Raw genomic sequence first — 57,671 nt, 5'->3', positions numbered from 1 at the left:
CGATGTTATGGTGGTTTCGGAGTAGTCGGGCCACGATGGCCGATTCGCTCACGCAGACCGCCAGAGAACAGCTCTCACAATTCCGTCGCGGCCTTCATCGCCACCTCTTTTCGCCCGGTGACCGGCAGGAGGTGTTAAACGGCTTTGGTCTTATTCGAGAAGATCTGCACCGGTTGGCTCCTCCCCATCGCGTGTCCACTCAGGTGACCAATGATGAAGACACCTGGGACCACCTGACGCCGAGTGAACCCGTTGTGGCATGGGTGATCGACCAGGCCTTGGCCGGTGATCAGTCTGCCCAGCATACACTCCATACCTGGTATGTGAATGGAGAGCGTGGTCGGTTGGTTCCGGCAGATCCTCAGATCCGAAATTATTTCTTGCAAACGGCGAAAGAAGGAAATCCCTTTTCCTGTAAGGTCGTTCGAGCCGTTGCTCCTGAATCGGCTGAACGTTTTTCAGCAGACTGGCAATTGGCGGCAAATGGATGTCCGGACCAGACCGTCATGCCGGGGTTGTAATTCTGAGCCGGGTTGCATGTATGGGATTGAGAAATTCCTGAATTTTCCATGATTAGGGACTGTTGAAAAAAGCGGCCAGCGGCGTTCTCGCCATTTTTCCGTGCTCACGTACTGGAAGTACGCTCTGCGCGCAAAAATGACTGCGGCCTTGTTGGGCAACATTTTTGAACAGCCCCGAGGCCTCTAATATGCAACGTGCCTGTGGGTCAATATGCCCTTGGAAATTATTATTATTCAACACTCCCATTAGGACCTCAATGACGAATAGTTCCAAGACCAAGACCATGGCATTGGCCCTCGCCTTTTCACTGGTGAACACGGTGTTGGCTTTTAGCGTCTCCTCACTTGTTCCCCAGGGAGAACGATGGTTAACTGATTGGCAACTGGCTCACATGGCACCTGGGCCTGTCGACCCTTCACTGGTCATGGTGACGGTCACGAAGAGCACCAGTCCTGCGTTATGTGGGGAAGGACGATGGAATCTTTCCGTGTTGGAGTCCACACTGCTGGCCCTTCATGAGGCCGGCGCTGCTCTCATCGTACCCTCAATTGATGTGTCCTCCCCGATGGCCTCGGAATGTGGGGGGTTGGCTGGACTGGTTCGACTGGCTGAAGTGACCAAACGAGTCGGATCTGTGGTCTACCCGGATTCGGTTCCTCCCGCCTTGGCGGATGCGGCAACCGCGTTGGGGACGCTGACCTTGATGTCTGATGCGGATGGGGTGCTTAGGGGTGTGAAGTCCCATCCCCTTTCTGCAGGTTCATCGCCGCATCCTCCGATCGGTCTCGTAATGGCCTCGTTGTTATCGGAAACGGACACAGCTATGAAACCGAAGATCAACGACCCTCAATTTCGGTTTATTGGACATTGGGCAACGTCATCCTTTCCCAGGCATGCCTTTGCGGATGTGTGGAACATCATTCAGAGTAAAGATCGTGATCAATTATCGAAATTGTTTCGCGGAAAAGCGGTGATCCTTTTTTCTCCTGTGTCGAAGCAACCAACTCTTTCAACCCCGTGGGAATCCGAGGTGCCGGTAGAATTTCTTCATGCCTTATTGGCCAACGCGGTACTGACAAACGGATGGATTTCCAGGACTCCTCCGTGGGTCGCTTTTCTTGTAACGGCGAGTGTAGGCCTGTTCTTTGCCTGTTTCCTTCTTTGGGAAACTCCGCCAACTCGCCTGGGGATGATGGGCTTAGCCGGTACTCTTCTTGCGGGGCTGGCTCTGTTGTGGGGACTTCACAGTGGTTGGGTGTGGCCGATCTTGAGTACAGGATTGGCTTTAGGAATGACCTTAGGGGGATCGCTGGCTTGGCGGTTGTCCCTGTCCCGGTCGATTATTCAACGGCGGATCGCTCAGGGTCGACAGCAGCTACAGCAATTGGAAACAGAACTGGCAGAAAGACAGCAGCATGTCCGGGAACTCGAAACTCGCTTACATGTGGCACAAGATCATGCCCACCGGTCGGCGACGGTTATTGAAGGTTTAGAAACTCAGCAAGGGGGGGTGTCCCGCCAATTAGAGTTTTCCCAAGCCGAGGTAGAAGAAACCCGACGACAGATTGACCGGTTGCAGATTGAATTGGAGGATCTTCGTCGGCAGGTGCCGGCCATGCAGCATCCTGAGCATCGGTACCCCGAATCCCGCGAGAATCCGGCATTACTTCAAGAATGTGAGTCGTTTCATATTCTGACCCGTGCCCCTTCGGTCCTTCGCGTTTTTCAGGATTTAAAAAAAGCGTCCGGGACCCAGAGTCCCATTCTACTATTGGGAGAAACAGGCACGGGCAAAGAGGTGTTTGCTCGAGCGGCCCATGCGTTGAGTCCTCGGCATCGTGGCCCTTTTGTATCGGTAAATATGGCCGCAATCCGGCCGGAGTTATTTGAAGGAGAATTATTCGGCCATGTGAAGGGGGCCTTTACCGGCGCGGTTGGTCGTGAGGGGTATATTGAAACGGCGAATGGGGGAACGCTCTTTTTGGATGAAGTCGGCGAACTCCCATCCGATTTGCAAGCAAAATTACTGCGGTTTCTGGAGGACGGGTCATTTCACCGGGTTGGAGAAAGCCGGCTCACTCAGGTGGATGTGCGAATTATCGCGGCGACAAATTGCAATCTTCAACAAGATGTGGAGGCAGGCCGATACCGGGAAGATTTATATTATCGATTACGGAGTATTGTGTTAACTCTGCCTCCTCTGCGGGAACGAGGGGAGGAAGACTGCCTGCTATTGGCTCAATCCTTTCTGCAGTATTTTTCCCGGCAACAGAATCGAATGGATTTGAGGTTCACGCAAGGGGCATTGGATGGGATCATGGCCTATCGATGGCCGGGCAACATTCGAGAACTTCGACAAACCGTGGCCCAGGCAGTGGCGTTGGCCAACGGGTCCCTCATAACCGAAGCAGATTTGCATCTCAGTAGCCCCGTCATGCCGTCCTTGAAGGGTGAAGGGGGTCGGGTGGAACTGGAACGATTGGAGGATGACATGGTGTTGGAATGCCTGCGCCGTCATGGATTCGATATGCAGGTGACAGCTAAAGCTTTAGGGTGGGATCGCAGCACTGTCACTCAACGATTGAAAGGTCTCGGATTTCAGGCGTTAGTCGACTATCATGGAAATATTGAAGCGGCGGCGCAGATGCTGGCCGGGGATAAAACCTTGACCCCCTTGGTCGCGAGAAGGCTGCGCGAGTATTCAAAAAACCTGCTTCCTTCTTCCAGACACTACACGTCTGCTGAAGAAGCGGTGGCTGACTGCCGAAAACGTTTTCGCAATCTTCCGGAACGACATTTTCCGGCAGTCGAGCAGTTGGTGCACCAGCGCTTTGCTACGCCGGAACAAATTTCAACGCCGCGGAATTAATGCAATAGCGTAATCCCGTCGGCGGGGGGCCGTCATCAAAAATGTGTCCCTGGTGGCCACCGCATCGGGCACAATGGACTTCCGTCCGGGGATAAATGATCTTCCAGTCGGTTCGAGTTTCGACCACTTTTTCTGAAATCGGTTGCCAAAAACTTGGCCAGCCGGTTCCGCTGTCGAATTTCGTGTCGGAAGAAAAAAGTGGCAACTCGCACCCGGCGCATTGGTAAGTGCCTTTGGCCTTACTTTGATGATATTCATTGGTAAAGGGCGGCTCGGTGTCTTCATGCCGCAAAACACGGTATTGCATGGGGGTTAACAGCGCCTTCCACTCTTCATCCGTTTTCGTGATTTTGGTGATATCCGAACCCCCGGTTGAGGGGGTGGGAGCGGCCAATGCCACGCCGAGAGTTTTGGCGAGAACTCCGAACCCTAATGCCAAGCCGATTTTCATAAGATCTCTCCTGTTGACATGTACGTTTATAGACATCTGATAGCCCTCCTTTGAGCTAAGAGGGTGGAAACTCCTTCGTATTCCACCCACCCTGATATACTGTATCAGTCTTGCCCAGAGAAAAAAAATTACAGATTTCGTGATGAGGCCTTTGACTGAAGAAAGAGAAATTTTTACACTGTAGAAAACCAAAAGAAAAGGAGGGTTGACTCAGGATTTCGTCATCCGAAAAACAGGCCGGAAGGTGTTGGATGTTTCACAGATTTAACGAACAGCCAAAGAAGGAGTGTCTATGGATGAACAATCGCTGGATGTAAAAATTGAGAGCCGAAACGTTGGCATGACCCCTCGGTGGAAAGCCGAAATAGAGAGACGGACTGAGGCGTTGCAAACGGATACCATTCGCATCATTCATGCCCGTGTCACTCTTACGAAAAATGCCCATCATAAAAAAGGGGCTGATAACGCGGAGGCGCTGGTGGTCGTGACGCTTCCCCGGCGTCGAACGGTGACCGCCAGAAAAGAATCAAAAACCTTTGAAGAAGCCATTCGCTCAGCCTTTCAGGCCATAGAGCATGAACTGGATAAAGTTGAAGAAAAACGGTTGGCCCGCAATGCCAAAGCTACAGCCAAACGGATCGAAAAAGCCATGGCGTTAACCGCCGTCTGACCTTAAAGCTTAATGAGAGGCATGGGGGTGGGCCTTTGTCCACCCCCGAATGACCTCTTCTCCATCTTCCCATCCTGCTCCGAGATTGTTTAAATCCTCACATATATTGCATTTTCACCAAAAATCCGGCTATCTGTTGCTATCCTATATTCGTCCACTGTCTCTCGAGCCTGGATGGACATCGGGCCTTTGAGAGCTATGTTCTTCATCTAGGCGTAAATCACCAAGAAGGTATGAGGAGAAAATGGCCGATTTGAGAGAAAAAATACGGAAAATTGAAAAATTTTTAAAGACTTATCTAACGGGAAAAAGGAGCAGTTCTTTGCCGGCGTTCATGATCTCGGCGAGGCGCTCAGGGGTTTTGGCTTCGCCATAGCATCGGACGAGGGATTCGGTTCCGGACAATCGAATAAGATACCAGGAGTCATCCGGCAGGATGAGTTTGCAGCCATCCAGTTTATTGACATGGATGACCTCTGCTCCCGCAAACTCCGATGGTGGATGTTCAAATATCTGCTTGACCTGTGTCTTGAGGTGTTCGCTCATCGGCAGATCTTGTCGTGTCGTGAACGCAGCTCCTACTCGGTCAAAGAGGTCTTTCAGTAACTCCTGAATGGTCTGTCCCGTAAAGGCCACCATCTCTGCAACCAACGCGCCGGCCAATATCCCATCTGTTTCCGGTACGTGGCCCTTGATGGACATCCCGGCGCTCTCTTCCCCCCCAAAGACCACTTCTCCCTTCGCAAGCAATTCGCCGATGTATTTGAATCCGACCGGGGTTTCATGCACGGTGAGTCCATGGTGTGCCGCCACGGCATCAATGAGATGGGTGGTGGCGACCGAGCGGGCAACTCCACCGGTCCATTGCCGACTGCGAATGAGATAATCCGACAAGAGGGCCAGGATGTAGTTGGCTTGAATGAAGGTGCCGTCGGCATCCACGATGCCAAACCGGCCTCCGTCTCCGTCGATCGCCAGGCCGAGGTGTGCCCCTTCGCGGCGAACGGTCTCTTTCAGATCCTGAAGTGTCTCGTGGGTCGGTTCCGGTCGAAATCCTCCAAAATACGGATCTCGCCAATGGTGTAAGACAGCCATTTTTGCACCGGCTTGCCGGAGGAATTCGTCCAGATAATGCCTGGAGGTTCCATAGAGGGGATCAAAAATCACCCGGATCCGGCCGTTCCGGATGCGGTCGCGATCCACCAGCGATTCCAGAGCTTTCAAATACTCGGGTTGCGGATCGAAATGCCGCACCATACCATCGTGTGTTGCCCGCTCCCAGGGGAGCCATTTGATGTGTTCCCCATGCAACAGGGGTAGGATGCGGAGTTCAATGGCCTTAGTGGTTTCTGGCAGCGCTGATCCTCCCCAGTCCGGCGTAAACTTGATCCCGTTCCATTCAGGAGAATTATGGCTGGCTGAGATATTCATGGCTCCTGATAATTTGCGACTGACCACGTGGTAAGAGATGGCCGGGATCGGCGTGTCGCGGTCGCAAATCAGACAAGGGATCCCATGGGCCGCCATGACTTCTGCAGCCACTTTGGCAAAATGCTCCCCTAAAAATCGTGCGTCGTAGCCAATCAGGATGCCTTGTTGTCCCAGCTTCTGTTGACGGAGAAATTGAGCGATTCCCTGGCATACTATACGGATGTTCCGGACGGTAAAGTCCTCGGCCACAATGGCCCGCCACCCTGAGGTCCCGAATTTAATGGAGTCCATGCGTGATGAATGCTCGTCGGAATGGAGCAGGAATTTCTCAGCAGAAAATATACATTTCAGGGTTTTGGGTGTTAGTTCCCAAGAGTTACAGAATAGAAGATTTTTCTTCATTTGCCAATCGGGTAGTGTGGGATTTTTTTAATATGTCTGGATAATTTTTTTTAACCGGGTATGACCTGGGCTAGAAGGAAAGATGAAAATTGTTTGGAAAAGAACAAAGATAATGTTGATCAATCTGTATTGATCAGGCTATGCCCAGGCGATGTCTCCTCTTTTAGGAGGGGGACAGGTCACACCAGACGGGGGTGTGATCGGAAGGTTTGTCCATTCCGCGAGGCCCGCGATCCACATCCGAAGCAACCAAGCGATCGGCAGCTTGAGGAGAGAGCAGAAGATGGTCGATGCGTAGGCCTTCATCCCGGTTCCATCGGCCGGCCTGGTAATCCCAATAGGTGTAGAGACCTAATTCGGGGTGCATGGCTCGAAGGGCATCGGTGTATCCGAGGTGGCAGAGGGCGCGAAAGCGGGCACGGGATTCAGGACGGCAGAGGGCGTCGTCGGCAAATCCTTTTGGATCATAGACGTCATGGTCGGTGGGGCATACGTTAAAGTCTCCCCCTAACACCACTGCTTCTTCCAGGGCTAAGAGCGATTGCGCATGCGTAATCAGTCGATCCAACCAGGCAAGTTTATATGCAAACTTCTCGGTTTCCACCGGATTCCCATTGGGTAAATAAATTGAAGCTACTCGAACGTTTCCCACCACCGCCTCCACGTAGCGGGCTTGTTCGTCAGAAGGGGCGCCAGGCAGTGAGGTGTGTTCGATCTCGATCGGGGCTTTGGAGAGGATTGCGACTCCATTGTAGGTTTTTTGTCCGACTATGGCCATATTATAGCCCAGCTCCTCGATGGCCATTCTGGGGAACTGGTCCTCAGTGGTTTTGAGTTCTTGCAGCAGGACAATGTCCGGGTTGGCCTGTTTGACCCATTCCATCAAGTGGGGGATCCGGACTTTAATCGAGTTGACGTTCCAGGTGGCGATTTTCATATAAGGTTCAGAATGTGTGATGAGCAATAATTAGGATCAGAGATAATTTATGATTCTGGTTTCATAGTTTTGTGATGTGAATTGGATATCTCTTTTCGTGTTTGGCCATGAACAAATTTTGTCAGGTGAACTGATCCCACCAATTCTCGTGTTAACGTGCTTTTCTATAATGCCGGGTTTCGGCCCGGCAGCCGAGGTCCTTTTCTTTCGGGAAAAGGACCCAAAAACATTGACGCCCAGTCTGCCTCATTCAATAGGACGGACGCGAATCTAGGGAGAGCGGGCCAACTCGCTCTGCTCAAACAAGGCCCGCAGGCGGATAAGAGCGTCCCTCCCTTTGGCCAGACTGCAGGCGTCGGATTATGGGAAACGGACATATCATTGACCCAGATGAAAGAGAAGGAAATCATCTATTCAGTGCGATCCCATTTTTAGGATGAAGAAAGTGGTGGTGAGTCGGTTTCGCGTTGGAAGATGACTTGAAAGCCTTGAAATTGTTTTTGAAACAGGGTCTTCAAAATAAACGGGGTGATGCCGAAGAATAGCACGCCATAAATGCAGATTTCTAAAATATACTGAGAGTCTTCAGGGATCGTGCTATTGAAGATCACAGGAACCGCCCATCCGATCGTCATACTCACAAACATCAGAATCACCACGTGTCGCCACACCAGAAACCAGACAAGTTTCAATAATTCACCATAGGTCGGTATTTCCATTATTTATGAATGTCCTTTCTCCTATACGACTCTTTTTGGTTTTTAATGGGCTTTGTCCCAGGATGGGCCATGTCCTGCTTCGACCGTCAGCGGGATCGACAATTGTAGGGCAGGGAGTGTGGCGGCTTCCATCACCTGTTTAATGACCGCAGTGGTTTGCTCGACCGCGGCTTCTTCTACCTCGAATAATAATTCATCGTGGACGGTCAATAGCATTTTTGCCTTGGGGGTTAGCCCATGCTGTGCCAATGCTGCAGGTACGCGGATCATGGCGCGCTTCAGGATGTCGGCCGCCGTGCCTTGCAATGGGGCATTGATGGCCGCTCGCTCAGAGAAATTTCGTCTGGCGGGATTTTTATCATGAATGCCAGGGACATGGCACCGACGTCCAAACAATGTCTGGACGTATCCGTGTTGCCGGCAAAACTGTTTGGTGCGCTCCATGTAATCCTGGATGCCGGGATACTGTTCAAAATAGGTTTTGATGTAAGCAGCGGCCTCGCCCGGCTCCACACTCAATTGGCGGGCCAACCCGAAGGCGCTGATTCCATAAATAATGCCGAAATTGATGGCCTTGGCTTTTCGTCGAATTCCAGGATCCATCTGTTCCAAGGGGATGCCGAAGACCTGGCTGGCGGTGAGGGCATGAATATCCTGGCCTTCCCAAAAGGCTTTCTTGAGAACGGGAATATCCGCGACGTGGGCGAGCAGACGCAATTCAATCTGTGAATAATCCAGCGAAAGCAGTGTCCAACCAGGCTCCGCGACAAAGGCGCGCCGGATTCTTCGGCCCTCTTCCGTGCGAATAGGAATGTTCTGGAGATTGGGGTCTGTGGATGAGAGTCTTCCCGTTGCGGCAGACGCCATGGCGTAGGAGGTATGCACCCGGTTTGTGTCGGGATTGATTTGACGGATGAGCGCATCGGCATACGTGCTGCGCAGTTTTTCCAAATGCCGCCATTCCAAGACACGTGACGGGAGTTCGTGGCCTTGGGCCGCTAAGGAATCGAGGACATCGACTCCTGTGCTATAGCTGCCGGCTTTGCCTTTTTGACCCCCTCCCAAGGCGAGGTCGTCAAACATCACTTCGCCGAGTTGTTTGGGGGAACCAACATTAAAGGTCTTTCCGGCCAGGCGATGGATCTCTTGTTCCAATTCCCGGAGACGGAGAGAAAACTCCTGGCTGACCTGTTTGAGTTGGGACACATCGACTTTGATCCCTGTTTTCTCCATGGTGGCCAGCACGGGAATGAGGTGACGCTCGAGCGTTTCGTAGACGGTGGTCATGTGTTCGCTGATGAGACGAGGTTTGAGGACCTGATGGAGCTGCAGGGTCACATCGGCATCTTCAGCGGCATATTCCAACGCTTTTTCCAGGGGAACCTGATCAAACGTGATTTGAGACTTTCCGGTACCCGTGACGTCCTTAAATTTGATCGTTGTATGGCCCAAAAAGTGTTCGGCTAGTTCGTCCATGCCATGGCCATGCATGCCTCCCTCTAAGACGTATGAGAGCAGCATGGTATCGTCCACGGGAGACACGTTGAGGCCATACCGGCGAAACACAACCATGTCGTATTTGATATTGTGCCCGATCTTGAGCACACCGGGGTCTGTCAGCAGTGGCCCAAGGATGTCGAGCGCCTGTTGGAGGGGAATTTGTTCCGGTCTTTCCGGCAAGGCAGCAGACGTATCGTGTGAGAGCAAATCCTGATGCGACGTGGATCCCGGGGCCACATGACCGACAGGTACATAACAGGCCTGGCCGGGTTCCAGGCTCAGTGAGAACCCAACCAATTCAGCTCTGGTTTGATCCAGAGACGTGGTTTCGCAGTCGACGGCCACAATCCCGCGACGAGTCGCCTCCTCCACCCAGCCTTGAAGGGCCGACACTGTTTGAATTAACTCGTACTGGGCTTTGGTAGGCAGCGGCTTTGTTTCGGGATCTTTCGCTGCTGGTGCAGAGTTGACCGGTGTGGCAGTAGGGGTGACAGTGGGATCCTGTTCACCCTTCACGCGGCTTTGTAAGCGAGCCAGAATCGATTTGAAGCCCTGTTCATTGAGGAAGGCAGCTAATAAATCCATATTGGGCTGGCGTCGCTCCAATTGTTCAAGCGGAAATGGCAGCGGGACATCGGAACGAAGCCGGACTAATTCACGGGAGAGTCGGGCCTTATCGGCATGTTCAATGAGGCTTTCCCGTCGCTTGTTCTGCTTGATTTCTGAGGCGCGCGTAAGGAGGGTGTCCAGGTCACCATATTCCTGGATGAGTTGTGCGGCTGTTTTGATGCCGATACCCGGGACCCCGGGCACATTGTCCGTGGAGTCTCCCGCCAATGACTGTACGTCGACAACTTTCTCAGGGGGCACACCGAATTTTTCCAGAACTTGCTCGGGACCGATCTTTCGGCTTTTGATGGGATCGAACATACTGACCTGTTCTGATACTAACTGCATAAGATCTTTGTCCGAGGACACGATGGTCACATTCGCGCCCGCTTCCATGGCATGTTTTGCGTAGGTAGCGATCAGATCGTCGGCTTCGAAACCGTTCAGTTCAATGCAATCAAAATTAAAAGCCCGTGTCGCCTCCCGGACGAGAGAAAATTGAGGCACCAACTCCTCAGGTGGTTCGCTGCGATTGGCCTTGTAGCTGGGAGCCAGATCGTTTCGAAAGGTTTTTCGTGCGGAATCAAAGATGACGGCAATATGATCGGGTTTCATATCGTCCAGTAGTTTCATCAGCATGGTGATGTATCCATAGACGGCATTGACGGGGGTACCATTCGGACTGTTCAAAATCTTGATGGCATGAAAGGCCCTGAAAATATAGCCTGAGGCGTCGACTAACACGACATGACGAATCGGAAGAGGGGAAGACGGTTCACTCACAGTGGGCACAGGAAAATATCCTCTTTGTGTGATTGTTGGCCCTTGAAGATACCTGATAGTCCTTGAGGTGTCGATATCTTAGGATGGTTTATCTACGGAGAAAAATGGAACATGGTAAACTACCCAATCCTCTGCCTCATGACGGGAGCATGTCTTCGTGAAGAGTAATATCATGGTTGGTCTCGCTATCCTCATTGGTCTGGTGATTGTGGTCATCCTGCTTCTTCCGGTTTTGCTGGATTTGAATCGGTACCGGGATCGGTATTTACCCGTTCTGGAACAGGCCCTCCATCGTCCGGTTGATGTGCAGGATGTCCGCTTCACTCTTTTTCCTAAGCTGGGTTTTCGGGTGCGGGATCTGACAATTGGGGATGACCCGGCGTTCAGTCCTCAGGCGTTTGTCACGATTCCTTTTGCTGAGGTGGAGATTCAGTGGCTTCCCCTGTTGCGCCGGCATATTCAGGTTGAACACGTGCGTCTTCATGATCCGAGAGTCCACGTCATCCGCAGGCATGATGGGGTGTTAAATATGGTCACTGTCGGAAAAGATCCGGCTCTCCATCCGCCTGAGAAGGCGGGTTCGAATCCAGCCAATGCTCTCAAGCCCTTATTCGGTGTGTTTGCAGTGGAGCGGTTATCTATGAGTGGAGGATTCCTACAGTATGAGGATCGTGCCCAAGAACCCTTCCGTTCCTACTACCTTGAGCAACTGGATGTGGTTACGGATTCAGTCCAATTTGGCCAGACGGCGAGTCTGCATGTGAAGGGTGTGGTGATGCCCAATCAGCTCCCCTTGGAAATGACCGGGCGATTTGGCCCCCTTCAATCCACTTTTGATCTTCCGATGATCGATCTCGCGGGCAGGATAGGTAGTGTAGAGGGAACCGCAAAGGGCCAAGTGATGGATGGAAGACTTGAGTTGGACGTGCAGATTCCAGACCTATCGACGGATGACATGCCCCTGAATATCGCGTTGGATAAACCTGTGTTCGTCAAAGACCTTCAGGCTCATCTGATGGCATCTCTGATCCCCAATGGGCCCTCGAAACCATCCACAGGAGTGAGGATTGATCCGTTGACCGTTGATCTCCAAACGGGTGGGGCCAGGATTCACCTTTCGGGTCATGGGACGCCTGGACGTCTGATTTTGTCCGGTGAGGCCCCTACTGTGTCCTCAGTTGATTTTCCCTGGGCGCTTTCCGTGCGACGCCCGTTTTCACTGGAGAAGATTCGTTTTGAAACGGTGATCCAAGGGAGAAGGGTGGACCTGGTGTTCCTCAAGGCCCAAGCGTTTAGGGGAAATCTTGAGGCGCATGGAAGATGGGATGGGACCCCAGCTCTTCCCCTGCTCTCGGTCCAGGGAACCTTTAGGAATTTTGCGGTTGAATCATTGATGGAGGCCTTAAGGTCTTCCTCCCTCCGGTTGAGCGGTGTAGGAGAATTGCATTGGAGCCTCGGGCGAGCGGCGCACTCGCCCTCCGGGCGATCAACGATGACCGGACCAGTCCAATTGATGATCCGGGATGGGCAATTAATTGGATTTGATGTCATGCAGGGGATTGAAGATGCCCTTCAGCTACCGGACCTTCTGGAGGAATCCACCGGTGCGACGAAATTTTCCTTGATTGATGCCAACGCGGAACTGGAAGGCAAGGGACTGGCGATTCGGCAATTGACCGTTGAGGCACCAGATTTCTCAATGACAGGGGTGGGAAGTCTCGCCTTTGATGAATCATTGAATCTACAGGGCAATCTGGTCGTTTCACGGACAATCGGCGAGCGGATTATTCAGCGGTTTCCGATGGCCAAAGTTGCTTGGCATCAGGGAAGGTTGGTGCTGCCTTTTACGGTAATGGGAACCGTTCAGAAACCGGTACTGCATTTTGATACGCAATCCTTTGGGCAGCAGGTCAAAACGAACGTGGAGCGGAGGATTGAGAAAGTCTTACAGGGGGATGAACAGGAATTACAACAACTCTTACAAGATGGAGCGGATGTTCTGAAACAGTTATTTGGACAATAGCCCCGGAGTATGCTTTTTGGGGAGGAATGATTCCTTCATCCCTATCTCAGGCCGGAGGGGGACTATAGGTTTGGGACATGTTGGCCACCACGAAGGAACGGGGTTGCGTGGAGGCTGAGGGACTTAATTGAGTGACAATGGCCCGTAATTCCCCAAAATCATAGGGTTTACCGATAATTGCATAGGCTCCTAAGCGGGTGGCGTTTTCGCGGACGACGGCGTTGAGGAAACCGGTCACCATAATGATGGGGATGTCGGGTTTGCGTGGGATATGTTGTAACCGGTCCAAAAAATCCATGCCGGTCATGACGGGCATCGCATTATCCAGAATCACAATGTCAAATGATTTTGATTCAAGCAGTGATAACCCTTTGGCTCCGTTTTCGGCTTCCACGCACTGGCATCCATCATATTCCAGGACCATTCGGAGCAATCCGCGACTCATACCATCATCATCAATAATGAGTACGTTTTTTGGCATCAAGATCTCCTTTTTTCCCCTATGACTGAATCCACCATCCTGATGGAACACGCCCCTTCAAGGTTGGTTCATCGTTAGTGAAATCACTCAAAGATGGCTCATGAACAAGTGTCGGGTACGCACAGGTCTGTGTTGTTTTGGCCATCTCTCTACCGTGTAAGGGAAGTGCCAGGTGTCTTAGAAGTTACAGAGTTCTGACCATTCCAAAAAATAAGCATTCCTCCGAAGATTCCAAGGCCTGTGACACAGATGGCTAAAATAATTTCCATGGCTTCCCTCAAATGTTTTGTGTTTGCCACTTTACAAAGTAAATAAAGCAAAGAATGTACCCAAAGAGAAAACGAAAGATCAGTTTAAGGGTCTCATCCGTCTAACTCATTGTAATACTGATGAATGGAGAGCAAAATTTTTATAATGGGTTTTAAAAATATTTAAAAAAAGTTAAGAGGATGAGGTATTAGGGCATCAGTTGTGGGACAAATTGTTATTCAACACCATACAGTCTGTATCTGAATAGATAACTTGTATGAGAGGTTTATCCTATGAGTGGGCCTAGCATCAGACACAGGTGTGGTTTTGGGAGAAGAACACCGCAAACTTTTAAATTGGGTTTATTCTTGACGGAGTACGGACAGGGGAGGGAAGCCCAGCAACCGGTAAGTTCCGAGAAAGCCCGTCGCGAGGCATAGCAAAATTGTCAAAAGCAAGCCTGTGCTCAATATGATGAGATCGACGGTCCAGGTCAGGTCAAAAAAGAAGTACAAGAGAGACCAGGAGAGGAGACACCCCAATCCAAGTCCAACCAGGCCTGCAAAGGCTCCAATGACACCGAATTCTACTCCCAGCGAAAATACCAGTAACCCGCGACTTGCTCCCAGGGCTTTCACAATTGCCAATTCATGAAGACGCCGGTACCGGTTAATTGAAATCGCCGCAATCATGACTACGGCGCCGGTGACCAGACAGAGAAGAGCCAAGGCTTGAATCCCCAGGGCCAATTGGTGAAAGATTCGACCAATACTCTCCAGCACATCTCCCACTTTAATGGCTGTTACATTGGGCAGGACGGCGACGATGGCTTGCTGTAAGGGGACCTCGAGAGTTGTTGGCACTCTGGTTGTGGCGATGTAGGTAAACGGAGCACCGTCAAAAGAGCCCGGCTGAAGGATCATGAAAAAGTTTATGGAAAAACTTCCCCAATCCACCTGTCGAAGACTGCCCACTTTTGCGACAAGTGGCACCCCTTGAATATCCAACGTCAGGGTTGACCCTAAGGTGAGCCCCAGGTTTTTTGCGGCGTCTTCCTCCACGGAGATCAAGGGGAAATCTGAGGGGGTTTTCATCCCTCCATCCGCGTCTGATTGCTTGGTGTGATCCCACCATTGACCCTCGGTAAGGACGTTATCTTTTGGAAGATTCCGGGATGTCGTCAAGACGTATTCCCTGGTGAAATACCATCCGTTTCGTTTGCCCTTATGCTCTTCCGGATCAATGGGTTTTCCGTTGATGGCCGTGAGACGAGACCTTACGACCGGAACTAATTTATACGGTGAATCCGGGAATTGTTGTCGTAGCACATCCACAAATTGGGAATGTTGGTCTGGTTGGATGTCTATGAAAAAAAATGAAGGAGCCTGAGAGGGTATCTGGTTTCCTATCAGATCAAGTAAGGACCGTTGCACAATGGTTAGCGTGGTTAAAAGCATGACACCAATTCCAATGGCCAACGTCATGGCATTGGTAAAGTTTCCAGGCCGTTGAAGATTTCTCACCGCATGACGCAACAAATACCGTTGAGGAATCGGCACATGCCGGAGAATGCTATACAGTACTCCAGTGCCTCCTATGAGGAGGAGAACGGCCACCGCACATGCAACGGAAAAAACTAAACCGAGGGTCAGGGAGTGGGCTTGCCACATGGCCAGGCCGGTCACGCCCACCATCATGCTGATGCCGACCACGACCTGTGCCCGGTCATTCCACCAATGCTTAAAGATGGTCCGCCATCGGGTTAGTCTGGATTGGGTGTTGGCTATAGTTTGGGAGTGGTTCACGGCTTGTCGATACACCAATGCCGGAGAGACATGACGGATGGCCAATAGAGGCCAGAGTGAGAAGGCCAGTGTGGCGAGGATGCCAAGAACCATCCCCCGAAGAATTGGAGCGACAGTGGGATTCATCGGCATGGTTTCAGGAATAATGCCTTGAAGCAATAGCGGTAAGCCTCGGTGGAGGACTACGCCGACTATGATCCCAAAAAGACTGCCAATCCCTCCCAGGATGAGGCTTTGTGTGAGGTAGAGGCGAATGATTTGTGAAGAATCGGCTCCCAGGGTTTTGAGCGTGGCAATAATGGGTATTTTTTGTGTGAGGAAGCCTTGAATCGTGCAAGCCACTCCGATCCCACCGACCAATAAGATCGTAAACCCGATAAGCCCAAGATAGAGATTTAATTGGTCAAGGAACCGGCGGAGTCGTGGCTGGGCATCGCGAAATGAGGTGACCCGGGCCCCTTCCTGGCTGAGGCGCCCGCGTAACTCACCCATCAAAGGCTCAAGAGAGGTGGAGTTGGATAGGGACAGACGATATCGTTCCTGAATTCGGCTTCCGATTTGGATCAAGGCGGTGGCCTTGAGCGCGTCCTGGGAAATCATGACCCGTGGGCCCAAACTAAATCCATTGGCAATTTTGTCGGGTTCCTTTTTCAGTACGGCGGTAATAAGGAAGTTTCCTTGGCCAATCTGCAGCTCGCTGCCAACGGTCAGATTGAGCCGGATCAGCAAAGATTCCTGGACAAGTGCGCCAAAGCACGGCGAGCGACCACAACCGGATTGAAGCGGATCCAGCAGTTGCGCTGTCGGGAGATCAGGTTCCGCTTCTACCCGACCATAGAGAGGATAGGCCGAATCTATGGCCTTGAGTTCCACCAATTGAGAAGCTATTTTCGGGAGGGCCGCTTGGGAGGTAGGGTTGTTCACCGTCGCCATTGCGGCGATTTCGGTCACGTGTGAGAGAACGATGTCACGGTCGGTGAGGGAGTCCAGCACTTTATGGCCCTTGTCTGAAATTGCCCGCCGCCATGATAGCTCGACATCACCGCCTAACAGAGCACGGGTATCCCCCAGAATGACTTGTGCGACATTCACGGCAAACAGGTCCACGGCCACAATGGCGCCGACACCAAGTGCAATGCAGAGAAATAAAAATAGAAATCGAGACCAGACGCTCTGGATTTCCCGCCAGGCGAGTTTGACCGAAATGGGGATCATGCCTCTGAGCCGGAGGATAACAGCGGAGGGGCCGTCTCCTCATTCACCATTGCTCCATCCCGCAAGGTTAGGATACGTTGTGCGCGAGCGGCCAATGACATGTCGTGAGTGACTAAGACGAGAGTGCTGCCGTGTTGTTGATGAAGTTCCCACAGCAGATCAATCACCATTGCACCGGTTGAGCTATCCAGATTGCCGGTGGGTTCGTCTGCAAGCAGGAGGGGAGGGCGGACAATAAAGGCGCGTGCCAAGGCCACTCGTTGCTGTTCCCCACCGGAGAGTTGAACGGGATAATGGTGAAGACGATGTTCTAGTCCGACGGATTGTAAAAGTGTTTTGGCTCGTATTGTGCCCGTGGTTATTCCTTGCAATTCTAAAGGGAGGGCCACATTTTCCAGTGCAGTCAGAGTGGGAATGAGATGAAACGCTTGAAACACATAGCCAATGTGTTTGCGTCGAAAGTGCGCCATTTCAGTCTCGCTTAAGGTCGTGATGTCAGTCTGATGAATGCGGATAGACCCCTGTGTTGGTCGGTCGAGGCCTGCAAGCAATCCCAGGAGAGTTGATTTTCCGCTTCCGGACGGTCCGACAATAGCAACCACCTGATGTGTGAGGACCTCGAAGGAAATGTCCTGTAAGATCTGGACGGAATGACTCCCCGCCTGAAGCTGCATTCCAAGATGATTGACGGAAATGAGAAGCCGGGATGCTGGGGTTTGGGCGGTCAAAGAGGCGGAAGAGGATGTAGACGATGAAGGAACATTCACGTTGATTACACAAACGGGTTCAAATGGTGAATAATAGAGTTAAGAGATTCTATCCAGCTATTATGCATACATGCATCCTATCAGTCCTCGTGCTCTTCTGTCTGGGAATCCTGGGGTGTGGCCCCGAGGAGAGTCCTTCACCCGGTCTATCAGAGTCCATGAATCGCAGTCCCGACTTGTTAGACTCTCAGGCCCAATTCCCGGACGAACCATCTTTACCCGGGCCATTGGTGCGAAAGAACGAATCTCTTCCAAAAATCGTTGCCTTTGGTGATAGCTTAACGGCTGGATTGGGCGTGTCATCGGAGGAGTCCTATCCGGCTCAATTGGAAAAACATTTACAGGAACGTGGATTTTACTATGAGGTGGTTAATGCCGGGGTTAGCGGAGATACCTCCGCGGGAGGATTGCGACGGGTAGATTGGATTTTAAAAAGTCGGCCGACGGTTGTCATATTAGAATTGGGAGTCAATGATGGACTCCGGGGCTTACCTTTGGAACAGACCTATGCAAATCTTCGTAGCATAATTGAACGGTTGCGGAATGCAGGGGTGATGGTCATTTTAGCGGGCATGCGCATTCCGCCAAATTACGGCGAAGCCTATACGGGGGAGTTTTTTGAAATGTATGAACGGCTGGCCAAGGAATTGAGTCTTCCACTGGTTCCATTTTTATTAGAAGGAGTGGCTGCTCAACCTGGCTTAAACCAGGCGGATGGAGTTCATCCTACGGCAGAAGGCTATACCATTGTGGCTCAGAATGTTTTCCAAACATTGGAGCCTTTACTCAAAACTGGACAGAATATTCCGGCCAAAGAGTAAATGCCACCCCTCCCCGTGAGCGGGAAGGGGTAAGAAGAGGAATTCTTTAGGTGTGTTAGGGAATGCGGGCGGCGTTATGACTTTTTGAAGAAAATGTCATAGACCCCGTAAGCCAGGATAATTCCGATCATTCCATAGTACATGGCCGTAATCCCCTCATATCCTCCGCCTGGTTCATTGGCAAAGGCTGGGTTTGCGGCTAACACAAGAAAAGCACTCAGAAAGCTAGTAATCCGCCTCATACGAAAATCCTCACTTTCGGACATTGAAAATTTCTTACACAACTTTATAATTGGGATAGCATTCCAATCACAAGATCTGCTACCCACAATCGTCGTGGATTGTAGTAAATTTTATTTCCGTGATGCAAGTCATTGAATAGTAAATTATAATTAGACTTTTTATGCTAGTTTATAATACATAAATTCTGGATGATGTATTGCTTATGGGTAGCAAGCGAAGACCTCGATATTATGGGCTACATGCAGGAGAGAAGCTGGGGCAACGCGATTGTCTAAAATATCTGGCTGAATTCAAAAAGCCGAGGGTCATAGTTTACGACTCCAGTCTGGAATGTGTGCCGTCGCAGAATGGGGATTTTTTGCTGTGCTTGCACCCACACCAAGCTACCTTTTGTGGTTCTTTGAGTTCCAATTCGATTGGGGAAAATTCGGTTCCGGTGTGAGACCCATCACAAAACGGCTGGGTTTTTGATCGCCCACATCGGCACCAGTAATAGGTTCCCGGTTCCATGTCCAGGACGTAGGGAATTCGTTGCGCAATAATAATTGGGTCGCCCATGTGCTTGGTTCTCCTTCATTCTTCAGGAAATTTGGTGATCTAAATAGTTAGCCACAACGGGGCTGAAGGCCTTGGGGGCCCAAAGGGGTAAGCCAGAGAAAATCGGCAATGCCGGTTTGCATTTCCGAACGAACCTCCTGTTTTTTGGAGGGATCCCATGCTTCGAGATAAATGGTCATGGATTTGACGCCGGGGTGCTTTCGTTCAACTCGCTTAGGGACAGGGATTTTATACTGAATATGGCCGCCCCCTGTGTAGCTCACCAGCGGTTCGTCAGTCCGGGATCGTGTGTTGAGGTAATTGGCGATAATCTGAGCCATGCCCTCATCCCGGAAGATGGATGCTTCAAAAATTCGGCGGTACACGTGCTTTGGCAAGCCAGGATGGCACGCTTCAATTTGTTCAAAGATCAATTGCTCATATGCGGGATTATCGGTCACGATGTCTTGAATTGGCCACTTTCGCATTTCGGGGTCTCGCAAGGCCTCGGTTAATCCCTTTGTGGCGACCAAGCGAACAAGGGGGCGTGGCGGGTTAAGACCAAAAATTTTAAGGTTATGCGATTTAGCAAAGGTCACCAACGGTTGATAATCTGAAAACTCTCCACCCCAATTCGTGTTCCATTGTGATTCCTTTATCAGTTGTTCTGTCGTAAATTCGGATTCCTGGGTGTACCGGTCTAGCCCGGATTGTCCATCCCAACTAAACATTTCCATGGCCAGCACCGGGTGCCGGTCATGGGCAAGGAGGGCATTCAGGATTGTCTGGGCTGCCTCAAGGTGTGAGGGGGTATAATGTTCTTCGCCGATATAAATCACATCGGCGGATAATAGTTGGGGGAGCAGATCGTCGAATGTGATGGCTTTCTGCTGGGAGACATCGTAGATGTGGTTGACTTCAAATGTCGGGTTGACTTGAGACGTGGCACATCCGGTGTTGGCGCTCATCACCATGATTCCCATAAGTAGGGAGAGAAAGTGTTGTTTCGCAGGTTGAAAATAAGGTGTGAACATAACGAGGCAAGGTGTAGCATAGTTCTCTCCTTTGGGCAATATTTCGGAAGCCATTCGGTTGTTTCAGAATATTCAGAGCGGCTAAGGTGCGTGAAGAATCGGTTTAAGTAACTGTCCGAAGTGGGCGGTTGAATTATTCAAATATTTGGCTTTTTCATTGACATGTGAGGGCCCGGGACTCAGGGGAAGCAAGGAATCATGGAGTGTTCAAAGCTTGTCCTGAGCTTGGACGAAGGAAGGCTCGTCTGGTCCTGTTCTGAGGCTTCTGGAAGGGAGAGGCCGCAAGTACCGGGCTGGACAGGACGCAGGGAGGAGCTGGTGAATATGGCCAAGCGGCGCCCTACCAGCGCGCTTTCGCGTCGAGCCACACCGCTAAAGTGTCCCTGACCCTGCGAGGGTGGAAGCGCTTCGGCTCATAGACACAAAGCCGCTTTCAGCCTTCGTAGCTACTTTGGCGAAGGGGGTTCGGCGAGGGCAGGGAATGTTACTTGCGGCCTTTTTCAACGCTCCAAGTAAGGGATGATACCTCATGGATGATCAGAAACTCGGGTTGGCGGCATTTCGGGAGAGAATCAAGGTCAGTCGGGAATCCTCTCCGCACCACTGGGAGGCAAGTAGGAAATGCATGGTTCCTGAAACCTTACAGACCATGCTGCCCGCCCTTCTTCAACATATACAAAAGGCCCCCCTTGATTCATCACTTCGCGATCGATTAGTCGATGCCCTGCAACAATTCTCCAAACCCATTGGAAACAAAGAGGGGAACAAGATCCTCAAAGAATTGACCGGATTTCCCCCTTCCAAAGCAGTGCGTGCACTCATGGTATGGGGCCTCTTAGTCGATGGTGGAAGTAAGAAAAATCCGGAAGAACTGTCCGGGGCTCAATGGGAGGAAATAATTCGGAATGCCTCAAATCCCTATGACGCGCTAAGGCATACGGCCACACCCTCCCTGTTAGATGTCGGAGCTGGAGATTTGTCCTTTGAGCAGGAATTGGTGGATCACTATGTCCCATATTTTCGGACGCAACGTACCCCGCTGACCTTGCATGCGTTTGATCGGTTGATGCCGGGATCCCGTGTGGGCGGCGTCTATCACAAAAATCTGGATCGTGAGCGATATTTACAGAGCTTCCCGCCAGAAGAATTACGCTTTAAATTTTGTGGGGGCATGGGCCTGGAAACATTTTCGAAGAGCAAAGGGAAGTTGTCTCGTTACACCGTCAGTACCTGCCATGCTCCGGCTAATCCCACCTTTGCCTATGAACCCAGTCGCTTGGCTCCTGAAATTATCCATGCGCATCTTCAATCCAGCCGGGGAAATTATCATCAGAGTCGCTATGAAGGTGAACCCGTTTTAGAGGTCTCTCACCAGGGACGCACCTTAACCTTCCCCGATTGGAAATTTGACATACTGGGGCCCCTGGCACTGTTACGATTCATGGCCGAACGAAGTGGCGTAAGTATTCTTTCGGCTATTGATGATGAGGTTTTTTGGGAGGTGCTCAGCCAATTGTTGGCTGATGATCGATTCCGTCCAATCAATGAAATTTTTACCAAAGCTCTCCTTCCGGAAATTTTTGGGGAAGTATATGCGGAGTTGTCCACCATGGCCGTCGGGGAGAGAATAGACTTATCCGAGATGGCCAATCTGCGAAATCTTATGCCTTTTGCAGGTGCGACAAAGGAAGATGGACAGATGTCTTGCCGGTTCAGGTATGTGGAAATTCGACGTGGAGCAGTGTTGGATGGCGTTCCCAGCAGTTTTACGGCACGGCAGTTTTCCCGGATGCATGAAGAATCCACGCCGTGGTGGGTGATTTTGGTGACCGACTGAATGGAAGAAATAATTCCTGCTCTATGTGCGGAAAACAGAAAAAAATACAGTGATGAAACCCGTCAGGGCCTACATATCCTTTAAGGTAGAATAGGAAAGAATAGAAGTGACAACAGGGTGGTAAAAATTAACAACCCTTAGAGAAAGGCATGATATATGACAGTCGGGCAAATGAAAGATTTTCTCAAAGATTTGAATGAGGACTTAGAAATATTGGTCAAAATTCCCGGTCCGACCAAAGAGGAAGGTCTTTGGGAACCCTTAGACGGAATGAATATAAAGGTTGAACCTCAGCCACCAGGCAAGTGAAGGGTGAGGAAGTAGAAGCCGTAATAAGGCTGAAAAAACCCGCTTGAATTGGAGCGGGAAAGGGGATTTGAACCCCCGACCCTCGCCTTGGCAAGGCGATGCTCTACCACTGAGCTATTCCCGCTCTGTTGGAAATTTGAACTGATTCTAGTTGGCACCCTGGAGGCTGTCAAGCAACATTGAATAGGGTATACTAATTCGTTCTTTTTTAAGTGCAATAAGATTTTAACCGAGTAAAATGGGAATATCATATTGAGATCAAGGAGGATAACTTCATGTATGTCAGCGTGATAGGAACGGGGTACGTGGGATTGGTCACAGGGGCTTGTTTTGCGGAATTTGGCTTGAACGTCCTATGTATGGACACGGATGCCAAGCGAATTGCGGCTTTAGAAAAAGGCAAAGTGCCATTTTTTGAGCCAGGCCTCTCCGAACTTGTGACCAAAAATCTGACGGCCGGCCGTCTTCGATTTACCACCGATTTACACAAAGCCGTCGATGAAGCCCTGGTCATTTTTATTGCCGTGGGAACCCCTTCCCGTGAGGACGGGTCTGCCGATCTGTCTTTTATCGATGAAGTGGCCAAAAATGTGGGAACCCGAATGAAAGGATATAAGGTGGTTGTGACCAAATCCACCGTGCCGGTCGGAACCGCCAAACGTATTCGATCGATTATTCAGGCGAATCAGGAATCGGCCTGTAATTTTGGCGTGGTCTCGAATCCTGAATTTCTTCGGGAGGGATCGGCCATTGAAGATTTCATGCGGCCCAATCGTGTGGTGATTGGAGCCGACAGTCCTGAATCGGTGGCGATTATGAAAGATTTGTACCGTCCCTTGTATATTCTTGAAACGCCTATTGTGATCACTGATATTCCAACCGCTGAAATGATCAAATACGCTTCGAATGTGTTTTTGGCCACGAAAATCTCATTTATTAATGAAATGGCCAACCTCTGCGAACGGGTTGGAGCCGATGTGCAAATGGTGGCCAAAGGGATGGGATTAGATAAACGAATCGGGTCGAAATTTCTGCATGCAGGTCCAGGATATGGAGGGTCGTGTTTTGGAAAAGATACTGCCGCACTGATCAATATCGGAAACGAAAATGATTATGAAATGACCATAGCCAAGGCCACCAAACGAGTGAACGACGATCAGCGAGTCCGGATGATGGAGAAAATACGAGATGCCGTCGGAGAGTTACGCGGGAAAACCATTGCCATACTCGGATTGGCCTTTAAACCTAACACGGACGATATTCGGGATTCGCCGGCCCTGTTCCTTGCAGAGCAGATCATGAAAGCGGGCGGGATCGTGCGGACCTACGATCCGGAGGCCTTGGAGATATCGATGAAGGTGTTGCCAACCATGGTCCCCTGTCAGGATGCCTATCACACCATGGAAGGGGCGGATGCCGTGGTGTTGGTCACGGAATGGAACCAATTTAGAAGCTTGGATTTTGACCGGGTTCGGGCTGCGGTGAACTCCCGGATTTTTATCGATCTTCGCAATGTCTATGAACCGCAACGGATGGAAGAGCAGGGATTTTATTATATTTCGGTGGGTCGAAAAACCGTGGGAACCCAACCTTCCCAAAAAAGCTAAGAGATCTTAAGACACGGTCCTTGCTCGAAGCCTAACTTCGTTGGCAAGCCTGTCCAGGGAACAGGCAGGATTAGCGACAAAGGCGAGTCCAGTTGCCTTTTGTGTTTTGTACGCGAGCGGATGGTCGGCTTTGGGTGTACCCTGGCCGGGGACCCTATTTGCGTTTATAGCCCATGCGGTCCAACACCTTCATGATGCGTTTTTGAAGCTTTTCATCAGCTTCGCCTAATGCCAGAGCCAAAGGCTCCACTGCCGGTTTTCCAATTTTTCGAAGAATTTCGGTTGCCGATTGTCGAAGGTCATCATCTTCGGAGACCAAAAGCGGTATGACATCAGGGACACAGGGTGCTCCTATTTTGATCAAAGCCTCATAGGCACGCTGCCGGACATCACCGACTTCATCACTGAGCATTTCCACCAACGGTTTCACGGCGGCTTCTACCCGGAGTTCTCCAAGGACTTCAATGGCATGCTTGCGATTGAGCCAGTGCGTATCGGTAAGATCCTGCAGCGCAGCATCGGCTCGTTGAATATTGGGGTCCTTGGAGCGGATGCGAAAACTTTTGACGATTCGTTTGCCGTCTTCTTCCACGACACGAAGTGTCGCCCCGTCACCGATTTTGATCTTTTGGAGGTCTTCGGCGGCCTCTTCACTGACATCCATAAGAACGGTCTTCCCATCGTACGCCAGGAGCTCGACCTCAATTTGGTTTGTCTCAAGATTGATCGCGGTGACGTTCTCGGTCACAAGATTAAACCCATCCTTTTTCGTGCCACTCTTGGGCCCGATCGAAATGAGCTTTGCGGGTGCTTCATTAGCCATAATGTGTCAGTGTCCTTCGTGAGAGTTAAAAAAAGGGAAAAAGCATTGATTGCAATATACTATGAATGGGAAGAACCGGGTGTCCATCCCAAGCTTGCCAGGGCACCTTCGGCTGTGTCCCGGACCATTTCATTTTCATCTTCGAGCAAGGGGACCAAAGGATCGATGGCCCGACTATCTTTGAAGCGAGCCAGGGATTCTGCGGCATTACGACGGACCAACCAGTCCTCATCGGCCAGAGCATGAATTAAAGGATCTAAGCTGCGAGGATCGCCAATTTTCCCTAACGCCTCTGCCGCGTGCCGGCGCACAATCCAGTTTGAGGCCTGTAAGCCCTCCACCAGAGCATCAGTTGCGCGGGAATCTCCCAATTTTTTTAAGACTCTTGCGGCATCTTCACGGAGAGTTGCGTCCATCAGAGCATCCACCAAGGCGGGAACGGCATCAGGATGCCCAATGCGTTCTAAAGCCCAGATGGCAGCGGTGCGCACACCTCCATCCTTGTCAAGACGGAGAGCTTGTATCAAAGGGTCCACCGATTTAATGGCACGGAGTTTCCCGAGAGCGGTGGCTGCCTGTTCTCGAACAGACCATTCCTCATCATCTTTTAACGCCTCGATCAGGGGATCAACGGCTGGTTCCCCAATTTGAACCAACGCACTCGTAGCTGCCTCACGCACCACACAATCGTCTTCCAGAAACATATTAATCAGCTTGGGAATTGCTTCTGACCCGGCTTCTCCGAGTCTAGAAGCGGCATGATTTCGAAGGGCTTCATTGTCATCGCGAAGCGCCGACAATAAGGGGTCTACGTGGTTACCTTCCGTCATGGGTCATCACTCCTTTATTCCTTTGCGGCCCAGGTCTCTTCAGCCATGTTCATTTGTGCAGTGGCAGCCTCGAGTTTGTCAAGGATGACCCCGGAATTATAGGAAATCAAGCCGTCCCGGTCGGTTTTTAATCGGGCAAATAATTCCATATGGGGCCTCAGGACTTCGATATCTTTCACTTTCTCCAGGGCTTCGACAGCGAGTATGCGAAGAGGGCGAACGGGAATGGCTTCAATGAATAATTCTACCGGCCGTGGATCGCCGATGAGCCCAAGGGATTTCAGCGCATGTTCTTTCACCCCCGTATCTTTGTCAGACCGGAGCCGGATCATGAGCGGTTCCACTGCGCGAATATCGCCAATTTTACCAAGGGTGTCAGCGGCGGCTTCCCGAACCACCCAGTCATCGTCTTCCAGGTATTCAATGAGAATTTCAACAATTGGCCGTCCAATACGATGCAGTTGAATAACGGCTTCTTGCCGGACACCTTCTTTCAACTCGGATTCGTCCACCGCCCGCAGGTCGTCCATCGTTTGATCGACACGGTCCCTAATGGCGCCCAATTTGCGCAAGGTATCGGTGGCCAGGTCACGAAGATCGGGGTCGGACATGGCATCAACAAACGCATTTGCCGATCGAGGATCAAGGAGGTGGGCGAGAATCTCTGCGGCCCGGAGACGGATGGCCGGATCGGGATCTTTGAGCCGTTCCGACAGAGGGCCGATAGAAGTGGGAATCACACCAAGTAGGGCCGTGACTTTTTCCTGGAGAGTATCGTCGCGTAAATATTCTAAGAGTGCAGATGCGGTGGCTTCATCCAAAATGCCAGCCATATGCTCCAAGGCATCGACGGCTGCCTGTTTCACCTGTTCATCCTCATCCTTCAGGACATGAGCGAGAGCCTGACCGGCTCGGGGATCCCGTAGGCGGGCTAACATTTTTGCCGCTTCCACCTTGTAATGAGAAGAGCCCGTCGCCATGGCATGAATGATGGCCTCGACGGCCTTGGGTCCACCTTTCATGCAGGTGGAGGTGGCCCGCATTCGGCGCCAGTCTTCCTCATGATCCAGTTCAGAAATGATAGTTTCGAATGTTTCCTTCGGCATCGTCAGGTCTTTCAGTTAGATGCGAATCTGTCCCGGCCTCCAGCCAAGGTGAGAAAGGGATTCCAACACATGACGACGGAGATTGTCATTCTTGGTCGTTTTTAAGAGATGTAACAATGGATTTACGGCTGTTTGGCCAAACTGCGTGAGGGCCTCGGCGGCTTCTGTCCGTAGGAGCGTACTCTGCAGCGCTTGAATAAGGGTGGGAATAGCCTGTGGGTCACGAATTTTTCCCAGGGCCCTGATGGCGGCTTCCAGGGGAGGGAGATCTTCTTTATATTGGGGATCGGTGCATCCTTCCATGCGATCTTCATAGGCTTCCTTAGGTAGCGAGTTGACCAATGCGATTAACATGGGAATAGCTTCGGTGGATCTGAGCTGGCCAAGTGCTTCAATCGAGGGCAATTTGAGTGATGGCGTTTCGAGGGCAAGGGACGAGAGCAATAAAGGAATGGCACGGGGATCGCCAATCTGTCCGAGTGCTCGCACGGCGTCCTGGCGTACGGCTGTATCGGAATCTTCGAGAACCAGAATCATCAGATGTCCTACCGCTTCCAGGGGTTTCAACAGGGTTAACGCTTCCACCGCCCGCAACCGGATTTTCCAATTCTGATCCTTTAATTTTTCCAACAGTTTTGGAATGCTGGTATTGCCGATGGCCTGTATGGCCCGTCCCGCCTCCTCTCGCACGGCTGGCACTTTGTCCTGAAGAAGCAAAATCAACGTATCAATGGCTTGGGAATTCTGAATGCGACTCAGGCCTTTGGCTGCCGACATGCGCACAATCCAGTTAGGATTTAATGCCGCGGACAACAAGGGATCTAATACCTGTTCGTTTGCAATATCGGCCAGGATGCACGCAGCCGATTCCTGAACCTGCGGATTCAAATCCTGAAGGCAAAACCCTAATGAGAGAATGGCCGGTTCGCCAAGCGCTTTTAGGGCTGCAGTTGCGGCCTCCCGCACGGCCCGGTCCGAGTCGCGAAGCGTCCGAATTAAAGGCTGAACGCTGCGGGGATCGCCAAGACGTCCGAGGGCTACCGCAGCGTCTTCGCGCACCCCCCAATCCTCGTCATCCAGGGCAGAAATATGTTCAGCGACTGAGTCGACCATGTCTGTTCCAAGTGGAGAAATTTGGATTTTACCTGTTCCCCCTACCATTAGGGAAAACCCGAAGATCGACGTTACCACACGATTTTTTGGGCGGTCAATGAGGCAGGAGAAAGGTCGTCTGTGGCGGGTGGTGGTAGAGGCTATACCGATCGAAACACCGCTAGGAGGTCGCTCAGCGCTAACATTTTTATTCTCAGAACGTCATGCTCGTGGTGCAGACTACTTTTAAGGGTCTGATCGTTCGGGGTTTTCAAAAATTGTTCACAGAGGGTCGTGATCCGTTGAAATTCCGTCTCCGCTTTGTTTTTGACCACCCGGTTGGTCGTAAGAAGCTCCGTCACCTGAGTGTGAGTCTCGGCCAGATGTTTTTGAAATTCTCCTTCCGGGAGTGAACGTTTTGTGGCCTCATCCAGGCAACGATCGATGTATTGGGAGAGGAGGACATAAAATCTCACCAAGGTTTCGGTTGTGGTGATATGTGGGAGAGGTGTGTCAGGTTCAGTCATGATTGCTCCTTTCAGACTTAGCCGCTTACTTGAGTCAAGTAGGAATCATTGGCCCCTTCAAGGATGGGTTCTAGCGTCATTCTGTCAATTAAAGGGGAGATGGTGCAAGTCCAGCATGGGAAGATATTGGATTATTGAGAATTTCTGTTTCTGGCCTTTCAGAGTTCCCATGTGGATTGGGAGTCCATCTTGAGATTTGCCAGAACAAAAGAGCTGTCCGGAGAATTCATCGCATTTGTGTTCCCACCTCGTCCTATCTAATGAGGTGCTGCCTAACGAGATTTTTTGTGTTGGCGGGTTTCGCCAAGACAGGCGAAGTATTGCTTTGCCTTGTCCTGATGGGCACCTCCTTTGTTGTGGAAGCAAAATCCCTACGTTCTCAAGGCGAAAGGCAGCAAACCATGGATGGAAATAATTTCAAATCCAAATTGTGCAAAATGAGGGTTGGAAAACTATGGGTTTTTTCATGGAAGATCTGGAGTGGGAGATCATGAGAAAGATGATGACAAAGACAAAAAGGGAAAGGGGGCCTGGATAGCGCCGCTTTCAGATCTTTGATTCCGCCTAACCACAGGAGCAATCCAAAAGCACCATCAATAAATTTTGGCTCACGTTGAGCCTTGACCATAAAAATACGTGCGGTCCTTCGTGGGCATCTAGATTAACCTTGCGGTGATTATCCTTTCCCAACATCAATAAATATTTTTGCCCCGGTTATGGTGTTACCTGAATACCGGTTAGTCATGACTTTCAGACAGTCATCTTCTAAAAATACATTTATCCCAAATGGCCGAAGGTTACATTGAGTAATTTCCGCACTCTCGCTTGTGATTTCTTTGACTTCCAGAACGATGTCGTCGCCCATGGCGACCCCGATTACTTTTCCCTTGGTATTGACGGTAATCACCTCAAGCAAAGACGTGTTTTTACTCACAATTGGGCGCCATTCTTTCCCTTGTTGATCGGCAGGAATAGTCACCCAAATCTCCGGAGTTTCACCTTTTCCAATTAAAACTGGAATAAACCCATTTACGGATACTAATGCCACACCATCTATTAATTTGTTCGTGGCAATTTCTAACTGTTTGTAAGGTGTAAACTCTTTTGGAAGCGAATCTAACTTCATTGATTCCTCTCTCATAATTCCGTGACAGGTATATGTTTATAGGGTTGAAGAGACTAGCAGTAATAGCGATTTTTTTGGATCAAATCAACCATTGAGAAATGATGTCCTGGCGTGTCGAGCCTACCTAGCTTCCTCCTTGAAGGATTTGAGAAGGGAGATGATGAGGATAATGATGACAAAGACAAACGGAAAGGCGGCGAGGATAGCCCCGGTTTGCAGGCCTTTGAGGCCGCCGGACCAAAGGAGGATGGCCGCCGACAGAGATTGAATAATTCCCCAGGTGAATTTGATCCGGTTGGGTGGGTTGAGGCTACCGTTGGTGGTGAGTGACCCTAGCACGAAGGTGGCCGAATCTGCTGAGGTGATGAAAAAGGTGCCAATCAAAAAAATGGCGATGAGCGACATGACCGTGCCCATTGGATATTGCTCTAATACCGTAAATAGCAGGACCTCGATGCCCTGCGTTTCCATAATGGCTTTCAGGGGCGTGTCGTGGAACAGTTCTAATGCAATACCGGTTCCGCCAAAAACCGTGAACCAAAATGCACAAAAGAGTGACGGAACCAGCAATACGCCCAACACGAATTGACGCACAGTCCGCCCTTTTGAAATCCTCGCGATGAAGGTGCCCACAAATGGCGCCCAGGCGATCCACCATGCCCAATAAAATAATGTCCAGTTGTGAATCCAGGTCGAATCTCGGAATGGTGCCAGATTCAGGCTCATTGTCGGAAGGTTTTGGATGTAGTTTCCGAATGTCGAGGGAAACACCGTCATAATGAAGTGTGTCGGCCCGAGAAATAGCAGGAAAAACAGGAGAGACAGCGCCAATATCATATTTACATTACTAAGGTATTTGATGCCTCGTTGGAGTCCGGTTTGAGCGGAGAGCATGAAAAGCACGGTCACAATGGCGATAACGGCTAATTGAGTAGTAAGGGTATTCGGCATGTCAAAAACATAGGATAATCCACCGCTGATTTGCACCGCTCCAAACCCCAGTGAGGTTGCCACACCGAAGACCGTGGCAAAGACGGCGATGACATCCACGGTGGTTCCCAGCCCTCCAGTGGCATGCCTGCCGAGAACCGGCTGGCAACCTGAGCTAAACAGTCCTGGTGTGCCTTTTCGAAATTGGAAATAGGCAAGGGCCATGCCCACCATGGTGTAAATGCCCCAAGGATGAAGGCCCCAATGGAAAAAGGAATATTGCAGTGCCAAGCGGGCCGCTTGCGGGGTTTCTCCCTCGCCGATGGGCGGTTCATGAAAATGGGACGTGGGTTCGGCAACTCCCCAGAATACAAGCCCAATGCCCATGCCTGCACAAAACAGCATGGCAAACCAGGTGTGGAGAGGAAATTCAGCCTTGGCTCCATCCGGACCAAGCGGAATATCACCCCACCGAGAAAAGATCAGACAGAATGCACAAACAAGAAAACCTGTTGCTGCCAGAACATATAGCCAGCCAAACGAATCAAGAAGTGCTGTTTGGAATGTCCCGGTTATTTTCGCTAAATGTTTCGGGGCCATGGCGCCCCAAAGGAGAAAGAGAAAGGCCATGGCGCAGGAGATGTTGAAGACAAGGGTGGTTGATTTCAGTGGATTCATGGAGTAATGGAATTGAATGAGGAAGGGTAGGCCTTACCATATTTGGCTCTATTGAACAAGGAAACCTTGGATCATGATGGACCCAAAACGTGGACAATGAATGGACATATATCGAAATTTGTAAGGGAAAATTCTCTTTTTCTTCATGAAGGTTTTACGACTGTCTGTGTTATTAGCCATTTTTAGATTTGATAAAAAATGGGGACGTGGTCAAAAGGGGTTGCGAAGAAGAGGCTAACCGGTTAGATTGAAAGCCTCACACGTAACAGTCGGGCCTACCTTACGCTCGCAGGAGATGTTCGGAGGCCTTTTTTATTTCTGGTCCGTTGAGACAGACTATGGGTTTGTCCTTGCGGGTTTTGGCAATTGAATACTGTATGGAAAGAGGAAATCGCCAGACAGTATTCACTTACACCCATTATTCTAAATGGTGGTGAGGGCAACAGCCCTCTAGGAGGTGTTTCTCTAATGATTCAGAAAGCGACGATGCCCGGTAGCAAGCAAATGTATGGGGATAATCCCATAGCTCAACGAAAAACAGATTTATACAAACAGGAGTATGTTCATAGTTTTGTGCAAAAATGGGACGCGTTGATTGATTGGGAGGCCAGGGCCTCGAGTGAAGGAGACTTTTTTATCCGGATTTTGAAGGAACGGGGCGTCAAGCGCGTATTAGATGTCGCGACGGGAACGGGGTTTCATTCTATTCGGCTCTTGCGTGCCGGGTTCGAAGTTACGAGTGCGGACGGCAGTCCTGAAATGTTAGCGCAGGCATTTGAAAATGCACGACGAGCCGGGTTTATCATGCGAACTATTCATGCTGATTGGCGCTGGTTAAGCCGGGATATCCACAATAAATACGATGCGGTGATTTGCCTGGGGAACTCTCTGACTCATCTCTTTTCCGAACAGGATCGGAGAAAAGCCTTGGCTGAATTTTACACCGCCCTGAAGCACGATGGAGTGCTGATTCTGGATCAAAGGAATTACGATGGCATTTTAGATGAGGGGTTTACGTCGAAGCATGTATATTACTATTGCGGAGACAATGTCAGTGCGGAGCCGGAGCACGTTGATGAAGGACTCGCAAGGTTCAAGTATACGTTTCCCGATGGAGAAGCCTTTCATTTGAATATGTATCCGCTACGGAAGGAATATACACGTCGGCTCATGAATGAGGTTGGTTTTCAGCAGGTAAAAACTTATGCGGACTTTCAAGAAACGCATAAAGTTGAGGACCCTGATTTTTATGTTCATGTGGCGGAGAAACTCTATAAAAATGAGGAACGTCCGACCACGATCATGGGCAAATTTGGAAATCTGAATTATTCCACCACGGTGGATACGGCTCGAGACTATTACAACAGTTCGGATGCCGACCGGTTTTATGCCACGATCTGGGGTGGAGAAGATATCCACATTGGATTGTATGCATCCGACAAGGATTCGATTTTCGATGCCAGCCGACGAACCGTGGAGAAAATGGCGGATTCTGTCAAGGACCTTGATGCCACGAAACGTGTGCTGGATATTGGGTCAGGTTACGGAGGCTCAGCGCGTCATCTCGTGAGACAATACGGATGCCAGGTTGGATGCCTGAATTTGAGTGAAGTCCAAAATAAACGGAATCGGGCACTGAATCAGAAAGAGAATATTAGTTTAGCGATTAATGTCATTGACGGGAATTTCGAGTCGATTCCCATGCCGGATGGGAGCGTTGATGTGGTGTGGTCGCAGGATGCCATATTACATAGCGGAAATCGGGAAAAGGTGTTTCAAGAGGTTCATCGGGTGTTGGCCACGGGAGGACAATTTATTTTTACCGATCCGATGAAGAGTGCGACTTGTCCCCCGGATGTGCTGCAACCGATTTTAGATCGTATCCATTTGAATTCGCTGGGGTCGTTTGAATATTATCGGCAGCTGGCCGCTAAATTAGGGTTTCAAGAAATTGGGATTGAGGATCTTTCTGAAAATCTTGCCGCGCATTATGGACGAGTACTTCAGGAATTAACGAAACAACACCATGCGCTTATTCAGGTTTGTACGGAAGAATATCTGGCTTCTATGAAGGTGGGACTTCAGCATTGGGTTCAGGCTGGGAAGAGTGGCCACCTGAGCTGGGGAATTTTGCACTTTCAGCGAGACTAACAGAGGAAAGAACTTCCGCCAGTGTACCCGCCACTCCCCAGCAGGAGAATTGGTGTATATTACCTTTCGATTTTTGGTGGTTTGGCCGGGATAGCGAAGTCACCACTTTTGCCAAAGCGGCCTTCTCCTCCCTCACCTAACACATTGGTGGTGTCGGTATATTCAATTTCTCTGGTCTCTTTGCTGAGGCCTTCAGTTGGTTTCCACCCGAGCTTATCAAGGGTGTCTAAGACTGTTTTTTTAAGGGCACCACCTGCGGTCATTCGAGTGGTCGCAAAAGCCAAAACCCGCTCGCTTTCTTGTTGGACTTTAGATAAATCCGGGTCATGGAGGAACCATACGAGTGGCTCAATCGCTGCGTCTCCAATCAACACCAAGGAATTGGCGGCATAATCACGAAGGACCAGGTCTTTGAGTAACAGCACTAAATCCGGAATGACTTTGGGATGACGGAAATGACCAAGGGCTGTAGCAGCCGCTTCTTTAATTAGGAGGTCTTCGCTAATAATGCAGCCAGGGGTTGGCTTCCCCTCTTGATGTATGCCCTTACCCTTTAACGCGTCAAGGACAGGAGGATAGGCGCGAGGATCTCCGATCATGCCGAGGGAAGCAATTGCATGGCGTTTCACTGTGCCGTCTTTCATGGCTTCCATGAGGGTATCTACTGCACGGGCATCGCCTATATTGCCCAGAGCAATCGTGGCATCTTCGCGAACCGCTCGATCCGGGTCTTTTACCATGTCGATCAGGGCATCGACGACACGGGCTTCACGAACCCACACACGCCCCATTTGATAGTCGGTCGTCATGCCGCCTAGCGCCCGAACCGCGTGACAGCGCACAACGAAATGAGGATCCTTGAGGGACTCCAATAGAGCATCGACGGATTCTTTCCCAATGTACATCAATGCGGTTCCGGCAGTCTCCCGCACGATCTTGGATGTATCTTTAAATAATTTGATCAGAGTTGGAATGGCCTTTGGGTCTCCAATTTTTCCTAAGGCTTCGGCTGCGGCACTCTTGACTGCACCATCTCGGTCGCGACACACCAGGTTCAGCCCTGGTACGGCCTGCGGGTCACGCAATTCACCTAACGTTTTAGCGGCTTGTTCTCGAATCCGCCACCGCTTGTCTTTCAAGCAAGTCAGTAATTGCGGGATGACGCATTTTCCCATGGATGCCATGGCCTTTACTGCTTCAGCTTGCACTTCCATCATATTGTCATTGAAAAGCGTAATGAGACCTTCAATGGCCTTTTCTCCGCCAATTTTGGCTAATGCCCAACCGACATAAGTTCGAACCGACCAATAGTCGTCTTCAAGAGCGTTCAGAAGGGGTTCTAATGTTTTCGGATCACCCTTTTCAGCAAGGGCCTTGGCGGCCTCTTCGCGAGTGGCATCATCGGCGTCTTCGAGGGCATCAATCCAGTCTTGCACAGTATTCGGCATGATCTTCCTTCTTATCCCTTCCGACTTATTTCGGGTAGTCGGGTTCTTGCGGATAGGGTTGCGTATGGCTACAACGAATTGTCAGGACCTGTGTTCCTCGTCCATCTACACATTGATCAAGAGTTGGCGAGAATTCCAAGGTTCCGGATAAGGTTACCTTGAATAAAAAATCAAACGTAAAGGTCCCAAAACGATAATCTCCAGGCTTGAGGTTTAAGGTCCTGGATTCCGATGTTTTGTAGGCATCCATATTGATGGGATCTTTTGTCCAAATCAACGGAGTGATGCCGGGTACATGCCACCAGGTTGGAGGAGTGAGTGCATTCGGATTCACGGTAATAGGAAACTCTCGCAACAAAGGATTAGTAGGATCTGCTGCGTGCCCGTGGTGTACTAGCAGAGGAGAAATGCCCATCAGAAACAGGCAGAAAATCCCATGTCGGATTTGACGAGGCACGTGTGTTCGAATTCTGATCTTACTGTTTTGTTTGTGGTTCATTGTCAGTGGTCCGTCTTTCTGGAACAGCTTGAAAAATATCACCAATCGCGTGGCTGTCCCATTCAGTATGCGTTTCAAGCCCCAGAGCATACATGATAGTCGCTCCGGTATCTAATAAAGAAACGGATTGAGTGATGGGATGGTTCCTTTTAATATTTGCGCCCCAGGCAATCCAGGGAATAGTGGCATCTAACTCAGGAGACGTAAGGCTGGTCGAGACTGTTTTGCCTCCCCCTGTAGGGGGTGACAGAGGTCCGCTATTCAGGCCAGTAATGATCACCATGGTTTTGTCCAAGACTCCAAGTTCTTCATACGTTTGGATGATTTGTTCCACGGCGGTATCAATGGATAGTAAGGCAGCGGAATATTTTTCGGAATCCCATCCGTATTTCTGCCCGACCTTCACCGCCGTAGGCAGATGTACTAATAAGAGGTTTGGCACTCCAAAAAGCCGGAAGCCATAGCCTTTCTCACTAGTAACTTTTTTTAAAAAATCTTTGATGTATGCCGACGCTCTTTCGGGCGTGCATTGGGGTTTGGTGTAGCCACAAACTTGGGAGTCGACGTAAATTTCCGGGCGAACTAATTGATAGAGTCGTTCATCCATAAGAAAGACGCCCGTGTCTTTTCCTCCAGCCAGATCCATGTAGTCAAATACCGTAGGTGAGCGCATAAATGAACGTGCAAAATCGTACGTTTCCCATGCGGCAGTCACCCGATGCTTCTCGACTTGAAGGCCGGTGAGCAGAGACGCCATCGCCGGCACGGTGAGGGGAGGGGTAATGGATTGAGCGGACCAGGTCACAGCTCCATCCTTGGCTAACTGAGCCAGGTTTGGAGTAGTGCCGTCTTGGATGGATGATGATTTGATCCCCTCCAACACAACCAGAATAATGTGTTCGGCTTGTGCGGCGGCAGCCATCGAGGCTGTCCCTCCGAATAGAGGAAGCCAGACCACACTCCATGCTAGGATAAAACACGGCAGGAATTTACCACGACGATGTTGTTGAGGACGTATTTGGATAGTACTCATAATTTCTGCCCTGCTCCACGACAAGAAAATAAAGATAAAATTGGGAATGAACTTTTACTATATATCATTAAGGAGAATTCTCCTTCAATTGTAAGGCAAGTGATCGAATCTGAACTTATCATGCAGATTTTCAGGCGGTCAACCAACTGAGCAGGCCAGGATTTTCTTCCCATTCAAATTAGCGGACCAAAAATTTTCAAGCATCTCTTGCCCTGGGTGAATGGTATCCATTATGAATGGGGCCTCACACACAGAAGAATTTCAATGCCCCAGGAAAATAATTTCCAACATGCTAATTATTTGAAGTCGGACCCTCGTGTCCGGGTAGGCTATCGAACCTTTCAGCCTGGAACGGTGGATTCGCCTTCGTGGAGCCAGGGAATGAGTAGCGTTGGCGAACAGATGGCCCAATCCCAAGTGAAGGGGATACTCTTCCTCAATGGCCTGCCATTTATGGATCTCTTTGGTGCGGCCAGATTGGATGAGGTTGGAGGGTTAAAACGAGGGTATTCCCGAGGAATATCCGGTCTGGAATCGTTGCTGGCTCTCCTTCGTCCTACTACAAACGGAATTTGTCTTCCAGATGATCCAATTCACCCTCCTGTAGCGAACGATGAACCAACTTACGGGACGGTAGACCTGCTCGCTCAGGGAGCAGGAAATTTTTCTTCGTCGTATGTAGGGAAATTTGAACTTGCCCTGTCTCAGGGGAGCGGCCAATCAATTCCCTGTCGTCGATACCTTTGGTCTTCAATTAATCATCATGTCGGCCGCGTCGAAGCTGCCATGCATCTTTTGATGTATCTTCGAAATTGGGTTTCTAGGCTTGATCTAACAAAAGATGACCGCCTTCTTATTGTTGGCCATGGACATGCGGGTCAGGTCCTGGCTTTATTGTCGAATATTCTAGCTCCAGGGGAATCGGAAATGAGGGGGCGCGTTTTTGAGATTTTGGCTAATTACTGGCAAGGGATCCCTTCAGTCGATCGGTCCGTAGAACAGCTCGAGAGCTTGTATGGTCTTGTCATGGATCAAACAGCGTTAAGAGGCGCAACAGTCGATGTCGTGACATTGGGTACTCCGGTTCGCTACGGCTGGGATACCGATGGAATTGGTCATTTGCTGCATTTCGTGAATCATCGTGAGATTCGAACTGATGGCAAGCGTTGGCTGGCGAAAATGGAATTACCTCAAATTGCGTGGGAAATGCCCTATCAAACTGGTGGGGATTACGTACAGCAATTGGCTGTGGCTGGCACGGATATGGTTCCGAATAATCCGGAGTCTGAGCAGGCCAATGTTGATTTTAGAGAAATTTTTGAACCCTATGACGGCTTTGAGCGGTGGCTGGAATGTACTCGGCGTGGGACACGGTGTGCTAATGACGGACAATGTCTGTTGGTGGAATACGGCGTTCAGGCGGAGGAATCTCCTCGCCAGCACTTATTCGGCCATGCATGTTATACCCAGAGCCGGGCCATGTTATTTCTAGCGACTGAAATCGCACAGGCATTCTATTCACCGAAGAGTCATTGATTGAGTGAATGAATAATCATTTTAGTCCCAGAGGCGGTGGTGAGGTTCTGGAATTTTTCTTTTGATGGGCCATGAGGCGTGTTGCCTCTGTTTTGCCTTTCGCGCTGGGCCGTTAGTCGCACTTCCTTATAGCTCCAAAGACACATTGATTCTCTTTGAATCCCTATGATATCAACACAGGGCTTGGCAAGGGGTTTAAAAAACCCCTGCTGACATAATGAAATTGTAAAGTTCCCACAACCCTTATATTTAAGAGATAGGCCCTTATGATTGTTGGCGTCCTTCGAGAAACGTATCCTGGTGAACACCGAGTGGCTCTAGTTCCAGCTGTACTCCCCTCGCTGAAAAAAGGCGGAATGGATGTCATGGTGGAATCCAAGGCTGGAGAACAAGCGGGTTATCCTGACTCCGCGTATGTCGAAAAAGGCGCAACCATTGCCTCATCTCGGTCACAAGTGTTCGAGAAGGCTGATTGCGTTGTTCAAGTAAGGTTGTTGGGAGCAAACCTTACAGAAGGTCAAGCAGACCTAGCAGATTTTCGCAAAGGACAGATCCTGATTGGAATGGCCGAAGCCTTGACGGCCCCTCAATCGGTTAAAGACCTCGCTTCTCGTGAGGTCATGGCCTTTGCTTTAGAATTGATGCCTCGCATTACCCGTGCCCAAAGTATGGACATCCTTTCCTCCATGGGTACGGTAGCTGGCTACAAAGCGGTACTGATTGCCGCCAGTTCGCTGCCAAAAATGTTTCCAATGCTCATGACAGCGGCTGGAACGGTCACTCCTGCGAAGGTCTTAATCATTGGCGCTGGAGTTGCAGGATTGCAAGCCATTTCTGTGGCTAAGCGGTTAGGGGCTGCTGTTGAGGCGTATGATATTCGCCCTGCGGTCAAGGAGCAAATTTTAAGTTTAGGTGCCAAGTTTGTTGAACTGCCTTTGGAGACAGGTGCTGCGGAAGATAAAGGGGGGTATGCCAAAGCCCAAGATGAAACCTTTTACAAGAAGCAGCGAGAGTTGTTAGGGAAAGTAATTGCTAATAGTGATGTGGTGATTTCCACGGCGGCTGTGCCTGGGAAAAAAGCACCGATTCTTATTACGGCCGATATGGTTGGGGCTATGGCTCCAGGGTCAGTAATTGTAGATTTGGCTGCAGAACGGGGCGGAAACTGTGAGCTGACCAAGTCTGGCCATACCATCGTAATGCATGGTGTGACGATTCATGGTCCTGAAAACTTGTCCTCAACCGTGCCGTTTCATGCCAGTCAAATGTATGCCAAAAATGTGGCGACCTTTCTCCTCCATTTAGTGAAAAAAGGGGAAATGCAAATTGATATGAACGACGAAATTACGAAAGAAACCATGTTGACGCGCAATGGGGAAGTTGTTCAGCCCCTCATTCGGGAAGTATTGGGACTTCCTGCTTAATCGGCGTAAGAACGAGGGAATTGTTATGGAAATGTTTCTCATGTCCTTTACCGTTTTTGTCCTCGCGATCTTCGTGGGCTTCGAGGTCATCACGAAGATTCCGCCTACTCTTCACACTCCTTTGATGTCAGGTTCTAACGCCATTTCAGGTATCACCTTGGTGGGGGCCATTGTTTCTGCAGGAACAGAGCTGTGGGTTACCACGGTTCTGGGTTTTCTTTCTGTGGTCTTGGCGTCCATTAATGTGATTGGTGGATTTATGGTGACGAACCGAATGTTGGCCATGTTCAAAAAGAAGACCTAAAACCTATGTACGATTTTATTATAAATTTCTCTTACCTCGTTGCGTCCGTCCTGTTCATTTTTGGCCTGAAGGGGCTTACCCATCCTCGAACAGCAGTTCGCGGAAATATTCTGGGTGCCTGTGGAATGCTGCTGGCCGTGGTCGTGACCCTCACTGATCGACACATTGTCAGTTATGAGTACATTATTTTGGGAATGGTAGTGGGTGGTGCCATTGGCGCGGTGTTGGCGATGCGCATAGAGATGACCTCTATGCCAGAGATGGTCGCCCTTTTGAACGGATTTGGTGGCGCGGCCTCAATCTTTGTGGCTGGAGCCGCATTGATTGAAGGCTCTTCCTTAACGGATTCACCTATTTTTCAATTAACGATTGCCACAGCTGCCTCAGGATTAATCGGGGCCGTGACGTTTTGGGGTAGCCTGGTTGCCTTTGGAAAGCTGAAGGGGCTGATTTCCGAAAATGCGATTTTGTTTTCCGGTCAACAAGTGATTAATTCTATCTTGGCCCTATTGGTGCTTGGGCTAAGCATTGGGGTGGTTTTAAGTCCTGAGAACTTCTCGCTATATTGGTTGTTGGTGGGGGTGGCATCTGTGTTAGGAATTTTGCTGGTGCTTCCTATTGGTGGTGCGGATATGCCTGTGGTGGTGGCGTTATTAAACTCCTATTCGGGGTTAGCTGCCGCGGCAACAGGTTTTGTGCTTTCCAATAATGTCCTCATCATCACCGGTTCATTGGTTGGTGCGTCCGGGATCATTCTGACCCATATTATGTGTAAAGCCATGAACCGATCGTTGACCAATGTCTTGTTTGGAGTGATGGGACCCTCAGGTGAGGGTGGCCAAACCGCTGATGAAGTGTATGGGGGAAAAGTTAAGTCGGCATCTCCTGAGGAAGTCGCGTTGCTGTTTGATGCGGCGCGCCGAGTAGTAATTGTTCCCGGCTATGGAATGGCCGTATCCCAAGCTCAGCATCCGGTCGCCAGCCTGGCCGCTCTTCTGGAGAGCCGTGGGACAACCGTGGAATACGGGATCCATCCTGTGGCAGGAAGAATGCCAGGCCATATGAATGTCCTTATGGCTGAGGCGGATGTTCCCTATGATGCGCTGAAAGATATGGATGAGATCAACCAAACCATTGATCAGGTGGATGTTGTCTTAGTTATTGGTGCAAACGACGTGGTGAACCCATTGGCCAGGACTGATCCAAGTAGTCCAATTGCGGGAATGCCCATCATTGATGTCGATAAGGCAAAAACCGTTGTAGTAATAAAACGCAGTTTAAGCCCTGGTTTTGCTGGAATTCCCAATCCATTATTCGCCTTGGATAACTCATTGATGTTATTTGGAGATGGCAAAAAGATGGTATTGGATATGATTGCCGCATTAAAAGACTCATAGTGATCATTTTAAAATATCATATATAAAATATTTAGTACTTGATTTTAAAGGCAAAAATGTAAATTAACGAATTAATTTCGTCTTGCATAGGCTTACAACTCATGATAAAGTGCCAGACTCTGAAGCAAAGCGTAAAATTGTAAAATGTTGATTTAATCTTTAGTTTGAGGGAAACGTGGAAGTACGAGTTATCAATAACAACGTTGAAAAAGCATTGAAAGTCGCTAAGAAAAAGTTGGCCGCAGAGGGTTTATTTCGTGAATTAAAACGGCGCAGATTTTATGAAAAACCTAGCGTTAAGAAAAAGGGTAAAGAGCGTGAAGCCGCACGTCGTCGCCAAAAATGGCTTTCAAAGAATAGAATGTTTTAGCTTGTATTAATTATTTGCCCCCAACATCCATCGCAATTTCTCCTCAATTTTTCCTTCAAAATTTCATTAAAAGGAAAATATGCATGAGGATGACAATCTTGTCTTCCTCACCCTGGTTAAGAAGGCCATAAGGCCATTTCCTACCCCAATCCTTAGTCACCTTGCCGAACAAGGCCTTGACCCTTTTAAAATTCTGATTGCCTGTGTTTTGAGCTTGCGAACTCGAGATCAAGTGACCGCCGAGGCTAGCAAGAGGTTATTTGCAATTTCCTCTGACCCATTTTCAATGGGTAGAATGCAGGTGAAAAAAATAGAAAATACCATTTTCCCTGTTGCGCTTTATCGCGTAAAAGCTAGGCAAATTAAGGCCATAAGCCACTAGATTTGCAAGGATTTTCACGGGAAGGCTCCTGATACCATTGATGCCCTGTTATTATTGCCGGGGGTTGGGCGTAAAACGGCTAATATTGTGGTTCCTTTAGCCTATAAAATGCCAGGAATATGCGTAGATACGCATGTCCATCGAATTTGCAATCGATGGGGTTTTGTCTTTACCACTACCCCTCATGAAACAGAGCAAGCACTTCGTGGGAAGCTTCTCGAAAGTGGTGGATTCCTCTCAATGGAATGTTGGTCCCCTTTGGTCAAAATATATGCACACCGATTTCCCCCAGGTGCAGTGTTTGTATTATGGGTCAATATTGTCAAAAAAATGGTGTTTTATCTGAACGGTAATGAAATTTTGAAATTTTTAGAACGGACTGAGGCTTTTGGAAGGAACTGAATTAACGTTCTACATAAACCAAATTGTTGTTTGAGCTCAGGGTTGTTGAGGGTGACGCAAGGTTGGATATCTGAAAAATCAAGCAAAACCATGAGCAATTGGGCAGAGAGGAATCCATCTCATACTTGTGCCAAAATGTCATTTTTCTGTTTTTGTTGTTGAATAGTGGCTGCAATTAGTGATGTTACCGTTTAATCTATTGTTACCAATTGGTATCTTTGCTGAATGATCAAATGGTTTATTTTAATTTTATTTATATTTTTCAATAACTTATATTTTTTTTATTAAACTTTAAGTGAAATTTTGTCTTTGGAAAATGAATAATGCTGTTACCATTTAGAATCATTTTGTTTTTCGTAAAGAATCTTAATTAATTATTTTACAAATTATACAATGACTTACGATTTTTTAATGCTGAATGAAAAAGGTTCAAATCTTGCAAATTTTCATTTTATGCTATGTAACCATTCAAAAAGTAATGAAATAAAAAATTAAATTGACCCAAATCTTAATTTTTGTAAAAGGAGGTGATACGAGTTTTAAGTTTAAATTTGTGAATTAAATCATGGACTTGATGTCCTGCACTCACTTAGGAGGTGTAAGCAATGTTTCTTTCTAGACGGCAATTCTTGAAAGTTTCAGCGGGAACAGTCGCAGCGGTGGCATTGGCCGATAAGGCCTTGGCCCTAACGGCTTTACAGCCGGTTATCGAAGTTGGAAATCCTCTCGGGGAATATCCAGACCGGTCATGGGAACGTGTCTATCATGATCAATATCGATATGACAGTTCCTTCACGTGGTGTTGTTCTCCGAATGACACGCATGCCTGTCGTATCCGGGCATTTGTCCGGAACGGGGTGGTCATGCGCGTGGAGCAAAATTACGATCATCAAACTTATGAAGACCTCTATGGCAACCGTGGTACGTTTGCGCATAATCCGCGGATGTGCTTAAAGGGCTATACGATGCATCGGCGGGTGTATGGGCCTTACAGGCTGAAGGGTCCCTTGATGCGGCGGGGATGGAAAGCATGGATGGATGACGGAAGTCCGGAATTCACCCCAGCCATCATGAGCAAATATAAATTTAACGCCCGCTACTTGGATGATATGTTGCGGGTCTCTTGGGATACCGCCTTTACCTATTTGGCGAAAGCTATGATCATCATAGCAGAGCGGTATAGCGGAGAAGCGGGTGCTCGGAGATTACGGGAACAGGGCTATCCGCCGGAGATGATCGAAATGACCAAAGGGTCAGCTATACGCGCATTTAAATTCAGAGCCGGAATGCCAATTTTGGGTTTGATTGGGAAAATGGGCATTACCCGTATGAATGGTGGTTGCGGGGCATTATTGGACACCTACATCAGAAAAGTTCAGCCGGATCAGGCTCAAGGGGGTCGGTACTGGTCGAATTATACCTGGCATGGTGACCAAAACCCTGCTCATCCGTTCTGGAATGGTGTCCAGGCTTCAGATGTCGACATGAACGACATGCGGTTTTCGAAATTGAACACGAGTTGGGGTAAGAACTTCGTGGAAAATAAGATGCCGGAAGCGCATTGGAAGCTGGAGAGTATTGAGCGGGGAGCCCGGTTGGTGGTCATCACTCCGGAATATAACCCCACAGCCTACAGGGCTGACTATTGGATGCCGGTACGGCCAGCGACTGATGGAGCTTTATTCCTGGGTGCATTGAAAATCATTTTTGACGAGAACATGTACGATTATGATTTCTGTCAATCGTATACAGACATGCCTATTTTGGTTCGGACGGATACCCTCCAATACCTGGATCCCCGGGAAGTGATTAAGGATTATGCGTTCCCGGATTTTGCCAATTCGTATTCCGGCAAAGTGCAAACCATGAAGCCTGATGTCATCGCGCGTTTGGGCGGTTTTATGGTGTGGGATCTTAATAAGAACCAAGCCGTGCCTCTTCATCGCGAATTGGTAGGTTGGCATTATAGAAAGAGTGGGATTGATTCGGCCTTGACAGGAACCTATCGTGTGACCCTACTCAGTGGCCGGGAAGTGGACGTCATGCCGATCTTCCAAATGTATCAAGTCCATCTGCAGGACTATGATTTAGATACCGTCCATCAAATCAATCGATGTCCGAAGGACCTGATTGTACGCTGGGCGCGGGATTCAGGGACGATTAAACCGGCGGCCATTCACAACGGTGAAGGGACGAACCATTACTTCCATCAAACCATCATTGCCCGCGGCGCGGCGATGGTATTGATTGTGACGGGCAACGTCGGGAAGTTTGGGACAGGCCAACATACTTGGGCGGGTAACTATAAGGCCGGAATTTGGAATGCCACCCCCTGGGGCGGCGGCGGTTTAGGAACCCACACAGGAGAAAATCCGTTCAAAATTACGACGGATCCGAATGCCCATGGCAAAGAAATTCATGTCAAAGGGTATTATTACGGAGAAGAAGTGGCCTACTGGAACCACGGTGATACGGCCTTGATTGTGAATACGCCAAAGTATGGTCGTCGGGTGTTTACGGGGAAAACGCATATGCCAACCCCCAGTAAATTCCGGTGGGTAGCCAACGTGAACGTGTTGAACAACGCCAAGCACCATTATGACATGGTGAAAAACGTTGATCCGCACATTGAAACGTTGGTCAATCAGGATGTGGAGATGACGTCAGATGTCAACCACAATGACGTATCGTTTGCCGTCAATACCTGGATGGAGTTTACGTATCCAGAGCATACGGCGACGGTGTCGAATCCGTGGTTCCAAGTATGGAAGGGTGGAATTAGACCGCTGTATGACACCCGGAACGATTTGGATACGGTGGCGGGCGTTGCGGCCAAACTCAGCGAAATGACGGGTGATGGCCGGTTCCGCGATTATTTCAAGTTTGTGTATGACAATCGTGTGGATGTGTACTTGCAACGAATTTTGGATGCAAGTACCACAGCATATGGCTATAACGCGGATGTGATGTTGAAGTCGGAAAAGGGCTGGATGGTGATGTGTCGGACATATCCTCGCCATCCTTTCTGGGAAGAGACCAACGAGTCCAAACCTCAGTGGACGCGAACGGGCCGTTATGAGAATTATCGCGTGGAACCAGAAGCCATTGAGTATGGGGAAAACTTCATATCGCATCGTGAAGGGACGGAGGCCACTCCTTACTTGCCGAATGCGATTATGTCGTCCAATCCATATGTCAGGCCGGATGACTATGGGATTCCGATCACGGCACAACATCATGACGACAAAACCGTCCGCAACATCAAGTTGCCTTGGGCGGAAATTAAACGGTACTCCAATCCGCTCTGGGAGAAGGGGTATCAGTTCTATTGCGTGACGCCGAAGACCCGACATCGGGTGCATAGCCAATGGTCGGTGAATGACTGGGTGCAGATGTATGAGTCCAACTTTGGCGATGCCTATCGGATGGATAAGCGGACGCCAGGTGTGGGTGAACATCAAATTCATATCAACCCGCAAGCGGCCAAAGATCGTGGGATCAATGACGGGGATTATGTCTTCGTCGATGGAAACCCGGTGGACCGGCCGTATCGTGGCTGGAAGCCCAGCGACCCCTATTACAAGGTGGCACGGTTGATGATCCGGGCGAAGTACAACCCGGCCTATCCCTACCATGTCACGATGGCCAAGCATGCGCCGTATGTATCCACGGCGAAGTCGGTGAAAGGGCATGAAACCCGACCGGACGGACGGGCGATTGCACTGGATACCGGCTATCAATCGAACTTCCGGTATGGGGCGCAACAGTCCTTTACCCGTGACTGGTTAATGCCCATGCAGCAGTTAGATTCGCTGCCTGGCAAACATGCGGTCGGTTGGAAGTTCAAATTTGGCTATCAAGTGGACAATCATGCGGTCAATACAGTGCCGAAGGAATGTCTGATCCGTATTACCAAGGCGGAAGACGGCGGCATCGGTGGTCGAGGACCGTGGGAACCGGTTCGAACCGGGTTCACTCCAGGCCAAGAGAATGAGTTTATGATCAAATGGCTGAAGGGTGACCATATTAAGATTAAGGTGTAGGAACGGGTTCATGGGGAACCCAAAGAAATTGCTTCTTTGGGTTCCCGCCTCGTTCACTTGGTAATTCAAACAATAGAAACGGAGGACGACAATGCCTGAAGTGTATAACTGGCAGTTAGGACGAAAGATGCTGTATCCGTATGAGGAGCGGCATCCGAAATGGCAGTTTGCGTTTGTCTTTAACATCAACCGGTGTTTGGCGTGTCAAACCTGCTCGATGGCGGACAAGTCGACGTGGCTGTTCAGCAAAGGGCAGGAATACATGTGGTGGAACAACGTGGAAACGAAGCCGTACGGGGGCTATCCGCAGTTTTACGATGTGAAGATCACGCAGTTGATTGAGCAGGTCAATCCGGGCGGGCAGGTGTGGAACGTGCGGGTGGGCCGTAAACACCATGCGCCGTATGGGGTGTTTGAAGGAATGACGATCTTTGATGCGGGCGCCAAGATCGGGCAGGCCGCCATTGGCTATATCCCGACCGACCAGGAATGGCGGTTTGTGAATATCTATGAAGATACGGCGACCTCGATGCGGGCGATCGTGGAAGGGGTGGATAAGACGGGGTTCACGAAAGAAGAGCCGTGGAAAATGCAAGGCAGCAGCTTGCCGGAGCATGAGACGTACTTCTTCTATCTGCAACGCATCTGTAACCACTGTACGTATCCGGGGTGTCTGGCGGCGTGTCCGCGGAAGGCCATCTACAAGCGGCCGGAAGACGGGATTGTGTTGATCGACCAGAACCGGTGCCGGGGGTACAAGAAGTGTGTGGAGCAATGCCCGTTTAAAAAGCCGATGTACCGGGGGACGACGCGGGTGAGTGAGAAGTGTATTGCGTGCTATCCGCGGGTGGAAGGCAAAGACCCCTTAACGGGGGGCGAGCCGATGGAGACGCGGTGTATGGCGGCGTGCGTGGGCAAAATCCGGCTGCAAGGGTTGGTGAAGGTGGGCGATGACGGGCTCTGGGCGGAAGATCGCTGGAATCCGTTGTACTATGCCATCCGGGTGGAACAAGTGGCGTTGCCGTTGTATCCGCAATGGGGCACGGAACCCAACGGGTTTTACATCCCACCGCGGCAGGCGCCGCGGGGCTACATCCGGCAGATGTTCGGGCCGGGGGTAGATAATGCGATTGAGAAGTATCTGGTGCCGAGCCGGGAGTTGTTGGCGGTGCTGCAGTTGTGGCGGGCGAGCCAACAGATCATCTTCCGGTATGACGTGATTCCGGGGCCGAAAGTGTTTGAAACCCAAATCCATGGGCGGAAGTTTGAGATGTACAACGACACGGTGTTGGGGTTCAACAAATCGGGCAAGGAAGCGGTGCGGCAGCAAGTGGAAGAGCCGATTTACATCCGCCCGGCGGAGCGGGTGAACTGGCTGTAAGCAGGGAGCCCAGAGGGGAACCCGAAGAGCAGGGGGCGACATGCGTCGCCCCCTGCTTTTTTTTGGGGGGTTGCCGATCCACTTATTAGATAGGATCTCGTATTTAAAACTGAACTGAGATGTTTTGAAGTGGCATTATTGGGAAATGAGGTACCCGGTTTCTGTTAGGGTTGCCCGAAAAATTTTATGTATTGGCAATATATAAAATTTGGGGCTAATCTTGTTAATTGATAGAAATGGATTTAGAACGGAATTGGGTGGTTGGTGTGGTTTGATAAATTTTCAATTATTTTGCCTTTCAGGGAATATTTACAAAAATTGTGGTAAAAAAATTGGTATAAATGTTTTGATATACAGGGAACCCCTGATACAATCACTTATTAACTATATGAAAATGTTGAATTCTTGGGCGATGAGGCCAATTTGGAGTTATAAAGAAGCGTGACGAAACCCTCAAAAACCATAGAAGATCTCCCGTTTTCGGCGCAGGCTGTATCCTTTGCCGAAATCATTAAAAATGGTGAAATTCCAAAACAATATTTGGACAGTGAATATGTTATGCATCAATTTGTGGAACGATTGGTTCACTATATCTTAAGTGTTCCGCAAGGCAAATTCTCAATGTCGGAGTTAGGGAAACTTTTGGAAAAAATGGATCCGACCCACCAGGTTTTCTTTTTTAAACGGCTCAAAGAAAATAGTCCCAATAGCCTGAAACAATTTGCACCCTTATATTATGGGTTTATGGCCGAATTTCATCCTTTATTATTTACCTGAGGTCACCAGACCAATAAAAAAGCAAACTCGTTGTACAATTATAATGAAAAAGTCCTAGAAGGATTCTGAATAGCAGTATATAATCGAAGAGAGAGTACAATAATTTTTCTTGTGAGGAACGGATAATGAATTCAATTTTACATCGTGCCGTGGCGAGTTTTTACAACCTGATTTATGAAGGGCAAGCATTTGCCTCAACCATGGCCCGAATTGATGCAGCTGAACAAGAACGGTATTTTGGTCGGGTAGAAGGGCTCAACTGGGTTTTAGACCGCTGTCAAGAATTAGAGGATGTGGACATGAACCTGACGACAGCCTCCCTCCAGAAGTTATTAGGGGACGTGAAGTCAGATCTGGAACATGAGCTCTCCATACAACGTAGGGAAAAAGGGCGTCGGGCGGATGGGAGAGAAGAAGCCCTAATTTTTGTAACGGATTATCTCGTCAGTTTGATCACTGCCACGGAAATCGAATCAACGAAAAGCCCTGTATAATTGCCTGCCAATCAGTGTTGGACCATTCCAGGAATGGTCCAAGCTCTGCTCATTGCACTGAGTATCCGGAACTAACATGGGGTTGTCTAGAAAAACAATGGTCCGTGAGTGGATTATCTTAGCCTTATGTTTAGGGTTGGGGGCCCATGTGGCATTGGGATTTCTTCTGCATGGTGGACAGAATTGGCCGATCGAGTCGTATGGATATTATGGGATTTTTTTTGGAGTCTTTATCTATGTGGTCGTCCAGATTGGTCGATCACTATGGTGGTTTAAAAAAGGAGGTCGGAGTACACAAAGTTTATGAAAAGTCTATTCCCAAAAAAATAATTACCGCTTTATTATCGGAAAAACGTTGAGGCTAAAGGCTTACATTGATGAGAGATCGGATTTCTCTATTGGAATCCCTTCTTCAATAAGCATAATGGGAATTTGATCACGGATAGGGTAAAATAAAGTGTTGTCTTTTCGAAGAAGTCCTCCATCGATTTGTTCAGTGACGAGTTGACCTCCCTTCGTCTTCAATTCTCCTTTTGAGATTTTTTGGTTCAGTCGTTGAACAACGGTTTGGTCCAATAAACACACCTCTTGCTTTGTCTCTGGACAACAAAGTATTGCCAATAGGTCAGGAGCAATATCACCTTTTCCTTTAGTTGTATCTTCGGGGCGCACCATCTAACTCCTTTCAATACGTGCCAAAAATTGACGAAATTTTCTCCCAGTGAAGAGTAACACTGGCCTTCTTTTGTAGCAAGAAATTTTCAGAAAATACCGATTTGTATGCAAACAAATCTCTGTGTCTCTGATGCTGCGGAGTGAGTAGGTTTTTGGTAGACTGCTGGCATCTCCTAGCTCCACATATTTTATGCATGCCCTTGCTGACCATACTTTCAAACGGTATCTCCTGACTGGTTTATTTCTTATTATTCCAGCCTGGGGGACCTTATTAATCCTCTATACACTACTCGAAACCTTAGAGCATATGACGGTAGACATTGTGTGGGCATTATATGGCGTGAGGATTCCGGGTTCAGGGATCACATTTTTTTGTCTTCTTGTCCTCTGGGTGGGCATGGGAACGACCCATTTACTTGGCCAGCAAATCCATCGAAAATTGGAAGATTCTTTGGAGCGTATTCCTTTTGTGCGTAGTATTTACTATACCCTTAAAAGTATGGCGGATGTCCTCAAGTTCCGCGATCGGTTTGGTCAAAGCAAAGTCGTCGCATTTCCGTTTCCTCGTGACGGGCTTTGGGCTTTAGGTTTTGACATGGGATTACCTCCACCCAGGCTACAAGTTGTCCCTGAAGGAACTCTAATGATGGTCTTTGTTCCGACAGCAATCCATCCGTTTACCGGCTATCTGGCCTTTGTTCCAAAAGAAAGTGTGAATCGAATTCAGTTACCACCAGAAGAGGCAATGAAAATGGAGTTTTCAGCCGGACTCTACCGCCCCCGATCGGGATGGCTGTCGCCAGCAAATGGTCCGACGAAGGATAGTTGACCTGGGAATGGACATGTCATCCCCGGTAATAATCAGACGGGCAACCATGTCTGATTTGAAATCTATTGTAGGTTTCAACTTGGCTTTAGCCAGGGAAACTGAAAATCGAGAATTAGATGTGCGAATTCTTGAGATGGGTATAGAGGCAATTCTCAAAGATTCTGGTAAGGGATGGTATGCAGTTGCAGAAAAGTCTCGCAATGGTGGCGCACTTATAGTAGTGGGGCAGATTTTGGTCACCTTTGAGTGGAGCGATTGGCGAAACGGGAATTTTTGGTGGCTTCAAAGTGTGTACGTGTATCCAGATCAGCGTCAACAGCAAATCTTTCGGCAGCTTTTTGAGTATGTGCAAAGCCAAGCCCGTTTGAATCAAGAACCCGTTTGTGGATATCGGCTCTATGTGGAAGAGAAAAATCATCGGGCCCAGCAGGCTTATGCCCACCTTGGATTTCAAGAAACCCCTTACCATATGTATGAAAAGGAATATCCCTGGACACCCCCGTCCTTTCCCTAATCAATCGTGTGAATGACTCTTCCCTGCTATTGGTGAATGGGCTGGAGGACGGGTAGACAGGTAGGACTGGCAATATGCGTTTTCCTAATTTGAAGCAGGGTCTTCAGGCCTATCTTTTTTGCATTTTAGGAATTGGCTGGGCATGGACTGCCTCTGCGGTATTGGCCAATACCTCTGCTACTCATGATTTGGTAGAAGCTCGCCCCCATGTAAAGGATCTTGGGATCACCATAGGCCGGTATGCTCCGGGGGAAATGAATGCCATCACCGATGTTCAAGGGGTGAAAGTAGGACATGTCACCATTCATGAAGGCGAGGGGGCCTTGCAGGTAGGTCAAGGCCCTGTTCGGACCGGTGTGACGGTCATTATTCCGCGTGAAGATGTTTGGCATCATAAAGTTCCAGCAGGAGCGTTTGTGATAAATGGGACAGGGGAAATGACGGGATTGGCCTGGGTGGCGGAATCAGGGTTTTTAGAATATCCCATCGCGTTAACGAATACGTTGAATGTCCCTCGTGTGGCAGATGGCGTTATGAGCTGGATGATTCAGCGCTATCCCGACATTGGAATTACTGATGATACGCTCACGCCTGTGGTGGCTGAATGCGACGATAGCCGACTGAATGATAGTCAGGGAAGGCATGTGTCTCCGGAAGATGTGGTCCACGCCCTGGAAACGGCAACAAGAGGTCCCGTTCCAGAGGGGTCTGTCGGGGCAGGGACGGGGATGGTGTCCTATCAATTTAAAGGCGGCATTGGTACCGCCTCTCGAGTGCTTCCATCTGAAGATGGAGGATATCGTGTCGGCGTGTTGGTGAATGCTAACCATGGCCGTCGTCATGAACTAACGATCGCGGGAGTGCCGGTGGGCCAAGTTTATAATACGGATCTGCCAATGGTTTCACACAAAGAACTGGAAGAATCGATCGTGGCAGCTCTGGGCGAGCTTCCGGGAGCGGTCCCCCCTCAAAGACGGCAGGACAGCGGGTCTATTATCATCATCATCGCGACGGATGCTCCGCTTGATGCACGCCAACTGTCTAGACTCTCCCGCCGGGCTACCATAGGATTGGCGCGAACCGGGTCCATCTCCCATCATGGCAGTGGAGATTTTGTCCTGGCGTTTTCTACCGGCAATGTTATTCCTCATTATCCGGAACACCGGACATTTTTTATGGCTCATCTTGCCGATACCCATATCAACCCCTTGTTTCAAGCCACGGTGGAGGCCACCGAAGAGGCCATTCTCAACGCCTTGCTACAAGCCACAACGGTTACAGGAAGAGATGGACGACGCTTTGAGGCAATCTCGGTTGAAAGACTCCGTTCGATTTTAAATGCCTATGGTCGCCCAATTCAGTAAGCAACTTATTACGTCTAGGGTGAATGTTCTTTGGTTTTATCGGGACGGGGTAGGAATAGAGGGAAAAATTTACCAAACCTCTTTCATGGACATCGTTTGGCGGGGATTGCTAGACTTTATAACAATTGAATTATGATGCAGTGTCACGTTGCCCTTTCCAAAGAAGCTCATCCTGAAGTAGCCGCAAATGCGGTAGCCGCATCAGTGTATGAGGCATTAGGCCAAGCGGAGTGTCATCTCGCATTTGTCTTTTTTTCTCCCCATTATTCCTCAGACATTCAGCGCATGGTCGATATCATCCACGAGAACCTTCGTCCTCAGGCACTGGTGGGGTGTATGGGACAAGGGGTCATTGGAGGCGATCAGGAAATTGAAGAACATCCTGGTCTGGTGCTCTGGGGCCTGAGAAGCACTGATATGCGAGTGGTGCCCTTCAAGTTAACGCCAAACTTAGAGGGTGAGGGAGCGTCACTGGATGGCTGGCCGGTGGCATTAGAAGCCACTACCCATCCTTACACGTTTTTCCTCTTTGCCGATCCGTTTTCTACCCCCATAGATGAATTATTGTCCTTGTTGGAGGAGCATGCTCCCGGCTCGTCCGCTATTGGGGGAATTGCCAGTGGAGGCATGGATGTCGGAGAAAGCCGCCTGGTCTTTAATCGAGACATTCTTGGATCCGGGGTCGTAGGCGTGGCTGTTAAGGGTGGATTGGAAATCCGGACGGTGGTGTCTCAAGGGTGTCAACCTATTGGTGAACGGTATGTTGTGACCAAGGTCGATCGGAATGTCATTCAGGAGCTTGGGGGAATCCCGCCGTTGGAACGGTTGGAAACCACCTTGAAAGCGTTGGATGAACACGAACAACAACAAGCGGCGTACGGACTCCAAGTGGGTATTGCTATGGACGAACATCGACCGGAATTCGGTCAGGGGGACTTTTTGATCCGTGGCCTGTTAGGAGCCGATCGAGAATCTGGGAGTCTCGCCATCGCGGATTTTGTTCAGGAAGGCCAGACGATTCAGTTCCATGTGCGGGATGCTCATGCCGCGAGTGAAGACTTCCATTTACTTTTATCGAAGGAGCGAGTGACCCATCCGGACAGCCTGCCAAAAGGCGCGTTGCTATTTAGTTGTAATGGGCGTGGACGGCGATTTTTCGAAACTCCTCACCATGATGTGTCCACTCTGCATCAACAAATGGGGACCATGCCGATAGCGGGGTTTTTTGCAGGTGGAGAAATTGGCCCCGTGAGCGGGAAGAATTTTTTGCATGGCTATACGGCCAGTATAGCGCTGTTTTACGAAGACGTGTCTCGCCCATCAATGGGCATGGCATCGGATACGTTTCACACTAGCAAAGAGAGAGGTTCATGAAAAACGGTATGACATTACAATCAGGTTTTCGATTACCCGTATTCATTATAGGGTCTTGGATCATCCTTCTCATGATATTTGTATTGAATCCTTTGTCCGGTAAGGCTGCGGGAGAAGCGATGGTGACCACGCCTTCCGGATTACAGTATGTCGATCTCGCCATTGGTTCCGGGCGTGAAGCCCATGCGGGAGAAACCGCCATCGTCCATTACACGGGGACACTCACCGACGGAAAAAAATTCGATAGCTCTAAAGATCGTAATTCACCTTTTTCCTTTCGATTAGGGGAGGGCCGGGTGATTAAGGGTTGGGACGAGGGCGTCGAAGGGATGAAAATCGGCGGTATCCGCAAATTGGTAATCCCGCCTCAATTGGGATACGGTTCCCGAGGGGCCGGAGCAGCGGTTCCCCCCAATGCCACTCTCATCTTTGAAGTCGAACTGCTCGACCTGCGTTGATGAACGAAACTCCGCTCGTTCACGCCCATCGTGCCCTCAATGCCAAGCTGGTGGATTTCGCCGGCTGGCTCATGCCCGTTCAATATACTGGTGTCCTTGAGGAATATTTTGCGGTCAGGCAATCGGCTGGTTTCTTCGACGTCAGTCACATGGGACGCATCGAGGTATCAGGAGACCAGGCTGAAGCCTTTCTTCAATGGGTCAGTACCAATGACGTCAGTCGCCTCCAGAAAGGGCAGGCTCAATATGGCATGGTCTGTCAATCCTCCGGAGGCATTCTCGATGATGTGTTTGTCTACAGAACCGGGTCCTCCTCGTTTTTGGTTTGCGTCAATGCCTCCAATCGGGAAAAGATGCTCCAATGGTTCTTAAAACATCAGTCGGAAAAATTTCCGCGAGCGATCATTCATGATCAATCAACAGAGTTGGCCCAAATTGCCATTCAAGGGCCTGCATCAAAAGCCATTATGCAAAACCTCATAGGAATGCAAATCGAAACCCTGAAGACCCGCCATTGTTTGGCATTGGAGGGCACGGAGTTTTCCGGGTTGCTGAGTCGAACGGGATATACCGGAGAGCTTGGATATGAATGGTATGTGCCTGCGGCGCAAGCGGCCTCCGCGTGGGATCGACTCTTGAAGGCCGGCGCGGAATTCGAAGCCAAGGCCGCAGGGCTAGGGGCGCGAGATCTTTTGCGATTAGACGTGGGCTACTTGCTGTATGGCAACGATATGGATGAGAACACCTCCCCGCTGGAAGCCAGTTCCGAGTGGGTAGTAGCCTGGGATAAAGGCGAGTTTGAAGGGCACCTCGCGCTACGCAAACAGCAGAGGGATGGTCTCACTCGTCAGCTTGCTGCCTTGGAAATGGTGGAACGCGGTATTCCCCGCCACGACATGACTATTTTCAGCAATGGACAATTGGTGGGTAAGGTCACCAGTGGAAATTTTTCGCCAATTTTGCAAAAAGGGATTGGCTTAGGATTTGTGCCCCCTGCACTGTGCAAGGAAGGCATGTCGCTTGAAATCGACATTCGTGGAAAACGGGTACAAGCCAAGATTGTCACGCTTCCGTTTTACAAACGTCCAAAATCTTAAAATGCTATTGTAGTATTCCTGAATCTGACTGAAACGAGAACTCCTGTGTCGATCGAACATATCTATGCCGGAAAAGTCTTAATTCTCAACCGCGAAACGGTGAAATTGCCCAATGGGCAATTCACCCAATTAGAAGTCATTCGCCATCCTGGCGCCTCGGCTGTCGTGCCGATTAAAGGTGACGGTACTGTTATTCTCATTCGGCAATTTCGCCATGCAGCCGGAGGATTTATTTATGAAATCCCCGCGGGCAAACTGCATCCCCAGGAAGACCCGCTCATCTGTGCAGCACGCGAGCTGGAGGAAGAGATTGGCTATCAGGCCGGTCAGTTGGAGTTGCTCACCAGTATTTGGACCGCTCCAGGATTTACGGATGAAGTCATCCATATCTACCGGGGAACGGATCTGAAGGAAGGACGCCAGAATTTGGACCACGACGAAGTGTTGGAAGTGGTGGAATGGCCGCTTGAAAAGGCGTTGGCCGGTATTCAGGACGGCACGATTTGTGATGCCAAAACAATCATCGGGTTGCAGCTCGTATTTCTAGCCTCCCATTCTTCATCCGTCTAGCCGGTTACAGATTGATCGAACGTCCAGACTCCTCGCATTGGGTACACCCGCCACACAATTCAGAAGAAAATTCCGGAACGCAGTTGAATCCCACAGTTCAATTTTTCAAAATCCAGGTATCTGTGCTTTGGCCGGATTTTTTTGATTAGCAAGCCAGAGCGGTTGGCTTGTCTCGGGGTTAATCTGTAAGAAAATCTAGATGACGGCCTGCTTTGGGATTAGCATGACTGGGGAGTCGCAAATCATGTTGAGTTCACTGTTGGCCTACACCTTTGAACCTTTTGCTTCCTGAGTATGATTATTCGGACCGTTATATTTGCTGTTCCTTTTTAAACTTCTACCCAAGCCCTCAGCCACCAGACACTTAATTAGAAGGATTAAGGCAACGGTTATGGGGCGCTGCGCTCTTTTTACTGGCAAGTCATTTTTTTGGACCGGGCGGTAAAAAGTAGATAATGACAGAATGTTTACAGAACAAATACCAGGCAATCAGCGTGATAATGGAACATGAGAAGCTTATGGTTCCCCAAAAAATCGGAGAAAAAAAAGCTTTTCCAGGCCCGACATACAGAAAAGAAAAAAGGCACATGAAAAAGAGCCAAATGCTCCAAGTACCCAGATAGAGTTGTCTAGCAAAAGGAGATTTCGTGAGAAAGAGATAGGCGCACCAAGAAAGAGTCGCCCCAAATGGCAGCAAGAGGAATCTTGTTCCATCGATCAGGAATTGTCCATATGGACCATCTAAAACCAATCCGGAGTAATAGTAGAAGGCTAGAGGAGAAAAGATCCCAGTCACGATAGCATAAAAAGTTAAAAATCTTAAAAAATCTGGCATCGCCAGAAAGTTCTGTCGCATCATTTCGAATCGATTCGGTGTAGAGTAATACTCTTTTACGAAATCAATTTATTTTTATATTTTTGTAGATTGTTCATCCATCCAGGACGCTTGCCAAGGGCCAAGAAAGGCTATCGGCATAGGCGCTGGTTAATTCCACCCGGCCCAAATGGGGGGACGGCCGTTGATGACGGCTCTCACAACGGAAAGTAGGAGGTTCTCCCAAAATCGACATCAGATGCTTGGCCAATTCCACTCTCGATACAGCCCGAGTGGCGGAGATATGCCGGATGCCTGTCTCAGTGCTTTGTGCGAATTTCATGACGCGTCTGGCCAGATCCGTCACCCACACAACGGAGCGAGATTCATCTTCAACAATAGTAATGGGAAGATGTTGTTGAGTGCGGTAACGAAGCCAATCCAAATGCCCTGTGCGCCCGTTCGGTGAAGGGCCAATCGCCAGACCCGTCCGAATGACCAGCGACCCTTGTCGATTCAAGACCAGCTTTTCTGCGTTGACACGGGTCTGGCCATACACACTAATGGGACACGGGGGAGAATATTCATTGTATTCCCCATCCCCACCAAAGACATGATCAGAAGACACATACACCAATCGGATTTGGGCTGGTAGTTTCTCTACCACACGATCGAGATGTTGGACGTTGATCTCATGCGCCCAAGCGGGGTCGGCTTCACACTTCGGCACATCACACACCGCATGGCAATACAACAGGACCTTCGGTTGATACTGAGCCAAGGTGTGTTCCACCCAATCTGGATTTTCCATTTGGAGGACCGGCCACTCACAAACTGATTTCGAAGAATTGCCCGGGGAGATAAACGGCAGAATGGTTTCCGGAAATAATCTGGCCAGGTTGAACCCAAGAATGGAGGTCGCGCCGAAGAGGAGCGTGGAATGGGTCATCCGCATCGAGTTTTTGAGGCCATAGGATAAATCATGAGTGTTGCGATCTCCCGAAGTCACACAATTTAAAATGCCCAACCCACAAACGTGTATCGTTCCCCTTTCGTGACTTCTTTGACTTCATGTGGATACATAAAGTTCGAGGGAAAGACGAGCATATCTCCGGCTTTAAGTTTTACCTCGTAGTCGGAAGAGAATAAAAATTCGCCCCCTTCATAGCCCTCGTTCAGCACCCCTAATAAGGACAAGATGGGAATGCCTTTATATTTCCCGTCAAAAATGGAATGAATATGATCGTAATGTTTCCTCATCATGGTCCCAGTGCGGTACCGGTTAAACCGTATGGGGGTGAAGGTTTGGATAAAACTTTTAATGCGTTCATCTTCTTGTTTCGCAAACTTCATCATATATTCTTCGACGGATTGGCAAATAAACGGGGCTAACTTATCCTGT

The 57,671-nt window shown here is 49.5% G+C and carries 51 protein-coding genes, 1 tRNA gene and 1 pseudogene (2 of these 53 cut by a window edge); 28 read left to right on the top strand and 25 right to left on the bottom strand.

Annotation, left to right across the window (positions count from 1 at the left end):
* Together PP769_RS03450 and PP769_RS03445 are read left to right on the top strand one after the other, a co-directional pair.
* On the top strand, nucleotides 1–521 hold the end of the coding sequence (locus PP769_RS03450; RefSeq protein WP_312645235.1) for a tetratricopeptide repeat protein. The gene continues 1,468 nt to the left of window position 1, outside the view; only the last 521 of its 1,989 coding nucleotides appear in the window; the start codon falls outside the window, past its left edge; the stop codon is at nucleotides 519–521.
* A 257-nt stretch (nucleotides 522–778) separates the two neighbouring features.
* Entirely contained in the window at nucleotides 779–3,391 is a 2,613-nt protein-coding gene (locus PP769_RS03445; protein WP_312645233.1) for a sigma 54-interacting transcriptional regulator, read from the top strand.
* Here the strand turns inward: PP769_RS03445 and msrB are convergent.
* Nucleotides 3,357–3,842: a peptide-methionine (R)-S-oxide reductase MsrB gene (gene msrB, locus PP769_RS03440; protein ID WP_312645231.1), complete on the bottom strand. Its 486-nt coding sequence runs from the start codon at nucleotides 3,840–3,842 to the stop codon at nucleotides 3,357–3,359. The genes PP769_RS03445 and msrB overlap by 35 nt on opposite strands.
* Nucleotides 3,843–4,134: 292 nt before the next feature.
* Here msrB and PP769_RS03435 point away from each other — a divergent pair, with 292 nt between their 5' ends.
* Nucleotides 4,135–4,512 (top strand): HPF/RaiA family ribosome-associated protein, encoded by a 378-nt coding sequence (locus PP769_RS03435; RefSeq protein ID WP_312645227.1) that lies wholly within the window; start codon nucleotides 4,135–4,137, stop codon nucleotides 4,510–4,512.
* A 294-nt stretch (nucleotides 4,513–4,806) separates the two neighbouring features.
* On the opposite strand, the gene PP769_RS03430 is transcribed toward PP769_RS03435, so the two are convergent.
* The 4 genes from PP769_RS03430 to polA all read right to left on the bottom strand — a co-directional run bounded on the left by PP769_RS03430 (nucleotide 4,807) and on the right by polA (nucleotide 10,902).
* Entirely contained in the window at nucleotides 4,807–6,234 is a 1,428-nt protein-coding gene (locus tag PP769_RS03430) for a phosphoglucomutase/phosphomannomutase family protein (protein WP_312645225.1), read from the bottom strand.
* Between the two features lie 274 nt (nucleotides 6,235–6,508).
* Entirely contained in the window at nucleotides 6,509–7,282 is a 774-nt protein-coding gene (xth, locus tag PP769_RS03425; protein ID WP_312645223.1) for an exodeoxyribonuclease III, read from the bottom strand.
* Between the two features lie 431 nt (nucleotides 7,283–7,713).
* Entirely contained in the window at nucleotides 7,714–8,001 is a 288-nt protein-coding gene (locus PP769_RS03420; protein ID WP_312645220.1) for a hypothetical protein, read from the bottom strand.
* A gap of 42 nt (nucleotides 8,002–8,043) precedes the next feature.
* Nucleotides 8,044–10,902, bottom strand: a complete 2,859-nt coding sequence (polA, locus tag PP769_RS03415) for a DNA polymerase I (RefSeq protein WP_312645218.1) — start codon at nucleotides 10,900–10,902, stop codon at nucleotides 8,044–8,046.
* Nucleotides 10,903–11,050: 148 nt separating this feature from the next.
* Between polA and PP769_RS03410 the strand changes: the two genes are divergently transcribed.
* Nucleotides 11,051–12,916 carry an AsmA family protein gene (locus tag PP769_RS03410; RefSeq protein ID WP_312645216.1) on the top strand — a complete coding sequence of 622 codons (1,866 nt, stop codon included), beginning with the start codon at nucleotides 11,051–11,053 and terminating at the stop codon, nucleotides 12,914–12,916.
* Nucleotides 12,917–12,962: 46 nt separating this feature from the next.
* Here the strand turns inward: PP769_RS03410 and PP769_RS03405 are convergent, their stop codons facing one another.
* The 3 genes from PP769_RS03405 to PP769_RS03395 form a co-directional block, all read right to left on the bottom strand.
* A complete protein-coding gene (locus tag PP769_RS03405; RefSeq protein ID WP_312645214.1) occupies nucleotides 12,963–13,397 on the bottom strand; it encodes a response regulator in 435 nt (144 codons plus the stop codon).
* A gap of 611 nt (nucleotides 13,398–14,008) precedes the next feature.
* Nucleotides 14,009–16,666, bottom strand: coding sequence for an ABC transporter permease (locus PP769_RS03400; RefSeq protein ID WP_312645212.1), 2,658 nt, complete (start codon nucleotides 16,664–16,666; stop codon nucleotides 14,009–14,011).
* Nucleotides 16,663–17,433 carry an ABC transporter ATP-binding protein gene (locus PP769_RS03395; protein ID WP_312645210.1) on the bottom strand — a complete coding sequence of 257 codons (771 nt, stop codon included), beginning with the start codon at nucleotides 17,431–17,433 and terminating at the stop codon, nucleotides 16,663–16,665. The genes PP769_RS03400 and PP769_RS03395 overlap by 4 nt, the downstream gene beginning before the upstream one ends.
* 158 nt (nucleotides 17,434–17,591) lie before the next feature.
* On the opposite strand from PP769_RS03395, the gene PP769_RS03390 reads away from it, so the two are divergent.
* A complete protein-coding gene (locus PP769_RS03390) occupies nucleotides 17,592–18,254 on the top strand; it encodes an arylesterase (protein WP_312645208.1) in 663 nt (220 codons plus the stop codon).
* 74 nt (nucleotides 18,255–18,328) lie between these two features.
* Here the strand turns inward: PP769_RS03390 and PP769_RS03385 are convergent, their stop codons facing one another.
* The 3 genes from PP769_RS03385 to PP769_RS03375 form a co-directional block, all read right to left on the bottom strand.
* On the bottom strand, nucleotides 18,329–18,496 hold the full coding sequence (locus PP769_RS03385) for a hypothetical protein (protein WP_312645205.1): 168 nt from the start codon (nucleotides 18,494–18,496) through the stop codon (nucleotides 18,329–18,331).
* A 313-nt stretch (nucleotides 18,497–18,809) separates the two neighbouring features.
* Complete coding sequence (locus PP769_RS03380) at nucleotides 18,810–19,055, bottom strand: CDGSH iron-sulfur domain-containing protein (protein WP_312645203.1); 246 nt, start codon at nucleotides 19,053–19,055, stop codon at nucleotides 18,810–18,812.
* Between the two features lie 47 nt (nucleotides 19,056–19,102).
* Entirely contained in the window at nucleotides 19,103–20,002 is a 900-nt protein-coding gene (locus PP769_RS03375; RefSeq protein WP_312645201.1) for a ChaN family lipoprotein, read from the bottom strand.
* A 595-nt stretch (nucleotides 20,003–20,597) separates the two neighbouring features.
* Here PP769_RS03375 and PP769_RS03370 point away from each other — a divergent pair.
* Together PP769_RS03370 and PP769_RS03365 are read left to right on the top strand one after the other, a co-directional pair.
* On the top strand, nucleotides 20,598–21,905 hold the full coding sequence (locus PP769_RS03370; protein WP_312645199.1) for a hypothetical protein: 1,308 nt from the start codon (nucleotides 20,598–20,600) through the stop codon (nucleotides 21,903–21,905).
* Between the two features lie 156 nt (nucleotides 21,906–22,061).
* Complete coding sequence (locus PP769_RS03365) at nucleotides 22,062–22,214, top strand: hypothetical protein (RefSeq protein ID WP_312645197.1); 153 nt, start codon at nucleotides 22,062–22,064, stop codon at nucleotides 22,212–22,214.
* A gap of 49 nt (nucleotides 22,215–22,263) precedes the next feature.
* Here the strand turns inward: PP769_RS03365 and PP769_RS03360 are convergent.
* Nucleotides 22,264–22,338 (bottom strand) — tRNA-Gly (locus PP769_RS03360).
* Nucleotides 22,339–22,489: 151 nt separating this feature from the next.
* On the opposite strand from PP769_RS03360, the gene PP769_RS03355 reads away from it, so the two are divergent.
* Nucleotides 22,490–23,821, top strand: a complete 1,332-nt coding sequence (locus PP769_RS03355) for a UDP-glucose dehydrogenase family protein (protein ID WP_312645195.1) — start codon at nucleotides 22,490–22,492, stop codon at nucleotides 23,819–23,821.
* A 154-nt stretch (nucleotides 23,822–23,975) separates the two neighbouring features.
* Here the strand turns inward: PP769_RS03355 and PP769_RS03350 are convergent, their stop codons facing one another.
* From PP769_RS03350 to PP769_RS03320, 7 genes are all read right to left on the bottom strand, one after another.
* Nucleotides 23,976–24,644, bottom strand: a complete 669-nt coding sequence (locus PP769_RS03350; RefSeq protein WP_312645193.1) for a HEAT repeat domain-containing protein — start codon at nucleotides 24,642–24,644, stop codon at nucleotides 23,976–23,978.
* 59 nt (nucleotides 24,645–24,703) lie between these two features.
* On the bottom strand, nucleotides 24,704–25,474 hold the full coding sequence (locus tag PP769_RS03345; RefSeq protein ID WP_312645191.1) for a HEAT repeat domain-containing protein: 771 nt from the start codon (nucleotides 25,472–25,474) through the stop codon (nucleotides 24,704–24,706).
* A gap of 14 nt (nucleotides 25,475–25,488) precedes the next feature.
* Entirely contained in the window at nucleotides 25,489–26,580 is a 1,092-nt protein-coding gene (locus tag PP769_RS03340; protein ID WP_312645189.1) for a HEAT repeat domain-containing protein, read from the bottom strand.
* A 15-nt stretch (nucleotides 26,581–26,595) separates the two neighbouring features.
* The gene (locus PP769_RS03335) at nucleotides 26,596–27,693 is read right to left on the bottom strand and encodes a HEAT repeat domain-containing protein (RefSeq protein WP_312645187.1); all 1,098 of its coding nucleotides are present in this window, start codon (nucleotides 27,691–27,693) and stop codon (nucleotides 26,596–26,598) included.
* A gap of 140 nt (nucleotides 27,694–27,833) precedes the next feature.
* Nucleotides 27,834–28,199, bottom strand: coding sequence for a hypothetical protein (locus PP769_RS03330; RefSeq protein WP_312645185.1), 366 nt, complete (start codon nucleotides 28,197–28,199; stop codon nucleotides 27,834–27,836).
* 676 nt (nucleotides 28,200–28,875) lie between these two features.
* Nucleotides 28,876–29,325, bottom strand: coding sequence for a hypothetical protein (locus tag PP769_RS03325; RefSeq protein WP_312645183.1), 450 nt, complete (start codon nucleotides 29,323–29,325; stop codon nucleotides 28,876–28,878).
* Nucleotides 29,326–29,445: 120 nt separating this feature from the next.
* Nucleotides 29,446–30,924: a glycine betaine uptake BCCT transporter gene (locus tag PP769_RS03320; RefSeq protein WP_376753416.1), complete on the bottom strand. Its 1,479-nt coding sequence runs from the start codon at nucleotides 30,922–30,924 to the stop codon at nucleotides 29,446–29,448.
* Nucleotides 30,925–31,401: 477 nt separating this feature from the next.
* Here PP769_RS03320 and PP769_RS03315 point away from each other — a divergent pair, with 477 nt between their 5' ends.
* Nucleotides 31,402–33,084, top strand: coding sequence for a glycine/sarcosine N-methyltransferase (locus PP769_RS03315; protein ID WP_312645179.1), 1,683 nt, complete (start codon nucleotides 31,402–31,404; stop codon nucleotides 33,082–33,084).
* A gap of 59 nt (nucleotides 33,085–33,143) precedes the next feature.
* Here PP769_RS03315 and PP769_RS03310 read toward each other — a convergent pair whose 3' ends face one another.
* Genes PP769_RS03310 through PP769_RS03300 form a run of 3 tightly spaced genes read right to left on the bottom strand, consistent with a single transcriptional unit; the run spans nucleotide 33,144 to nucleotide 36,064 of the window.
* Nucleotides 33,144–34,532 carry a HEAT repeat domain-containing protein gene (locus tag PP769_RS03310; protein WP_312645177.1) on the bottom strand — a complete coding sequence of 463 codons (1,389 nt, stop codon included), beginning with the start codon at nucleotides 34,530–34,532 and terminating at the stop codon, nucleotides 33,144–33,146.
* Nucleotides 34,533–34,557: 25 nt separating this feature from the next.
* A complete protein-coding gene (locus tag PP769_RS03305; protein WP_312645175.1) occupies nucleotides 34,558–35,031 on the bottom strand; it encodes a hypothetical protein in 474 nt (157 codons plus the stop codon).
* Nucleotides 35,009–36,064, bottom strand: a complete 1,056-nt coding sequence (locus PP769_RS03300) for an alkaline phosphatase family protein (protein WP_312645173.1) — start codon at nucleotides 36,062–36,064, stop codon at nucleotides 35,009–35,011. The genes PP769_RS03305 and PP769_RS03300 overlap by 23 nt, the downstream gene beginning before the upstream one ends.
* 264 nt (nucleotides 36,065–36,328) lie before the next feature.
* Between PP769_RS03300 and PP769_RS03295 the strand changes: the two genes are divergently transcribed.
* The 12 genes and pseudogenes from PP769_RS03295 to PP769_RS03250 all read left to right on the top strand — a co-directional run bounded on the left by PP769_RS03295 (nucleotide 36,329) and on the right by PP769_RS03250 (nucleotide 48,881).
* Complete coding sequence (locus tag PP769_RS03295; RefSeq protein WP_312645171.1) at nucleotides 36,329–37,600, top strand: hypothetical protein; 1,272 nt, start codon at nucleotides 36,329–36,331, stop codon at nucleotides 37,598–37,600.
* A gap of 266 nt (nucleotides 37,601–37,866) precedes the next feature.
* Nucleotides 37,867–39,024, top strand: a complete 1,158-nt coding sequence (locus PP769_RS03290) for an NAD(P) transhydrogenase subunit alpha (RefSeq protein WP_312645169.1) — start codon at nucleotides 37,867–37,869, stop codon at nucleotides 39,022–39,024.
* Nucleotides 39,025–39,049: 25 nt separating this feature from the next.
* Nucleotides 39,050–39,328 (top strand): proton-translocating transhydrogenase family protein, encoded by a 279-nt coding sequence (locus PP769_RS03285; protein ID WP_312645167.1) that lies wholly within the window; start codon nucleotides 39,050–39,052, stop codon nucleotides 39,326–39,328.
* A gap of 5 nt (nucleotides 39,329–39,333) precedes the next feature.
* Nucleotides 39,334–40,725 (top strand): NAD(P)(+) transhydrogenase (Re/Si-specific) subunit beta, encoded by a 1,392-nt coding sequence (locus PP769_RS03280; RefSeq protein WP_312645165.1) that lies wholly within the window; start codon nucleotides 39,334–39,336, stop codon nucleotides 40,723–40,725.
* A gap of 175 nt (nucleotides 40,726–40,900) precedes the next feature.
* Complete coding sequence (gene rpsU / locus PP769_RS03275; protein WP_312645163.1) at nucleotides 40,901–41,095, top strand: 30S ribosomal protein S21; 195 nt, start codon at nucleotides 40,901–40,903, stop codon at nucleotides 41,093–41,095.
* A 79-nt stretch (nucleotides 41,096–41,174) separates the two neighbouring features.
* Nucleotides 41,175–41,624 (top strand): annotated as a pseudogene (locus tag PP769_RS19705) (endonuclease III domain-containing protein); the annotation flags it as partial.
* 98 nt (nucleotides 41,625–41,722) lie between these two features.
* The gene (locus PP769_RS19700) at nucleotides 41,723–41,830 is read left to right on the top strand and encodes an iron-sulfur binding domain-containing protein (protein WP_376753415.1); all 108 of its coding nucleotides are present in this window, start codon (nucleotides 41,723–41,725) and stop codon (nucleotides 41,828–41,830) included.
* Between the two features lie 654 nt (nucleotides 41,831–42,484).
* Nucleotides 42,485–45,922: a molybdopterin-dependent oxidoreductase gene (locus PP769_RS03270; RefSeq protein ID WP_312645161.1), complete on the top strand. Its 3,438-nt coding sequence runs from the start codon at nucleotides 42,485–42,487 to the stop codon at nucleotides 45,920–45,922.
* Between the two features lie 91 nt (nucleotides 45,923–46,013).
* Nucleotides 46,014–47,303 carry a 4Fe-4S dicluster domain-containing protein gene (locus tag PP769_RS03265; RefSeq protein ID WP_312644280.1) on the top strand — a complete coding sequence of 430 codons (1,290 nt, stop codon included), beginning with the start codon at nucleotides 46,014–46,016 and terminating at the stop codon, nucleotides 47,301–47,303.
* Nucleotides 47,304–47,744: 441 nt separating this feature from the next.
* The gene (locus PP769_RS03260; protein WP_312645158.1) at nucleotides 47,745–48,080 is read left to right on the top strand and encodes a fibroblast growth factor; all 336 of its coding nucleotides are present in this window, start codon (nucleotides 47,745–47,747) and stop codon (nucleotides 48,078–48,080) included.
* 125 nt (nucleotides 48,081–48,205) lie between these two features.
* Nucleotides 48,206–48,574, top strand: a complete 369-nt coding sequence (locus PP769_RS03255; protein WP_312645104.1) for a hypothetical protein — start codon at nucleotides 48,206–48,208, stop codon at nucleotides 48,572–48,574.
* A 76-nt stretch (nucleotides 48,575–48,650) separates the two neighbouring features.
* A complete protein-coding gene (locus PP769_RS03250) occupies nucleotides 48,651–48,881 on the top strand; it encodes a hypothetical protein (protein ID WP_312645077.1) in 231 nt (76 codons plus the stop codon).
* Between the two features lie 62 nt (nucleotides 48,882–48,943).
* On the opposite strand, the gene PP769_RS03245 is transcribed toward PP769_RS03250, so the two are convergent.
* Complete coding sequence (locus PP769_RS03245) at nucleotides 48,944–49,249, bottom strand: Trm112 family protein (RefSeq protein WP_312645075.1); 306 nt, start codon at nucleotides 49,247–49,249, stop codon at nucleotides 48,944–48,946.
* 190 nt (nucleotides 49,250–49,439) lie between these two features.
* On the opposite strand from PP769_RS03245, the gene PP769_RS03240 reads away from it, so the two are divergent.
* The 7 genes from PP769_RS03240 (at nucleotide 49,440) to PP769_RS03210 (ending at nucleotide 55,455) form a co-directional block, all read left to right on the top strand.
* Nucleotides 49,440–50,078, top strand: a complete 639-nt coding sequence (locus PP769_RS03240) for a DUF502 domain-containing protein (RefSeq protein ID WP_312645073.1) — start codon at nucleotides 49,440–49,442, stop codon at nucleotides 50,076–50,078.
* A gap of 46 nt (nucleotides 50,079–50,124) precedes the next feature.
* Nucleotides 50,125–50,592, top strand: coding sequence for a GNAT family N-acetyltransferase (locus PP769_RS03235; RefSeq protein WP_312645071.1), 468 nt, complete (start codon nucleotides 50,125–50,127; stop codon nucleotides 50,590–50,592).
* A 74-nt stretch (nucleotides 50,593–50,666) separates the two neighbouring features.
* A complete protein-coding gene (locus tag PP769_RS03230) occupies nucleotides 50,667–51,956 on the top strand; it encodes a DmpA family aminopeptidase (RefSeq protein ID WP_312645069.1) in 1,290 nt (429 codons plus the stop codon).
* Nucleotides 51,957–52,088: 132 nt separating this feature from the next.
* A complete protein-coding gene (locus PP769_RS03225) occupies nucleotides 52,089–53,330 on the top strand; it encodes an FIST signal transduction protein (protein ID WP_312645067.1) in 1,242 nt (413 codons plus the stop codon).
* A 71-nt stretch (nucleotides 53,331–53,401) separates the two neighbouring features.
* The gene (locus PP769_RS03220; RefSeq protein WP_312645065.1) at nucleotides 53,402–53,788 is read left to right on the top strand and encodes an FKBP-type peptidyl-prolyl cis-trans isomerase; all 387 of its coding nucleotides are present in this window, start codon (nucleotides 53,402–53,404) and stop codon (nucleotides 53,786–53,788) included.
* Complete coding sequence (gene gcvT / locus PP769_RS03215; RefSeq protein ID WP_312645063.1) at nucleotides 53,788–54,885, top strand: glycine cleavage system aminomethyltransferase GcvT; 1,098 nt, start codon at nucleotides 53,788–53,790, stop codon at nucleotides 54,883–54,885. Before PP769_RS03220 ends, gcvT begins: the two co-directional genes overlap by 1 nt.
* Before the next feature lie 45 nt (nucleotides 54,886–54,930).
* Nucleotides 54,931–55,455 (top strand): NUDIX hydrolase, encoded by a 525-nt coding sequence (locus tag PP769_RS03210; protein WP_312645061.1) that lies wholly within the window; start codon nucleotides 54,931–54,933, stop codon nucleotides 55,453–55,455.
* A gap of 929 nt (nucleotides 55,456–56,384) precedes the next feature.
* Here the strand turns inward: PP769_RS03210 and PP769_RS03205 are convergent.
* Complete coding sequence (locus PP769_RS03205) at nucleotides 56,385–57,278, bottom strand: SDR family oxidoreductase (protein WP_312645059.1); 894 nt, start codon at nucleotides 57,276–57,278, stop codon at nucleotides 56,385–56,387.
* 5 nt (nucleotides 57,279–57,283) lie between these two features.
* Nucleotides 57,284–57,671, bottom strand: partial view of a 2OG-Fe(II) oxygenase gene (locus tag PP769_RS03200; RefSeq protein ID WP_312645057.1) — the 3' portion only. It continues 182 nt past the right edge of the window; only the last 388 of its 570 coding nucleotides appear in the window; its start codon lies off the right edge, out of view — the gene reads right to left on this strand; it ends in the stop codon at nucleotides 57,284–57,286.

It is taken from the genome of Candidatus Nitrospira allomarina (genome assembly GCF_032050975.1).
Lineage (GTDB): Bacteria > Nitrospirota > Nitrospiria > Nitrospirales > UBA8639 > Nitrospira_E > Nitrospira_E allomarina.
The sequence above is the reverse complement of the archived record's forward strand: the minus strand, read 5'-3'. Positions and strand labels throughout refer to the sequence as shown.

Excerpts from the sequence above, each read along its gene's own strand:
- PP769_RS03445 (WP_312645233.1), top strand. The coding sequence starts at position 779 with ATGACGAATAGTTCCAAGACCAAGACCATGGCATTGGCCCTCGCCTTT.
- msrB (WP_312645231.1), bottom strand. The coding sequence starts at position 3,842 with ATGAAAATCGGCTTGGCATTAGGGTTCGGAGTTCTCGCCAAAACTCTC.
- PP769_RS03435 (WP_312645227.1), top strand. The coding sequence starts at position 4,135 with ATGGATGAACAATCGCTGGATGTAAAAATTGAGAGCCGAAACGTTGGC.
- PP769_RS03430 (WP_312645225.1), bottom strand. The coding sequence starts at position 6,234 with ATGGACTCCATTAAATTCGGGACCTCAGGGTGGCGGGCCATTGTGGCC.
- xth (WP_312645223.1), bottom strand. The coding sequence starts at position 7,282 with ATGAAAATCGCCACCTGGAACGTCAACTCGATTAAAGTCCGGATCCCC.
- PP769_RS03420 (WP_312645220.1), bottom strand. The coding sequence starts at position 8,001 with ATGGAAATACCGACCTATGGTGAATTATTGAAACTTGTCTGGTTTCTG.
- PP769_RS03405 (WP_312645214.1), bottom strand. The coding sequence starts at position 13,397 with ATGCCAAAAAACGTACTCATTATTGATGATGATGGTATGAGTCGCGGA.
- PP769_RS03400 (WP_312645212.1), bottom strand. The coding sequence starts at position 16,666 with ATGATCCCCATTTCGGTCAAACTCGCCTGGCGGGAAATCCAGAGCGTC.
- PP769_RS03390 (WP_312645208.1), top strand. The coding sequence starts at position 17,592 with ATGAATCGCAGTCCCGACTTGTTAGACTCTCAGGCCCAATTCCCGGAC.
- PP769_RS03385 (WP_312645205.1), bottom strand. The coding sequence starts at position 18,496 with ATGAGGCGGATTACTAGCTTTCTGAGTGCTTTTCTTGTGTTAGCCGCA.
- PP769_RS03380 (WP_312645203.1), bottom strand. The coding sequence starts at position 19,055 with ATGGGCGACCCAATTATTATTGCGCAACGAATTCCCTACGTCCTGGAC.
- PP769_RS03375 (WP_312645201.1), bottom strand. The coding sequence starts at position 20,002 with ATGAGCGCCAACACCGGATGTGCCACGTCTCAAGTCAACCCGACATTT.
- PP769_RS03370 (WP_312645199.1), top strand. The coding sequence starts at position 20,598 with ATGGATGATCAGAAACTCGGGTTGGCGGCATTTCGGGAGAGAATCAAG.
- PP769_RS03365 (WP_312645197.1), top strand. The coding sequence starts at position 22,062 with ATGACAGTCGGGCAAATGAAAGATTTTCTCAAAGATTTGAATGAGGAC.
- PP769_RS03355 (WP_312645195.1), top strand. The coding sequence starts at position 22,490 with ATGTATGTCAGCGTGATAGGAACGGGGTACGTGGGATTGGTCACAGGG.
- PP769_RS03350 (WP_312645193.1), bottom strand. The coding sequence starts at position 24,644 with ATGGCTAATGAAGCACCCGCAAAGCTCATTTCGATCGGGCCCAAGAGT.
- PP769_RS03345 (WP_312645191.1), bottom strand. The coding sequence starts at position 25,474 with ATGACGGAAGGTAACCACGTAGACCCCTTATTGTCGGCGCTTCGCGAT.
- PP769_RS03340 (WP_312645189.1), bottom strand. The coding sequence starts at position 26,580 with ATGCCGAAGGAAACATTCGAAACTATCATTTCTGAACTGGATCATGAG.
- PP769_RS03335 (WP_312645187.1), bottom strand. The coding sequence starts at position 27,693 with ATGGTCGACTCAGTCGCTGAACATATTTCTGCCCTGGATGACGAGGAT.
- PP769_RS03330 (WP_312645185.1), bottom strand. The coding sequence starts at position 28,199 with ATGACTGAACCTGACACACCTCTCCCACATATCACCACAACCGAAACC.
- PP769_RS03325 (WP_312645183.1), bottom strand. The coding sequence starts at position 29,325 with ATGAAGTTAGATTCGCTTCCAAAAGAGTTTACACCTTACAAACAGTTA.
- PP769_RS03315 (WP_312645179.1), top strand. The coding sequence starts at position 31,402 with ATGATTCAGAAAGCGACGATGCCCGGTAGCAAGCAAATGTATGGGGAT.
- PP769_RS03310 (WP_312645177.1), bottom strand. The coding sequence starts at position 34,532 with ATGCCGAATACTGTGCAAGACTGGATTGATGCCCTCGAAGACGCCGAT.
- PP769_RS03305 (WP_312645175.1), bottom strand. The coding sequence starts at position 35,031 with ATGAACCACAAACAAAACAGTAAGATCAGAATTCGAACACACGTGCCT.
- PP769_RS03300 (WP_312645173.1), bottom strand. The coding sequence starts at position 36,064 with ATGAGTACTATCCAAATACGTCCTCAACAACATCGTCGTGGTAAATTC.
- PP769_RS03295 (WP_312645171.1), top strand. The coding sequence starts at position 36,329 with ATGCCCCAGGAAAATAATTTCCAACATGCTAATTATTTGAAGTCGGAC.
- PP769_RS03290 (WP_312645169.1), top strand. The coding sequence starts at position 37,867 with ATGATTGTTGGCGTCCTTCGAGAAACGTATCCTGGTGAACACCGAGTG.
- PP769_RS03285 (WP_312645167.1), top strand. The coding sequence starts at position 39,050 with ATGGAAATGTTTCTCATGTCCTTTACCGTTTTTGTCCTCGCGATCTTC.
- PP769_RS03280 (WP_312645165.1), top strand. The coding sequence starts at position 39,334 with ATGTACGATTTTATTATAAATTTCTCTTACCTCGTTGCGTCCGTCCTG.
- PP769_RS19700 (WP_376753415.1), top strand. The coding sequence starts at position 41,723 with ATGTTGGTCCCCTTTGGTCAAAATATATGCACACCGATTTCCCCCAGG.
- PP769_RS03270 (WP_312645161.1), top strand. The coding sequence starts at position 42,485 with ATGTTTCTTTCTAGACGGCAATTCTTGAAAGTTTCAGCGGGAACAGTC.
- PP769_RS03265 (WP_312644280.1), top strand. The coding sequence starts at position 46,014 with ATGCCTGAAGTGTATAACTGGCAGTTAGGACGAAAGATGCTGTATCCG.
- PP769_RS03255 (WP_312645104.1), top strand. The coding sequence starts at position 48,206 with ATGAATTCAATTTTACATCGTGCCGTGGCGAGTTTTTACAACCTGATT.
- PP769_RS03250 (WP_312645077.1), top strand. The coding sequence starts at position 48,651 with ATGGGGTTGTCTAGAAAAACAATGGTCCGTGAGTGGATTATCTTAGCC.
- PP769_RS03245 (WP_312645075.1), bottom strand. The coding sequence starts at position 49,249 with ATGGTGCGCCCCGAAGATACAACTAAAGGAAAAGGTGATATTGCTCCT.
- PP769_RS03240 (WP_312645073.1), top strand. The coding sequence starts at position 49,440 with ATGCATGCCCTTGCTGACCATACTTTCAAACGGTATCTCCTGACTGGT.
- PP769_RS03235 (WP_312645071.1), top strand. The coding sequence starts at position 50,125 with ATGTCTGATTTGAAATCTATTGTAGGTTTCAACTTGGCTTTAGCCAGG.
- PP769_RS03230 (WP_312645069.1), top strand. The coding sequence starts at position 50,667 with ATGCGTTTTCCTAATTTGAAGCAGGGTCTTCAGGCCTATCTTTTTTGC.
- PP769_RS03225 (WP_312645067.1), top strand. The coding sequence starts at position 52,089 with ATGATGCAGTGTCACGTTGCCCTTTCCAAAGAAGCTCATCCTGAAGTA.
- PP769_RS03220 (WP_312645065.1), top strand. The coding sequence starts at position 53,402 with ATGATATTTGTATTGAATCCTTTGTCCGGTAAGGCTGCGGGAGAAGCG.
- gcvT (WP_312645063.1), top strand. The coding sequence starts at position 53,788 with ATGAACGAAACTCCGCTCGTTCACGCCCATCGTGCCCTCAATGCCAAG.